This window comes from Nocardia kruczakiae NBRC 101016 (assembly GCF_001612965.1).
Lineage (GTDB): Bacteria > Actinomycetota > Actinomycetes > Mycobacteriales > Mycobacteriaceae > Nocardia > Nocardia kruczakiae.
In genome coordinates this window covers 1-57,671 of sequence record NZ_BDBL01000049.1, presented here as the reverse complement: position 1 = coordinate 57,671, position 57,671 = coordinate 1, and the positions used below count along the sequence as shown (strand labels likewise).

The following is a 57,671-nucleotide window of genomic DNA, read 5'->3' as shown; positions in this document are numbered from 1 at the left end:
GTGCGCCGCACCGGCGTAGCCGCGCAAACCGGATAGCGAGGTGCCCATCAGGGTATCGGCGCGCGCCGCCAGCGCCGCGAATCCGGCCCCGAATCCCGGCGTTGGCGGCAGCTCACCGACCTGCTCCCGCAACGCGTCCGCCGGACCGGCCAGCGCGGGGGCGAATTCCATGATCGGCCCGTCGGTGCCGACCGGGCCACCGCCGATCATCGTCGCCGCCGACATCGCGAGGGCGGAGACGACCGCGGCGGAGGACACGGCCGCGGCACCCCGGGCATACCGCCCGACAGTGCTGTTGCTCGTGGCGAATCGAGCCGAGGCGATGGCGGCACCGGTCGCGACCGTATGCGCCGGATCCGCCGCAACGATTACCGGGGGGCCCAATTCGGCCAGCACCTCGGCGACCTCGGCCGGCCGCGCGGCGCCCCCGACCAGCAGCACGCGGTCGATGTCGTCGATGGTCACCCGCGCGGTCTTCAGGCACTCGCGCACCACCCGAAGGGAATTGCGTACATGCCACATACGCAGGCGACGAGTGTCCTCCGCCGGCACCACCTTCGACACCGGGGCCGGCACGTCCGGAGCCAGCGTCCGTGCGTAGCGTGCCAGGACGGCGCCCAGCGGCCGGCCGCCGTAGGCATCGGATCGCAGCGCCGAACCGAGCACTCCGCGCTGATTCCACTCGGCCTCGGTCCGGACCACCGCGACGTCCAGACTGTTGGCCCCCAGGTCGTAGACCAGCGTGGAACTGCTTGCGGTGACGCCGTATTCGTCGTCCAGCCATTCCACGGCGGCCACCGGTTCGGGCATCAGAATCACATCGAAGGCGCCACGGCGATGCAGCGCGTACCGCAGCGATGCGATCTGCCGGTCGGTATAGCAGGCGGGATAGGTGAGGACCGGCCCGGCCTCCGGATCGCTGGCATCGATCAGGCAGGTCGCCACCGCGGCCACCAGGTCGGCCGACGATCGGATCCGTCCGCCCAGCGACTCCGGCTCTCGCGTCCGGGTGAGATCGGCGAAATCCGTGACCACCGGCGCGAATCGAGGCGCTCCCCCGACTCGCACCGCGCCGGATCGGTCGACGGTGACCGCCGTGCGGCGCACGCGGACCGCCGGACGGTCGCGGTCACCGGCAGTCGCCGCCCACACGGAATTCACTGTGCCGATGCTCATGCCGAAGCCAACCGTCATTGCCATCCCGTCAACGCACCGAGACCACGGCCCCAGTGGTTCAACCATGTGGTCGCGGTCGTTTACCAAATAGCGAACACAGGTTAGCTGTTCGGTCTCGATCACGGAAATCGAATGGGCGGAAAAGCTTTCATACTCACCGGCCGAACACACAAAAGACCTGCTAGTACCCAGTGGAGGACAAGATCGGAAGGCTGAATTCACTTACCGCAGGAGAATAGCTGGCAAAACTGGCCATTTCACAGCTGATGCCACGGAATACCGACCGGTTTTCTATGGAATTGCGACAATGACATTCACGAGCCCGAATTCGAGGCGGTCATGCCGAATGACTGGATGGTTGCCGAAACGACAACCGCCCCGATCCGTACGGATCGGGGCGGTCGGTCGCGATGTCCGGCTCAGGAGCGAGCGAGCAGCTTGCGCTTCCACCACGGCTGGGCCGTGGCACCGCCGCGCACCGCGTCGGGGCGGCGGCGCTGGACCAGCCGATCGAAATCGGTGGCGTCGGCGGTGGGCCGGCGCAGACGGCCGGCGTTGAAGTCGTCGACCAGCTGCCGCACCGTCTGCTGTGCACAGGACTTGTTGGTGCCGATGAAACCCGTAGGACCACGCTTGATCCAGCCGGTCACGTAGGTTCCCGGAACCACCGCGCCGTCGGCGGATTCGAGCACCCGGCCGTCGGCGTTCGGGATGACACCGGCGCGCTCGTCGAACGGCACCCCGGGCACGGCCACGCCGCGGTAACCCACCGAGGCGAGAACCAGTGCGGTGTCGAGGGTCTCGGTCTCGTCCGTCGCGACGGCCCGGGTGACACCGGCCTCGTCGGTGACGAGTTCGTTGCGCACCAGCTCGATTCCGGTCACCCGGTCGGTGCCGACCAGCGCCACCGGCGAGGACAGATAGCGGAAGACGATGCGCTTGCGTGCGCCCACCGGGCGGTCGGCCACACTGCGCAGCAACTTCAGCTTCTGCTCGACCTTCTGCGGCAGGTCCGGAGTCGGTTCCGGCACATCACCTTCCACGACGATGTCGAGATCCGAGCCGAGCAACCCCACGAATTCGGGGACGGTGAAGGCGGATTCGGCCGGGCCGCGGCGACCCACGATCACCACTTCCTCGATCTTGCTGTGCCGCAGTGCGTCCAGCGCCGCCGGTGACACCTCGGTGGCATCGAGCAGTTCGGGATCCATGGTGAGAATCCGGGCCACGTCGAGCGCGACGTTGCCGTTGCCGACGATCACCGCGCGCCGCTGCGTCAGATCGAAACTGCGCTGCGCATAGTCGGGATGACCGTTGTACCAGGCCACGAACTCGGTCGCGGACAGGCTGCCGGGCAGCCCCTCGCCGGGAATTCCGAGTTTGCGGTCGGAGGAGGCGCCCACGGCGTAGATCACCGCGTCGAAGTGGTCGAGCACTTCGGCGTGCGAGATATCGTCGCCCACCGCCACATTCAGGTACGACCCGAATCCGGGCTGGGCGGAGATCACATCGAACAACCGGCTCACCTGCCGGGTCCGGGTGTGGTCGGGTGCGACACCGTGGCGGGCCAGGCCGTAGGGCACCGGCAGCCGGTCGAACACCGTCACCGTCACGTCCGGCTGGGTGAGCAGCTCGTCGGCGGCATACATCGCCGAGGGGCCCGAACCCACGATCGCGACGCGCATCGCGCCCCGATCGGTGTCGACCTCGGCGGCGGGCACCGGCTTGGCCAACAGGGGACGCGGGCGCGCCTGACGATAGAAATCGGCGTTGATCTCGATGAACGGCTTCTGCTCCGCAGTGAGCTTCTTCGAGGAGGTGATGGCGTCCACCGGGCAGGCCGTGGCACACGCTCCGCAGTCCACGCATGCCGCGGGGTCGACGTACAACATCTCCGCCGTCAGAAAGTCCGGTTCGTCGGGCGTGGGATGAATGCAGTTGACCGGGCATGCGTAGACGCACGAGGCGTCGCTGCAGCACGACTGGGTGACTACATACGGCACTGTATGGCTACCCTTCAGGCGGCTTTGGTCTTGGCGCGCTGCGGCTCGGAGCGGTACCGGCTGGCCGGACCGTCGATCTTCAGCAGCTTCCAGACGTTCTTCGAGATCGGGTTCATCAGGCCCAGTTCCTTGGCCAGCGCCCGCACGTCGATGAAGTAGTCGGCGAAGGTCTGCTGCGCCTCCGCGGAGCCGTAGAACAGTTCCTTGCGGACGTCCTCCGGGATGTCGAACTCCTTGAAGAACGACTTCGGCGGGGTGGCGATGGACCGGCCGAGGATCCACATCACGATCGGCATGGCCAGCGACAGCACGAACTTCGCGGCCGGATTCGACTCCGGCACATGCTTCTTCAGGAATTCGTGCGCGAAGGAGATGTGGCGCGCCTCCTCGGCGACGTGGATCGCCATGACACCGCGCATGATCGGATGCACTTCCTCGCCGGAGCGCAGGATCTGCTTCTGGATGTGGTCGATCGGCTCCTCACCGGCGAGGACCGCCATGAAGAACAGGTTCGGGAACCGGGCGGCGACCGGCGCGGCGAAGTAACGGAGCTTACGGACCAGCGGGCCCATGCCCGGCACGTCGATGCCGATCCGGTTGACCATCTCCTGGAACATCAGGGTGTGGTTGTGCTCCTCGATCATCTCGTGGGAGCAGTACCGGAACTCGGGCGAGCCGTTGGGCAGGCTGAAGTTGTGCGTGACCATACCGCTGATCAGGATCGACTCGAACTGCAGGCCGACCTTGGCGACATTGGCCTGGCGGTACTTGCCGAGGGCGATCTTCTGCTCGTCCGACAGCGCCTTGTACCAGGGGTGACGCCCCAGCGGGTCGGCGGATTCCGGAAGAATCCACCGCTTCTCGCCGGCGGTCGCGGCGAAATCGGGGTTGTCCCAGTCGATGTCGGTGAACGGATCGAAGTGCTTGTTGACCGAACCCTCGGACAGCAGGAGCAGCTTCTGGGCGTATTCCATGGCCTCGGCGACCACAGGGTCTACTTCCGGCGTCGCGGCAACGGACATCGTCGTCACAGCCTCTCCATCTCGCATGGGTAACTGTTTCCCATAGTTACACCTATAGCGGCGGAGGTCAACACCGACGACCGGCCCTGCCGGACACGATCGCGCAACCCCGCCGATGATCGGCCGTATTCCCAGCTCAGCGGCAACCCAAACAGCATTACCGAGCAGTACTGTGCGGGGCGTCACATCGGCGGCGATGCGTCACAGCGCACCGCGCGGGCAGGCCGGACGTGTCCGCACCCACATGGCAAATCATCCCATGTCCCGACTAAGCTACATCTTGTGTCTAAGACGTATTCAGCCGCTGAGCGCGCCTACCGCGAGATCAAGGAGCGCATCCTGACCGGTGCGCTGCCCGGCGGAGAGCTGATCAGCGAGGGCGAGATCGCGAACGATCTGGGCACCTCCCGCACTCCGGTCCGGGAGGCATTCCTGCGGTTGGAGACCGAAGGGTGGATGCGGCTGTATCCCAAGCGGGGCGCGCTGGTGGTTCCGATCCCCTCACACGAGGCCGAACACGTCGCACATGCCCGCTATGTCGTGGAGACCGCGGCCGTGCGCGCCCTCACCGCCGACGACCGCCCGCCGCTGCTCGACACCCTGCGCGAATCGCTCACCCGCCAGCGCGAACTCGTCGCGAACCTCGATGCCTCCGACGGGCAGGCGCTGTCGCGCTTCGCCACCGAGGACACCGACTTCCATCGCGGCTATGTCGTTGCCGCGGGCAACCCGCTGCTCACCGGGTTCTACGACTCGCTGCGCGAACGCCAGCGGCGGATGAACAGCGTCGCCCTGCACCGCGCACCGATGAATACCGCCCGCATCGTGGAACAGCATGCGCGGCTGACGGATCTGATCGCCGCCGGAGATACCGCGGCCTTCGATACCGCACTCGCCGACCATCTGTCGGGTGTGCACCAGCTCGAACTGAGAGGACTGTGATGACCGCACCGGCCGCCGTCGGCCTCCGTCCGGCCCGCGTCGCCACCGCCCCTCGTGTCTGGTGGGGCGTGGCCGCGGCGATCTTCGCGATCGCCTGGGGCGGAAACGAATTCACCCCGCTGCTGGTGATGTACAAGAACGACGGCCTGCCGGTCACCACCGTGAATCTGTTGCTGTTCGAGTACGTCCTGGGCATCGTGCCGGCGCTGCTGATCGGTGGACCGCTGTCGGATCGCTACGGCAGGCAGCGGCTGATGCGGCCCGCACCGCTGATCACCGCGGCGGGATCGACGCTGCTGGCCTTCGGTGCCGGCGTGGTGCCGATGCTGTCGATCGGGCGCGTCCTGTGCGGAGTCGGCCTCGGGCTCGCGATGGCCGTGGGCAGCAGCTGGTTGAAGGAACTCTCGCAACCGCCGTTCGGGCCCGCCTCGGCCCCCGGCACCGGCGCTCGGCGCTCGGCGATGAGTCTCACCGGCGGTTTCGCCATCGGGGCCGGAGTGGCCGGCGTGCTGGCACAGTGGGCGCCGTGGCCCGCGACCCTGGCCTATCTGATCAATGTGGCACTGTGCCTGATCGCGGCCGTCTGGGTGCTGCGCGCCCCGGAAACCGTGGCGCCGCAACCGATTCGCCGGCCGCTGCGCGAGGATCTGCGGATTCCGGCGGCGGGCCATCGGCGTTTCCGCTGCATAGCACTACCGCTGGCGCTGTGGCTGTTCACCTCCGCCGCGGCCGCGTACGCGATCCTGCCGACGCTGGCCGCCGAACGCATCGCCGGAACGCCGATCGCGTTCTCCGCGCTGATCACGGTGATCACGCTCGGATGCGGTTTCGCGATCCAGTCGGTGGCGCGGCGGATCGACCTGCCCGGTACCGCGCGGATCGCGGCGCTGTCGCTGGCGCTGACCACGGCCGGCATGGCCGCGTCGGTGTACGCGGCGGCGACTCTGCAGTTATGGGCGGTCATCGCGACCGCGGCCGTGCTCGGATTCGGGTTCGGCATCGGCATGGTCGCCGGACTGCAGGAGATCGAGCGGATCGCCCGGCCGGACGATCTCGCCGGGCTGACCGCGGTGTTCTACTCGGTGAGCTACCTCGGATTCGGTTCGCCGGCGCTGCTGTCGCTGCTGCACAACGCGCTGCACATCGGCTACCCGGTGATGTTCGCGGCCGGCGCGGTCATCGCCGTCGGATGTCTTGCGGTGGTACTCAACAACTATCGCGATCCGGACAGCGCGAGCGCCGTCGGACAACGGATCAGCCGATAGGCCGGGTCGGGTAGGGCGCTGTCGGCCCCGCGCCGCCCGGCCTGCGCTCGCGAGGTCTCACACGCACCGTGGCCACGGCATACAACGCGCCCCGCGACTGCGCCCTATGCCGACGGGTGCGGTCGCGGGGACAACGGTTCGCGTGGGTGGCGGCACGCCGTCAGTGCTGGACGTGCACGAGACCCGCGCCCATGGATTGCGCTCCCGCTTCGTCTCCGACTACAGCGGTCGCCGCGAACAGCGCACCACCGGCCGCGACCGCGATGGTGACGGCAACCCGGGTGAGCCGGCGCCGCAGCATGCGCGGCGGCTCGGACCGTTCGGGCGCCTCGGCGACCTCGCTCTCGCGGGCCGATTCGGCGGCGCGGCGCGCGAGAACGGCCGCGCCCTCGGCGATCGTGCGTTCCGGGTCCGGGGCGACGATCACCGGCCGTGCCAGCGCCGAGGCCAGGACCGCGGCGACTTCGGGCGGACGGGCGGCGCCGCCCACGACCAGCACGCAGTCGACATCGGCCATCGTGACGCGGGCTCGTCCGAGGCATTCGTACACCACATCGAGCGACTCGCGGACGTGCGCGGTACGCAGCGCGGTGATCGCGGAGTCGGTCGCCGACGATTCGCCGGCGCGCCAGTTGTCCTGGGTCGCCATCTTCGCGCCGAAGGCGCGGCCACCGAACGCGGTGGAGCGCAACGGTTCCCCGATCACCGGCTGGGCGGGAGTACCGGCGCCGATGCGCACCAGGGTCACGGTCAGCCCGGATCCGCCGAGGTCGTAGACCAGCGCCAAGCCCGGCATCAGCGGCCCGTGCGCCACCGAGAGCCAGGCCGCGGCCGCCACCGGTTCGGCGACCAAGGCGGCATGGGACAACCCGATCGCGTCGAGGGCCTCGCGCAGTTCGAGCACCCGGTCGTCGCCGTAACTCACCGGATGTGTCACGGCGACAGCGGTTTCCGGGTTGCGAGCGTCGGCGGTGGCCACCACGTGGGCGGATACGTCCGCGACCACGGTGCGCGCCACGGTCGCCACCAGATCGGCGGCGGACAGCGAACGATGACGCACGCGCGCGGTGCGTCCACGCTCGGTCAGATCGGCGAAATCGGTCACGGCGCGGCCGTGGCGCGGGATGCGGCCGACTCGCGCGGCGCCGCTGCTGTCGAAAGTGAGCGTCGTGCGCCAGGTTCCCGGCGCCGTGCGCTGCTGCGGCAGCGCGGATCTCGGGCCGGCGGCCCGTATGCGCCCACCGGATCCGCCGGACGCGCCGCGCTTGCGGCCGCGCGCGTTCTTGCCGCTCTCAGCAGTATCGATGGCGCACACCGTGTTGACCGTGCCGATACTCACTCCGAGCCCAACCGTCATCACAATTCCCCTCGATCGACGAGCGTACGTTCGCTGACATGTCCCGAGCAGGCATCAGGCAATCACTGTGCTGAGAACTTGCCAAGCACCGGACAATCAGTTGTCCGCTCAACCGCCGCACTTCGCGGTGAACCCCTCGATCCCGCAGATATACCTGTTCACCTGCGGTAACAAATCAGGCAATTCATACGCGCAGTGGACATTTCGCGACACCGACCGACCGGTACGGGTTTGCCAGCAAACATCCGAATACCCTCGGACACCGTATACCCGCGTTCCCGCAACCGTGGGCGCATCCGGCGAAACACCCACTCTCCCAGCAGCGCACGGACGCAAATGCGCATCGGCGAACCGGGGAGGGCGGCTCCGCTCGACAGCGATCGGCGGACTGCCACCGATGAATGAGCCCGGCGGATCGAGGGTTTCGGCCGCCGACCGGCGAGATCAGGCCGCCGGCAGTTCCGGAATGCGGGTGGCGCGGGCGAAGACGGTCTCACCCTCCGCCAGCCGCAACGCCTCCGCATCACCGCGGGTGACCTGCGCGGTGAACAGATCGCCGGTGGCCGCGTTGCGCAGTTCGAGGCGAACCTCGAACCCCAGGCGGACGACCCGCTCGACGGTCGCGCGGGTGACCCCCGCCGATTCCGCGGTGCCCTCGTGTTCGGCCAACGCCATACCGGGATCGCGGCCGATGCGAATATCGTGCGGGCGCACCAGATGTCCGTTCAGTTTGGCCACCGCACCGAGGAACGACATGACGAATTCGTTGGCGGGACGGTCGTATACGTCCTCGGGCGTTCCGACCTGTTCGATGCGACCGGCGTTCATCACCGCGATCCGGTCGGCGACGTCGAGCGCCTCCTCCTGATCGTGGGTGACCAGCACGGTGGTCACGTGCACTTCCTCGTGCAGACGGCGCAACCACGTGCGCAGATCGTGGCGCACCTTGGCGTCGAGAGCGCCGAACGGTTCGTCGAGCAGCAGCACCTGCGGGTCGACGGCCAGTGCCCGGGCCAGCGCCATCCGCTGCCGCTGACCACCCGACAGCTGCGCCGGATAGCGATGCTGGAAACCGTCCAGGCCCACGATGCCGAGCAGTTCGTCGACGCGCTTGCGGATTTCGTTCTTCGGCCGCTTGCGGATCTTCAGCCCGAACGCCACGTTGTCGCGCACGGTCATATGTTTGAACGCCGCGTAGTGCTGGAACACGAAGCCGATATCGCGCTTCTGCGGCGAGACCCGGGTGACGTCGCGGTCGGCGATGGTCACGATGCCCGAATCCAGCGATTCCAGGCCGGCGATCGAGCGCAGCAGCGTCGACTTCCCGGAACCGGAGGGCCCCAGCAATGCGGTCAGTTCACCGGAAGGGATGTCCAGGCTGACGTTGTCGAGGGCGGCGAACGAACCGTAACGCTTGTTCGCGTCGGTGACGGTAATCATTTGGCAGTGCCCCGCTTGCGTTCGAGGAGGGTCATCAGGATGAGCGTGACGAGCGCCATGGCCATGAGCAGGGTCGCCGCGCAGTAGGCGCCGAAGGTGTTGTGGTCGTTGATGTAGCGACCGTGCACCAGCAGCGTCAGGGTCTGGGAAATGCCGGGCAGCCCGGACGACACCATGATCACCGCACCGAATTCGCCGAGGGCGCGAGCGACGGTGAGCACGATGCCGTAGGTCAGGCCCCACCGGATGGCCGGCAGGGTGATGCGCCAGAAGGTCTGCCAGCGGTTGGCGCCCAGGGTCGCCGCCGCCTGTTCCTGATCGTCGCCGATCTCGTGCAGGACCGGGACGACCTCGCTGACCACGAAGGGCAGCGTGACGAAGAGGGTGGCGATCACCATGCCGGGCAGCCCGAAGATCACCCGGAAACCGAAACTGTCGAGACCGCCGAACCAGCCACCGACACCCCACAGCATGATCAGCGATACGCCGACCACCACCGGCGACACCGCGAACGGCAGATCGACCACACCTTGAATCAGGGTGCGCCCCCGGAAGTTTCCGCGCACCAGCGCGATGGCGGTGATGACTCCGAAGACCACGTTGAGCGGCACCACGATCGCGACGATCAACAGCGAGAGATTGAACGCCGAGATCGCGGCGGGTGTGGTGATCGAATCGAGGAATGCGCCGATTCCGTGCTGGAAGCTGCGCCAGAGAATGATCACCAGCGGAGCCACCAGCAGCACGATCAGATACGCGAGCGCGATCACGCGCAGCGAAATCCGGGACGGGGTGGACAGTTTCATCGGCTGGCCTGTTCCTTGCGGGCGGTGCGTTCGGAGAAGACGCGCAGGATCAGCAGGGTGGTGAAGGAAATCGCCAGCAGCGCCACCGAAACGGCCGCCGCGTTCACCGGACGGTCCACCTCGATCTGCTGCTGGATGTACTGCGACGCCACCTGGGTGCGGCGCGGAATATTGCCGCCGATCAGCACCACCGACCCGTATTCGCCGATGGCGCGCGCGAAGGCGAGGCCACCGCCGGAGATGATGGCCGGCGCGAGCGACGGCAACACCACGCGCCGGAAGATGGTCAGGTTGTTCGCGCCCAGCGAGGCCGCGGCCTGCTCCACTTCCTTGTCCGCTTCGATCAGCACCGGCTGCACCGAGCGCACGACGAACGGCAAGGTCACGAACGCCAGCGCCACCACCAGTCCCGGCTGGGTGGCGTTCAGGTGGACACCGACCGGGCTCTGCGGTCCGTACAGCGACAGCAGCACGATGCTCGCCACGATCGTCGGCAGCGCGAACGGCAGATCGATCAGGGCGTTGACGAAGCTCTTACCCGGGAAATCGTCGCGCACCAGCACCCACGCCACCACGGTGCCCATGACGACGTTGATCACGGCGACGACCACCGACACGAGGACGGTCACCCGTAGCGCGTCCAGCGCCGCGGGTGCGGTGACCGCGTCCCAGAAGCCGGACCACCCGTCGTCGAAGGAATGGACCGTCAGTGCGGCCAACGGCAACAAGACGATGAGGCTCAGCCACAGCACCGTGATCGCGAGGCCGAGCGAGCCGGCCGATCCGGTGAGCCGCGACCGCCACGCCGGACCGGCGGGCTGCTGCTTCTGCTGCTGCCCGGAAACGCCGGGACCAGGGGTCCCGGCGTCGGTACTGATGCCGATCTCGGCCTTCGTACTGCTGTCAGTCACAGTTATCCAGTATTCCGTGCGCTCCGGACCACCGGTCTACTTGGTGGCTTTGTCGTAGAGCACCGCGACGCTGCCGGTGTTGGGGGTGAACAGATCCTTGTCGACCTGCTTCCACCCGCCCAGATCGGCAACCGTCCACAGCTTCTGCGGCGCCGGGAAATCCTTGCTGTACTGCGCGGCGACCTTCGGATCGACAGGCCGGAAACCGGCCTCCGCCCAAGCCTTCTGACCGGCCTGCGAGTACAGGAAGTCCTTGAACGCCACGGCCGTGGTCGGGTTCTTGGCGTTCTTGGTCACGGCCACCGGATTCTCGATCTTGAAGGTGGTCGGCGGGATGACGTGTTCGATCGGGTCCCCGCTGCGCTCGGAGAAGATCGCCTCGTTCTCGTAGCTGAGCAGCACGTCACCGGTGCCCTGCAGGAAGGTCTCGGTCGCCTCCCGGCCGGACTTCGGCTGCACCTTGATGTGGTCCTTGGAGATCAGCTTGCCCAGGTAGTCCAGGCCCGCCTGAGGATTCTTGCCGCCGTCGCTCTCCGCGGCATAGGGCGCCAGCAGGTTCCACTTGGCCGAGCCGGAGCTGAACGGGTTCGGGGTCACCACCTCGACGCCAGGCTTCAGCAGGTCGTTCCAGTCGTGGATGCCCTTGGGATTGCCCTTGCGGACCGCGATCACGACGACCGAACCGAACGGCACGCCCTTGTTGGCGTCGGCATTCCAGTTCGAGTCGACCAGTCCGGCGTCCACCAGCCGGGTGATGTCGGGCTCGACCGAGAAGCTGACGACGTCGGCCTGCGCCCCGTCCTTCACCTTGCGGGACTGGTCACCGGAGGCGCCGTAGGACTGCTGGATCTGCGCGCCCTTACCGGACTCGGTCTTGTTGAATTCGCCGATCACCTTGTCGTAGCCCGGCTTGGCGACCGAGTAGGCGAACAGCGTCAGCTGCCCGCCACCACTGCTGGCGTTGCCACCCGCGGTATCGCTCGAACCACCACTGCAGGCGGCGGTCAGTCCCACGGCCGCCAGCGCGGTGAGCGCGACGGCGATGCGCCCTCGGCGCACCGAGAACCAGGATCTGCTGGACGATCTGCGAGACATGGAAGCGACCTTTCCTGCCGCCCGCACCGGCGCACACTGCTGCCGGGGCGGATGTAACTGTGATTGAGCGGTAGACCTGCCCCGGTGGATACCGGACAGTGGCGCGTGCGGCAGAGCCGCGGGAAACGGAGACGCTGCGGAAGAGAGGTGCGCCGGTCCGATGGAGAAGGCGCAGCGTGTCCGATCAGCTATCGACGACAGTGAATGTCCGCGACGACGAGACAGCCGACCGCGATCAACGCCAATTCATGGCGGACCTGCGGAACAACGCTCGATGACACGGGCAGACTCTAACAGAGCGCCCGGAACCGCGCGAATCGGTCGAAGAGGAAATCGGCCGGGCCCGGCGAGTCCGCGAAACCCGCCGATGACCGGCGGGAAGTATTCATGTTTCGGATTCCTGGCGGCCACCCGACGGCCCCGGAAACGAGACCCGGGGCCCGCGCCGACAGTGGTGAAGACCACAGTCGCGCGAACCCCGGTGTGGGCACGTCCGGCCCGAGCCGATCGGGCCGGCCTATTCCTCGTCGGCGGACTCGGGCGGGCTCTCGTAGAGGTCGAGCACCCACTCCTCGACGGCGATCTCCTCACCGTCCTCGTCGGGCTCGTCGGCGCGGAGCCGGTTCTGCAGCCGCACGCCCAGACCGAGCAGTTGCGCGGCGCGCACCATCTCGATCGCCTCATCGGCCGTGGTGTAGTGGGTCGCGATCAGTCGGGGGCCGTCCTCGATCTCCAGGAGCTGCTCGAGGTCGACGAATTCCTCATCGGTTGGCATGGGCTGCACAGTACCTGCAACCTCCGACAGCGGGGGATTATCGCGTCAGCAACCAGGCGACGACGATCAGCACGAGCAGTGCGATCAGCGCCAACTGGACCCGTGAGCGTGGCATCAGATCGCTTCCTTCGGCATCGGACCCGGAGTGTGCATCGAGGCGCCGGCCAGCGCCGGCTCGGGCGGTGCGAGGGTCGCCGCATCGGGCTCGATCTCGGATGCGACGCCGGCGGCCGCGAGGTCGGTCTCGGCGGCGGCCGACCGGTCCCGGCCGAGCAGTCGCAGCACGATCCGCAGTCCACGATCGAGCAGGTAGGCGATCAGGAAACTGACCGGCACCGCCCCGACCAGAACCACGACGAACTGCGGGATGAACGGCAATCCGGCCACCCACAACTCGAAGCCGTCCCACCAGCCCGCGACATGATGCACGTCCACCAGCCTAGTAGGTCACGGGTACGCCGGCCGCGGGGCATGCCGACCGGCCGATATCGAGCGCCGGCAGTCCCGGCGAACGCGACCGGAATCCACCATGATGGCTGTATGGCGTCCTACGACGAACCGATCACCGAACAACCCCTCATCGAGACGCTCGACGACATGTCTCCGCCGCGCGATGCCCTGGCCGATGTCTCCGATGCGGAGATAGGGGCCAACTACCTGCCCATCTCGGCGGGCGTCGTGCACAAGTCGTCGTATCCGCCGATCGACGACTACGCCTTCCTCTCCGATTGCGAAACCTGCTGCCTCATCGCACGCAACGGCGCGGTCGAGTGGATGTGCCTGCCGCGCCCGGATTCGCCCAGCGTGTTCGGCGCCATGCTCGATCGCAGCGCCGGGCACTTCCGGCTGGGGCCCTACGGCGTGAACGTGCCGACGGCGCGGCGCTACCTGCCCGGCGGCATGATCGTCGAGACGACCTGGCAGACCGACACCGGCTGGATCATCGTGCGCGACGCGCTGGTCCTGGGGCCTTGGCACAACAACGACAAGCGCAGCCGCAGCTACCGCCGCACGCCGGAGGACTGGGACGCCGAGCACATCCTGCTGCGCACCGTGAAATGTGTCAGCGGCGTGGTCGAACTGGAGATGAGCTGCGAGCCGGCCTTCGACTATCACCGGGCGCCCGCGAACTGGGAATACACCGGTGAGGTCTACGAGCGCGCCACCGCCACCGCCACCTGCTCCCACGACGAATTGCCCTGCGGGGAACTGGTTCTCACCACGGATATGCGGCTGGGCCTGGAGGGGCGCGAGGCGCGCGCCCGCACCCGCATGCGTGAAGGCGACGAATTGTTCGTGGCGCTGTCCTGGTCGCCGCTGCCGGCCCCCCGTACCTTCGCGGAGGCCGCGCAGAAGATGTGGCAGACCACCGAGTGCTGGCGGCAGTGGATCACTCTCGGCAAGTTCCCGGATCATCCGTGGCGCGGCTATCTGCAGCGCAGCGCGCTCACACTCAAGGGCCTGATCTACTCCCCGACCGGCGCCCTGATGGCCGCCGCCACCACCTCTCTTCCGGAAACGCCGGGCGGCGAACGTAATTGGGACTACCGCTACAGCTGGGTGCGCGACTCCACCTTCGCGCTGTGGGGCCTCTATACGCTGGGGCTCAACCGGGAGGCCGACGACTTCTTCGCTTTCCTGCACGATGTCGCGACCTCGAAAAACGGTGAGGCGCAACCGCTTCAGGTGATGTACGGCATCGGCGGGGAACGCGATCTGGACGAGTCCGAAATCCCGCATCTGCACGGTTACGACGGCGCCAAACCGGTCCGGATCGGCAACGGCGCGTTTCAGCAACAGCAGCACGACATCTGGGGCACCATTCTGGATTCGGTATACCTGCACGTGAAATCGCGGCAGCAGGTGCCGGAGACGTTGTGGCCGATGCTGAAGCGGCAGGTCGAGGCGGCCATCGAGAACTGGCGCAAACCCGACCGCGGCATCTGGGAGGTGCGCGGCGAGCCGCAGCATTTCACCTCCTCGAAGGTGATGTGCTGGGTCGCACTGGATCGCGGCGCGAAACTCGCCGAGTTGCACGGCGAGGCCGACTACGCCGAGAAGTGGGCCGCACTCGCCAAGGAGATCAAGGCCGACGTCCTCACCCATGGGGTGAACGACAAGGGCATCTTCACCCAAATCTACGGCGGCGACACCCTCGACGCCTCACTGTTGCTGGTCGTCCTCCTGCGCTTCCTGCCACCCACCGATCCGCGGGTGCGCGCCACGGTGCTGGCGATCGCCTCCGATCTGACCCAGCACGGCCTGGTGCTGCGCTACCGCACCGACACCACCGACGACGGATTGGCCGGCGCGGAGGGCACCTTCACCATCTGCTCGTTCTGGCTGGTGTCGGCGCTGGTGGAGATCGGCGAGGTGCGCCGGGCGCGGCATCTGCTGGAACGGCTGCTCGGATATGCCAGCCCGCTCAAGCTCTACGCCGAGGAGATCGACCCCTATACCGGACGGCATCTGGGCAATTTCCCGCAGGCGTTCACCCACCTGGCATTGATCAACGCGGTCATGCACGTGATCCGGGCGGAGCAGGCCACCGGTGCGGGAGGATTCCGCCCGGCCCATCCGGCGGGCTGACGAGTACGGGTGGTCCGGACGGCTCCGGACCACCCGGAAACATCAGGGCACGTCGGCGTTTTCGCGGATCTCCCGCAACCGCACCATCGACCGCTCGATTTCGGTGAGGCGCCGTTCGCGGCTCTCCGGCGAATTGATCGCCGCCGCCTCCTCGGCCGCGCGCAGCGATTCGTCCACCGACCGCAGCGTCTGGTCCGCCAGATCGGTGAAGTGGTCGCGCAACATGCGCTGCATGGCGCGCAGCCGGTGCCGCGATTCCTTGCCGACCTGGAAGATCACATCGTCCATCAGGCGGGCGACCGCCACCTTGGCCTCGGACTGGCGCCGATCCCGGCGCAGCTTGCGGTCCTCCCACAGCGCGTTGATACCCAGCAGGGCGGCGGCCGCACCCGAATACCAGTTCACCAGCGGCATTTTCAGCAAGCTGGTGAGCAGCCCGACCATGAGCAGACCACCATAGGAACCACGCATCACGTTCAGCAGCGACGAGGTGAAACTCACCTTGGCGGTGTCGAGCGGCTCCAGCGAGGCCACGGGTTCGAGCACGTCGCCCGGATCCTCGAGCCGCAGATCGGGCAGCGGCACATCGCGCGAGTCGGCGGGGAATTTCGCGGTCACCTGCTCGGCCAGTTCCACCGCGCGATAGTGGGCGACGACGAAATTCTCCTCGACCGCCTCACAGATCCGGGAGTCCAGGTCGGCGCCGAATTCGTCCCAGCTGCGGGCCGGGTCGCGCTTGGTGATCTCCGATTCGGCGTGGCGGACCAGACTGCGCAACCGGTGCCGCAGATCGTGTTCGATATCGGCCATCAGTTCCGAACAGCCGTCGGCGAGGGTGACCTGCCAGTTGGCGCTGCGGTGACGCAGATCGGCGGCCTCGGCGCGCGCGGTGCGCAACTGATCGGTGATCGCGGTGTAGCGCCGCGGATCACGCAGGGTTTCGGCCTCACTGCGCAACGCCAGCCCCAGATGGTCGGTGATGGTGCGGATATCGCGCAGCGCCGCCTCCCGGGCGACCGCGTCGGCGCGGGCGAGGACGTATCCGCGCAGATGGTCGATCAGTTGCGGCACACCGGATTCGATATCGCGGCGGTGATCGTTACCGGCCCGCAGATGCAGGTCGGCGGAGATCGGGGCGACCGCGAACCCCAGGCCGGCGGCGTCGAGCAGATCGCGGTTGCGCTGCTGCACCTGGCTCCAGTGGCCGTAGCGGTCGATCTTGTTGAGCACGCACACCACGGTCGGGCACACCTGCCGGATCCGCTGCAGCAGCGCGATCTGCTCGGCGGTGTATTCCGCGGCCGCGTCGCTGACGTAGAGCACGGCGTCGGCCGCGGCGATCAGCGACCAGGTGGTCGGTGCGTCGGCGGGAGCGCCGGGTGCGTCCATCACCACGAACCCCTCGGCCAGCAGCGGGCTGGGGTCGGTGAACTCGGCCCGGATCACGCCGGCCGCGCTCAGGGCCGGGCCGGGATTCAGCGGGTCGACGGGCTGGCGTTCGGTGCGGCCGCCGGGCAGCGAGCGCACCAGGGTGGCGGTCGCCTCCGGACCGTATTCGGCGATCACCGGAACGCTGACCTGGCTGCCGGTCGCGCTGACCGCGCTGCCCACCAGACCGTTGACCAGCGTGCTCATCCCGTTCTTGGGTTCGCCGACGACCACCAGCCGCACCCGCGGGTCGGCCACCCGGGCCCGCGACATCCCCAGTCGCGCGGTGAGGTCGGCCCGGCCCGCGGCGCGGGTCAGGTCGAGCAGTTCGTCGAGCTGCGCGAGCAGCGGCGCCATCTCGTCGGGATGTTTGGCTCCCGGCGACTCCACCGCCGTCACAGCGGAAGCACGTGGAAATCGACGGGATGGTCCACCGGGTGATGCGTCTCGGCGAAGGTGGTCTCGTGCAGGCCGCCGGACAGTCCGGCGGCGGACACGGTCGCCAGGCCGTGGCCGGAATCGGACCACAGCGACGTGTCGTACGAATCCGTCACGGCCGCAACCGGTTTCACCGGAATGTGCGCATTCGGCGCGGGATCGATGGTGGTCGGTGGTTTGATCACGGTCGGCGGCTCCACGGGTGCGGTGTGCTGCGCGGTCGGCACGGTCGGTTCATGTGTCGGAATGGTCTGGTCGTGACTCGGCGGCATCGACTGCTGCGTCGGAACCTGCTGCGTCGGAACCGAATCCGGATCATGGGTCGGCAGCTGGGAACCGTGGGTCGGTGCGGTCGAACCGTCGGCGTTGCCGGACGCGGAGGTGTCCGCACCCGAGGAGGTGCCCGGCGCATGCGTCGCGGTATGTCCCGGCATCGACGCGTCGGCGCCGCCGGAGGTCGACGGCCCGGAATCGCTGTCGGTATCGGACGGCGTCGTACCGGGGGTGCGGGTGGGATGACCGGAATCGCTGTCGCGAGGCACCGTCACGGTCGGCGTGGGCCGGTCGATGGAATCGTGATCGGCCGAATCCCTGCCGGTCGAGGTGCCCGGACGGGTGGTGGTGTGCTCACCGCCGGGCGTGGTCCCGGGCGCATGCGACGTGCTCGGCACGGACGGCGTCTTCGTCGCGTCGGTGCCGTGGGTCGTGGTGGTGCCGTGCGACGTGGTGGTCGGCGTGTGAGTGGTGCCGCGCCCGGCGCCGTCCGAGGGATCGTTCGCATCACCGCCCGGCAGCCCGGCATCGGTATGGCGGGGCCGGTCCTCGAAGAGCGCCGGAACAGCGACCGCGGGGGCGGTCAGCGGGGACGGTCCCGCATGGGTGGTGATCACATTCGCGATCGGGTGGGTGGCGGCCTCGGGCTGAATCGTGGTCTGCAGCGGCGTCGCCGAGACCGGTTGGACGAACGCCGGCGCCGGAGCGGGCGCGACCGGAGCCGGTGCCGCGACGACGGGTGCGTTCGAAACCGGTTGCGGTGCCGCGACATTCGTCACCGGCGCGGACGCCTGAGCGGTGGAGAACGAGGCCGGACCGGGAGCGGCCGATGCCGCCATCGGTCCGGATTGCGGCGCGAACGCCGGCGAGCCGGGTGCCGCGGCGCCGGCAGGTCCAGCCGCGGACGCGGGATGCGCGGCCCCCGACTGTGCGGCCGATGCGGTCGCCCCGGGTGCGGAGGCAGTCATGCCGTCGGCGGAGGTACCCGCCGCGCGGGTGACGTCGGCGGCCGGGCCGACGCTCTGCCCGGCCGCGGCCGTGGCGTCGGGCTGGGTGGTGAACCCGGGGAATTGGTGCGCGCTGTTGCCCAGCCAGTGGCCGTAGTCGTCGATTTGATGTCCGACGTCGCCCACGGCGAAGTCGACCTTCGTCTCGGTCGTGACCCAGATACCGTCGAAGCCGATGTGGGCGTCGACCTTCATCTCGGTGCCCAGGAAGATTCCCGGACCACCACCGTCCCCGACTCCGTCGAAAGCGCCGGCGTGGCCGTCCTGAAGTCCGTTGTCGGAGCCGAAACCACCGGCGCCGAGACCGTTCATACCGGGCAGGTGCAGACCGTTGGTGCCGGGAAGCCCGAGGCCGTGGCCGAGCAACGGCGTCGTCGGATGCGGGTCGGCACCCGACAGGTCGGCGTCGTCGCGCTGCTCGTCGGTCGTGCGCGCGGCACCGGGCAGGTCGAGCCCGCTCGAACTCGACGCCGGACCCGAATCCTCGGCGCCGAAGCCGAACGGAGCGCTCGAGGTGTGCAATCCGGGCATCGAAAGGCCGTGTCCGCCACCGAATTCCGGTGAATCGAAGACACCGTTGCCGCCGAATCCGTGATTCGATTCGGGGAACGGGAAATGGGAGTCGGGAGATTCGCCGCCGGTCGTCCCGGGGAACTCACCGAAGGTCAGCGGCGACTGGCTGCCCTGCGGGAACTGCAGGCCCGGAAACGCATCCGTGCCGTGTTGTTCGGGCAGCGCGAGTCCCGGCGTTCGTGCGGCCGGGGCGTGCGGCGTGGAGGTCCCGAGGTCCGGCGGGACGGAGTCCGGCGACGGATCCGGGTAGGTCACCACCGGGCTCGGCACATCGGGATGCGGATCGGCGGTGGACCAGCCGGTGATGTGGCTGTTGTGCGATTCGTTCTCCGGCGCGGGCGACCCGTTGGAGGCGATCAGCGCACCGCCGGTGACGTACGCACCGGCCCGAGCCACCCGCGCGACACCGGTCGCCGCGCGATATGCGGCATCGTTCGCATGATCGCCCGCGTCCGCATCATCGTCGAAGGGCAGCTCACGCGTCATACAAACTCCGCTCTCAGCGTTCGGCTGGCGAAACCGAACGGGGTGTTACCGAATCCGGGTCTTTTTACACCTTATTTCCGGAAAACTTGACTGTCACATCCTTCAGGTTTCTTTCAGGTGGACAGATGACAGGTCACAGCGGCATCTTCCGAGCTTGCCACCGGAGGCCGTCTCCGGAAAGCCCCAAGATCAACCGGCCGTCGACTCGGTCAACGGTCCAACTAATCTCACGGAACCTCGGAGACTACCTCTTCGGCTTGTCCGATGACGAATCGGTGGAGAGCGCGGCCACGAAGGCCTCCTGCGGAACATCGACCCGGCCGATGGTCTTCATCCGCTTCTTGCCCTCCTTCTGCTTCTCGAGCAGCTTGCGCTTGCGCGAAATGTCGCCGCCGTAGCACTTGGCCAGCACGTCCTTGCGGATCGCGCGGATGTTCTCGCGCGCGATGACCTTCGAGCCGATGGCCGCCTGGATCGGCACCTCGAACTGCTGCCGCGGAATGAGTTCGCGCAGCTTGGTGGTCATCTTGTGGCCGTAGGCCTGGGCCGCGTCCTTGTGCACGATGGCCGAGAACGCGTCGACGGCCTCGCCCTGCAGCAGGATGTCGACCTTGACCAGTGCGGCCTCCTGCTCGCCCGCCTCCTCGTAATCCAGCGAGGCGTAACCGCGCGTGCGCGACTTCAGCGAATCGAAGAAGTCGAAGATGATCTCCGCCATCGGCAGCGTGTACCGCATCTCGACGCGGGTCTCGGACAGATAGTCCATGCCGAGCAGTTCACCGCGGCGCGACTGGCACAGCTCCATGATGGTGCCGACGAACTCGCTCGGCGCGATGATCGTGCACTTGGTCACCGGTTCGAAGATCTGGCGCACCTTGCCCTCGGGCCAGAACGACGGGTTGGTGACGACCTGTTCGGTGCCGTCCTCCATGATCACGCGATAGATCACGTTGGGCGCGGTCGAGATCAGGTCGAGGTTGAATTCGCGCTGCAACCGCTCCCGGGTGATCTCCATGTGCAGCAGGCCGAGGAAGCCACAGCGGAAACCGAAGCCCAGCGCGACCGAGGTCTCCGGGACGTAGGTGAGCGCGGCATCGTTGAGCTGCAGTTTGTCCAGCGCGTCTCGCAGATCCGGATAGTCGGAACCGTCGACCGGATAGAGGCCGGAGTAGACCATCGGACGCGGCTCGCGATAGCCGGTCAGCGCCTCGGTGGCGCCGTCGCGCGCGGTGGTGACGGTGTCACCGACCTTCGACTGACGGACGTCCTTCACACCGGTGATGAGATAGCCCACCTCCCCCACGCCGAGGCCCTGAGTCGGCTTGGGCTCGGGCGAGACGATGCCGATCTCCAGCAGCTCGTGGGTGGCGCCGGTGGACATCATCTTGATCTTCTGGCGCGGGGTGAGCTTGCCGTCCACCACCCGCACGTAGGTGACGACGCCGCGATAGGTGTCGTAGACCGAGTCGAAGATCAGCGCGCGGGCCGGGGCATCGCCCTCGCCGACCGGCGGCGGGACCGTCTCGATCACCTTGTTGAGCAGTTCGGGAACGCCGACGCCGGTCTTGCCGGATACGCGCAGCACGTCCTCGGGCTCGCAGCCGACGATATGGGCGAGTTCGGCGGCATAGCGGTCCGGATCGGCGGCCGGCAGGTCGATCTTGTTCAGCACCGGGATGACCTCGAGGTCCTTGTCCAGTGCCAGATACAGATTGGCCAGCGTCTGCGCCTCGATACCCTGGGCGGCGTCGACCAGCAGAATCGCGCCCTCACACGCCTCGAGCGCGCGCGAGACCTCGTAGGTGAAGTCGACGTGACCAGGCGTGTCGATCAGATGCAGGACGTAGTCCGTGCCGTCGACGTTCCAGGGCAGCCGCACATTCTGGGCCTTGATGGTGATACCGCGCTCGCGCTCGATATCCATCCGGTCCAGATACTGCGCACGCATCTGCCGTTCCTCGACCACCCCGGTCAACTGCAGCATGCGGTCGGCCAGCGTGGACTTGCCGTGGTCGATATGCGCGATGATGCAGAAGTTCCGGATCCGCGAGGGATCGGTGAACGTCGTGTCGGCAAACGTGCTGATGGGACACTCCTACCCGTGAACAAGTCGATAAGTCGCCATGCGGCAGTCTACGTGCGCATACCGCGTGGTCGTGCACGCACCGGCGGGCCGGCATCGGCGGCAACGACGCAGTTCCCGGGGCCGGCGGCCCCGGTGTGAGCGGCGGCACACCCGATTCACGGCCCGGCACAAGCGAATCCGGCACCGGATGAGCCGAGCGCGGTTCGCCGTTAAGCTCTGCCGATATGGCCAGCACATGGAGCTCTCTGGGCAAGCAGTTGGGGACCATCGCCAAGGAGCAGGGGCCCAGGATCGTCAAGAAGCAGGCGCCGAAACTCGTCGACCGGATGCAGCGCTCCTCGATGTGGGATCGCGCCCTCGGCGGCCGCCGCAAGGACACGGTCGCGGCGCGGCCCAAGGACACGGTCACGGTGCGGCCGGCGGCCTCGATTCCGGTGCCCACCCGCGAACGTGCCCGCCAGATCGTCTATTGCCCGCAGCTCGACGGCCGCGCCGATCCGGGCGAGATCGTGTGGACCTGGGTGCCGTTCGAGGAGGATCCGGCCAACGGCAAGGATCGCCCGGTGCTGGTCGTGGGCCGCGAACGCAAGACCTTGCTGGGGCTGATGCTGTCGTCGAACCCGGCCCGCGGCGCCGAACACAACTGGATCGGAATCGGCTCCGGTCCATGGGATTACGAGGGGCGCGACAGCTGGGTCCGGCTGGATCGGGTCCTCGATGTGCCCGAGGCCGGCATCCGGCGCGAGGGGGCTATCCTTCCGCGCAAGACCTTCGATCTCGTCGCCCACCGGCTGTGCGCGGAGTACCACTGGGGTTGAGCGGCCGGCGACCGGCGCGCTGACCGGGCGCTGGTACAGCGATTTCACTTCACACCACCCCAGCTGGTAACCTCGATCGTCGGCGCGGCGCTACCTGTTTCCACGTAGTGCGCCCAGAGACTTTTCACGAACATCAAGAGCACATCAACTGACGAGAAGGAATCAGAGGAACAGGCGTGGCCAACATCAAGTCCCAGATGAAGCGGATCCGCACCAACGAGGCGGCGCGGGTGCGCAACCAGTCGGTGAAGTCCGCGCTGCGCACCTCGATCCGCAAGTTCCGCGAGGCCGCCGCGGCGGGCGAGAAGGACAAGGCGCTCGAGCTGATGCGTTCGGCGAGCCGCAGCCTGGACAAGGCCGCCTCGAAGGGCGTCATCCACGCCAACCAGGCCGCCAACAAGAAGTCCGCCCTCTCGCTGGCTCTCAACAAGCTGGGCTGATCCCCGGGTTCCCGGCCGGAGCCGGAACCGACGCGGCATGTTCTGCCGCACAACAGCATTCGCAACGCCGCCGTGGCAGAGGATCTGCATCGCAGATGACCACGGCGGCTTTTGTCGTTGATTCACGTCGGCTACCGTGGTCCGGGTGTGGGGTGGGGAGATTCGCCGAAGTACGGGCCTCGTTCTTGCGGTAGCGGCGGTGTCGAGCGCGCTGTCGTCCGGATGCGGACAGTCGGTCCCGGTCGCGCGACCGGTCGCCGCGGCGCAGTCGGCGCCGGCATCGGCCGCAGCCGGCACCGAGTCGGCCGGCATACCCAAGGCCACCGCCGTCGGCGCGATCGACCATCTCGATTCCGCGAGCAATCCGGACTGGATGGGCGCGCTGCCCGACAGCACCCCGCTCGGCGCCATGTCCATCCCCGGCACTCACGACACCCTGTCGATCCACGGCGGTAAGGCCGGGCCGGCCGTGGTCACCCAGGAGAAGTTCGATACCGGGTGCACCGAGCCCACCTGTGCGTCGGAACGGACCGCGAGCACCCAGCTCGAGGCCGGTATCCGGGCGCTCGACATCCGTGTCCGGCGCGACGAGGCCGGCAATCTCGGCGTTCAGCACGGCAGCTTCTATCAGCAGGCGAGCCTCGACGACGTGCTGCGGGTCACCGGACAATTCCTGGACCGGCACCCGCGCGAGACGATCCTGATGCGGGTGAAGGCCGAATGCACGAACGAGGACAAGACCTTCCAGTGCGAGGACGCGGGCGGGCTACCGCCCGACCCACCACTGCTGGACCGATACCTGAACGCGCATCCGCGGGTGTGGCGACCGGCGGCGAGCGGCCCCGTCGCGATTCCCCGGCTGGGTGACGTGCGCGGCACCATCATCGTCGTCCGCGCAGACGGGATCGACGACCGGGGCCTGCCGATCGACGCGCAGGATCTGTGGGACGAACCCACTCGCGAGGACAAGTGGGCGGCCGTCGCCACCCACCTCGCGCAGGCCCCGGCCCTCGGCACCCGGGCATTGTCGATGGACTTCCTGTCGGCCTCCGGCGTGCCCGACCCGGCGAAATTTCCCCACCGCTACGCCGAATACGAGAACCAGCACGCACTCGACTACCTTCGCTCCAGTCCGGGCGCGGCGACCGGCGTCGTGATGGCCGACTTCCCGGGCCCCGCGCTCGTCGGCGAGATCATCGCGCACAACCACCACTAGATGCGGCCGCAACCCCGGTTTCGGTCGATGCGGCGCGGCGCGCAACGGCCGCGCAGGGCCGGTCGGCGCCTCGCCCACTCGGCGCGGTGCCCTGTCGGCACCGCGGCTCAGTGCGCGGCGGCGTGCAGGTCCAGGATGCTGGCCAGCGCGTGTTCGAGCGCGTAATCCGTATCGGCCGCACCGCCTTTGACGTCGGCGTTGAGGGCGGCCACCACCTGCAGGGCGCTGCCGATGGTGGCGGCGGTCCAGCCGCGGGCCTGGGTCTGCGCCTTCTTCACCTTCCAGGGCGGCATGCCGAGCTGGGAGGCCAGCGCGAACGGGTCACCGCGACCGGCGGATCCGACCCTCGCGATGGTGTGCACGGAGTCGGCGAGCGCGTCGGCGAGCAGAACGGCGGGGACGCCGCGGTCGGTCGCCCAGCGCAATGCCTCCATGGCCGCGGGACGGTCACCGGCGACGGCCAGATCGGCGACCTCGAATCCGGTGACCTCGGCGCGACCGGAGTAGTACCGGCGCACCGCGTCGACATCCACCTTGCCGCCGGTATCGGCGGCCAGCTGGGAACAGGCCGCGGCCAGCTCGCGCAGATCGGATCCGATGGCCTCCACCACCGCCTGCACCACATCAGCCGAGACGCGGACGCCGGCGGTGCGGAATTCGTTGCGCACGAATTCGTTTCGCTCGTTCGCCTTGCTGATCTTGGCGCAGGTGTGCACCTCGGCGCCCTGCTTCTGCAGTGCCGGTGCCAGCGCCTTGGCCCGGCCGCCGCCCGAGTGCAGGACCACGAGCACGACTCCCTCGGGCAGATCACCGGCTGCCGCGGTGACCAGCGCCACCGCATCCTTTCCGGCCTCCGCGGCGGCCTCCAGGACGATCACCCGGTCCTCCGCGAACAGCGAGGGGCTCAGCAGTTCGGCCAGTTCGGGGGCGCTGGCATCGCCCGCCCGCAGCCGATCCACCGGCATCGCGTCGGGATCGTTGGTCGCGGCCCGCGCCTGCGCCACGATCGAGGCGACCGCCCGTTCGATGAGCAGTTCCTCCTCACCGAGTACCAGATGTAAGGCAGCCAGGTGATCGGTCACGGGACGATCCTACGGGTGGCCGGTGACAGATTCACCGACCCGTCGCCGGGTGCCGGGGGCGGCGCCGGACCCGCGGGGGTGCGTCTACGGCGCGTGCCCAGACGCCCGAGCACCGCGACACCACCCCCGATGAGCGCTCCGGCCAGTGCCGCACCCCGCACTCCGGCGGGCAACGGCAGCGAAATACCCAGTGCCGCCGCGTGTTCGGCGACGAAGAGCAACCACCACATCGGCGGCTCGGCCAGATTCAGCACCCAGACCGCGGCCGGTTGCCAGCAGCAGGACAGGGCGGCCGCGCCGACCCCGAGCAGCGTGATCGGCGCGACGACGGGTTCGACCAGCACATTCGCCACGATCGCCACTCCGCTGACATGTCCGGTGAGTGCGGCGATGATCGGCGTGGTCACCGCGAAGGCGGCCGCCGCGACACCGAACGCCTCGGCCGCGAGTGGGGGCCAGCCGCGCTGTTCGAGCCACTGCGACCAGCTCGGCGCCAGCAGGATCAGGCCCGCGGTCGCCAGCACCGAGAGAGCGAAGCCGATATCGACCGCCAGTTGCGGCGAGAGCGCGATCAGTACGATCACCGCCGCACACAGGGCCGGTAGCGCCTGTTTCCGGCGGCCGGTCACCATCGCCAGCACCGCGATCGCGCCCATCACGGCCGCCCGCAGTACCGACGGCGACGGCCGCGCCAGAACGACGAATCCGATGAGCGCCAGCGCGGCGAGTACCGCACCCCAGCGCGGGTCGAGCGTCAGAGCTCGGGCCGCGAGCAGGACACCGGCCAGCACGATGGAGACGTTCGTCCCGGAGACGGCGATCAGATGCGTGAGATCGACCGCCCGGAAGTCCTCGCGGACGTGATCGGGCAGCCGGGAGATATCACCGTCGATCAGCCCCGGGAGCACTCCGGCCGCGTCCGGCGGCAACGCGCGTTCGGCCGCCTCGGACAGATTTCCTCGCACCGCCGAGGCCACCGACTGCCACCACGGCCGCGGCCCGACCCGGATCGGCGGTCCCTGCGCCCGCAGCACGGCGACCGTCAGATCACGTCGCCACGGATGATCGAGCCGAGCCCGGACGGTGACGTGCTGCCCCGGCACCAGATCCGACCAGATCCGCTCCGGCATGATCACCGTCACCGCCGCATCGCCGTGTACGGATGTTGCGCCGTAACGGAATTCGCGAACCGTCGCGCGCATCGTCCATTGCCGCCCACCGAAGGAGTGGGCCGGGAGGGGTTTCGGATCTCCGGCCACCATCTCGGCCGTCACCACGCTGCCTGCCGCCAGCCGCCCCAGGGGATGGGCGCTCACCCGGTAGGCCTGCCACGATGCCGCCACCCCGAACCCCGCCGACGCCAGCAGCGCAGCCAGCACCACCCACCATGCCGCTCGTTGCGGAGCACGGAATCGGCTCCGCGCCAGAACGATTCCCGTTCCGGCCACCGCGAGCCCCAGCCCCGTGGACACCCATATCCCGGCTCGCCACCCCAGGGTGATGCCCGCGATGGTCACGCCCCAGCACCCCAGCGCGGCGGGAAGCAGCCGCGCGTCCAACGGAGTGCCACCAGCACCGACCCTCATGCGTTCGACGCCGCCGTGGCCGGAGTTGGCGACGTGTTCGTGCCGGCGCCGAGCGCGCTTCGATTCGCCGCGGTTCACAGCGTGACCTGGTCGCGGAGGCGGTTGAGTTTGGCGGGGCCGATGCCGGTGACTTCGGCGAGCTGGTCGATGCTGGTGAAGCGGCCGTGCCGGTTGCGCCAGCCGATGATGGCCGCGGCGGTGGTGGGACCTACCCCGGTGAGGGAGTCGAGATCCTGTTCCGTGGCCGTGTTGAGGTTGACCTTGTGTCCCGGTGGCGAGGCGGCGCCCGATGTCGCGGCCGTATGCGAGGCGCCCGCAACGACCATGCTGCCGAGGCGCGGGCCGCTCGCGGGACCCGGCTCGCCGACGACGATCTGATCGCCGTCGGCGAGCCGCTGGGCGAGATTCAGCCCGGCGAGGTCCGCACCTTCCCGCGCGACGGCCACCGCGACGGCGTCGGCCACCCGTGTTCCTGGTGCGAGATGCAGCAGACCCGGATGTTCGACCAGACCGATGACGCTGACCACCAGATCGCCGCCGGGAGCCGGCGACGGCGTCGCCCGGCCCGGCGGATCGGACCGCACGGCCAGTCCGGGGCCGTCCACCGCCGCGGGGACAACCGAGGTTTCGGCGGCCTCCGTGCGCACTGCCGGTAGCGGCGCCACCGGCGCCGCCACCGGATCGTCTCGGTGCGCGGCGGCCGCCGCCACGATCACCGCCGCCACGCCGGCGCCGGCCAGCACCCACACTCCTTTGCGCCCGGGATCCACGCGAACTCCGCGGAATCGCTCCGGAACGAGCCGCTGCCAGATCGTCACCGATCCCACCGGTTCGCTGAGCCACTGCGGAATTCGCGGACTCTCCGGCGCCTCGGGGAATGTCCCCGCCGCGCCGTTCGCCGCCGGACCTTCGTCCCCGTCCCGGCCGTCACGGTCGCCTCGGTCGAGGGCTCCCGCACTTGCAGGATGCGACTCGGCATCGTCGCGCCTCTGCCGGATGCGGCTCGGCGAATACGGCCGCCTCGGCCACGTCCCGCCGTGGTCGCCGGCCAGCGCACCGGCGGCTTCGTCCAGGCCGGCGTCCAGGCCCGGTCGCGGCGTGACGACGGTTCGGCCGCCGTCGGAGCCGCTCACCGGTTCGGTGGGCGGACCCGGTTCGCTACCGCGCATCCCGAAATTCCGGCGTCCTGCGGGGCTGCCCGAGCAGTCGCGGCGCTGCTCAGTCGAGTCCGCGGGTGATCGGGCGAGGTCCCACAGCCCGTCGTGGGTCGGGTCACCCGGGCCGGGGGCCAGGGTGCCGAGCGTTGCCGTTCCGGGTGATACGTCGTGCAGTCGCTGCCGCAGTAGGGTCCGATCCTCGTGTCGCGCCATGACGGTGACCGTATGTGCACGGCGGGGCGTGACTCGGTGCGCGAACTGGGGTTTCGGAATGTCTGGGGACAGCGGCTGAGCTGTGGACAACCTCCGGCGCGGCGACGGAGTTCGTCGGCCGGCGATGGTAGAAGCTCAGCCGCAGCCGCCGGGGACCACCAGAACGCCGACCGCCCCGGTGCCCACGTGCACGCCGAGCGTGGGACCGAATTCGGCGGTCACGAGTTCCCGCATGCCGGGGATGAGTTCGCCGAGCTGTCCGGCGATGGTCGCGGCCGCGGAGGCGGCACCGAGATGCTGCACGGCCACCGCCGCCCCGTCTTCACCGGCCGCATCGACCGCTGCCGCAACGAGTTTCGCGTATGCCTTGGACCGGGTGCGAGCCTTCTCCCGCAGTTCCAGTTTGCCGTCGACGATCTGGAGTATCGGCTTGGTCACCAGTTCGGTGCCGAAGAACATGGCCGCGGTGCTGAGCCGCCCGCCGCGACGCAGTTGCTCGGTCCGATTGACGACGATGAACGTGCGCGATCGCCCGGCCGCGGCGACCGCGGTGTCGTAGACGACGTCCAGTGCCGCACCCGATCGCGCGCGGCGGGCGGCGGCGAGTACGGGCAGCCCGGTGCCCAGGCCCGCGCTCAGCGAATCCACCAGGCGCACCCGGTCGGCGGCATCCATATCCTGCACGGCCTGGCGACCGGCTTCCCAGGTCGCCGACAGCTGTCGCGAAATATGCACGGCCACAACACCGTCGCCCGCGCTGACCTCCAGAGCACGCTCGTAGGCGGCGCGCAATTCACCCGGGGAGGCGGACGAGGTCGTCACCGTGGACGCGCCGTAGTCGATCTCGCAGTCGTCGACGCCCTCGGCGATCGCCCGATCGTCGACCAGCACATGCAGCGGCACCACCACGATGCCCAATTCCGATACCAGCGCGGCGGGTACGCTCGCCGCCGAATCCGTGACCACCACGACGGTCATCGGCTATCCGAACCGATTCATGCACCGGCCTCGACCGAACGCACCTCCGACAGCACCTTCACCATGGCTCGCGCCACCGCCGCATGCCCCTCCCAGCCCCAGTGGATGCCGTCCGGATTCGCCTCGCCCGAGAAGATGTCGTCGCGCACGGCCTCACCCAGATCGACCAGCGGCACATCGGTTTTCGCCGACCACTCCTGCAGCGCGCGCACCGCGGGGGCACGCCCCGAGTGCACCTTGCCGTAGGCCTCGCAGTCGTGGACGGAGGGCAGCACCGAGACCACCGGCAGATCCGGCCGCAACTGGGCCAGCGCATGCCGTGACTGTTCCAGGTAGTCGATGCTCACGTGCGGCGGAAGTGCCACGGGGCGGCCGAGTTTCGACAGCCGCGGTTGCAGCCACTGGTATCCGGTGCGCACCTGCCGGCGCAGCACCGGCGGGCGCAGATACCGGATCATTTCGCGCAGGGCCGTGGGCAGCGGCGAGGGCAGCGTGTCCATGCCGCCGGTGGCCAGAACCACGGCTCCCGCACGCGGCACCGCAGCCCATACGCGCGGATCGCCGATGAGCGCCCAGTAGGCGTCGCGGCAGGTCCAGCCGATCCGCGCCACCAATTCGACGTCCCAATCGAGTTCCGCGGCAACCAGGTTCGGCCAGATGCGCGGATGGTCGGCGGGCAGGCCGCCCTTCGGGCCGAAGTACGACAGCGAGTCCGCGATCACGACCAGAACCGGTCGCGGCGAAGTCTCGGGTGCGCCGGCCGCGTCGCCGATGCTCGGCTCGCCGGAAATCGCCGCGCCGGAACCGGTGTCGGACTTCCGGTGCGCATCGGGCGCCGCGTCGGCGTCACCGGCCACCGCCGCATCGCCGGATACCGCGTGCGTAGTTGTCGCCTCGGTGGACGGTGTCGTCTCGGAACCGCCGGGCACGCTGTCTTGCCGCGCGGCCGGTTCCGCATTCTCCTCTGCCTCGGGGGGCGCATCCGCGCGAACGGCCGGCGGCCCGGTCGATCCGCCGTCGTCGTCCGCATCATCCGACTCGGAGGCGGCGTCGGCTTCCCCGGCCGGTTCGACCGGTGTGACCGGACCACCGAACAGCGCGTCCGGCAGCCGCCGGACGGGTCCTTCGGATGCCTTGCGCAACAGTTCGTCGGATACCTGCCGGACCGGTTCGTCCCGGTCGTCGGAGGAGCGTTCAGAGGACATCAGGTGCTACCTTCGCCGCCGCATTCCACACATCCAGCCGCCAACCCGGCTGCTCGATGCCCGGACCGTGGCTGCTCAGCTGCACCCAGCTGGTATTGGCCAATCCGCCCAGGATCGGCCATTTGTGCTCGGGCAGTTCCAGCAGCGCGGCGGTCAGGGCCGCGATCAGCCCGCCGTGCGCGACCAGGATGATGGTACGGCCGGGCCAGTCCGCACGCTCGGCGAACAGCTCGCGAACCACCGGCAGCGCCCGCGCGCCGACCTCGAGTTTGCTCTCCCCGCCCGGCGGAGTGACCGTGGGATCGAGCCGCCACGCCTTGCGCGCGCCCGGATACCGCGCGTCCACCTCGAGGTGGTCGAGACCTTCCCAGTCGCCGAGGCTGGTCTCCCGCAGCCGCGCATCCCGCACGACCTCGAGTCCGCTGTGTTCGGCCAGTGCGAGTGCGGTGTCGTAGGCGCGGCGCAGATCCGAGGAGACGATCGCGACGGCGTCCTGGGAAACCAGCTCGCGTGCAGCGTCTTTCGCCTGCCGCCGGCCCAATTCGCTGAGCTCGGTGTCGATCTGGCCCTGCATGCGGTCGGCGGCATTCCATTCCGTCTGCCCGTGTCGCAGCAGGATCAGCCGGCGCACGCCCGGATATTTCGACGCCCGCGAACCCGCTGCCGGCGCAACACCTTCGGACGCGTCGCTCACATCGGAGTCGACGGCGCGTTCCCCGGATACCTCGGGATCACGCGCGGTCCCCCCTTCCGGTCCGCGGTTCACTCGGGGTCCCCGCTACCACTCGTCTGAGCCTGCGCGGGAGCCTCGAGACCCGGCACCTCGACCTGCGGGCAGTCCTTCCACAACCGTTCCAGCGCATAGAAATTGCGTTCGTCGCTGTGCTGGATGTGCACCACGACGTCGACGTAGTCCAGCAGCACCCACCGGCCTTCACGAGCGCCCTCGCGGCGGACCGGCTTGTGCCCGGCGAGACGCAACTTCTCCTCGACGTTGTCGACGATCGCGTTGACCTGACGCTCGTTCGGCGCGGAAGCGATGACGAAGCAGTCGGTGATGACCAGCTGATCGGAGACGTCGAGGACGACGACGTCGGTCGCCAGCTTCTCGTCGGCGGCCCGCGCAGCGACCTGCGCCATCTCCACCGCCTGTGCCGATGCCGTCATTGACTCACCCTTCCGTTCCCTCCCGGCACGTACAGGTGCCGTTTCGATATGTACTGCACGACGCCGTCGGGAACGAGGTACCACACCGGGCGCCCTTCGGCGGCACGGCGACGGCATTCGCTCGACGAGATCGCCAGGGCCGGGATCTCGATGACGGTGACCGCATCGGCCGGCTGATTCCGCAGATGTCCCTCGAGGTGGTCGACGTTCAATTCGTACCCCGGACGGCTCACCCCGACGAACTTCGCCAGCTCGAACAGTTCCGCCCAATCCTGCCATGTCAGGATGCTGGCCAGCGCGTCCGCACCCGTGATGAAGTACAGATCCGCGTCCGGATGCTGATTCTGCAGGTCACGAAGGGTATCGACGGTGTAGGTGGCCTTCTCCCGGTCGATGTCGGCCCGGCTGACCGAGAACCGCGGATTGGACGCGGTGGCGATGACCGTCATCAGATAGCGGTCCTCCGCCGGTGACACCTGCCGCGAAGACTTCTGCCACGGCTGCCCGGTGGGTACGAAGATCACTTCATCGAGGTCGAAGCGGTTGGCGACCTCACTGGCGGCAACCAGGTGCCCGTGATGGATCGGATCGAACGTACCGCCCATCACGCCCAGTTTGCGCCGGCCTGTGTTTTGCACGAATGCCGAGCTTACTGGGCGGGCTCGCGCGGGGCGGGTCTCGTCGGCCGATCCGGGCTCCGAGACGCCGGTTCCGGACCCGGTTCAGGTGCGCCGGGGCGAGGCGCGGCGCCGCTGCGGCCCAGGCTACGCAGGCGACGCGGTGGTGCTCACGGCGTCCGCCGTGCCGAAAGATACGCCCGCACCATCGCCGCCGGATTACGCGCCGACCGCCGGGATCGGGTCGCCGCCTCGATCAGGTCGCCGTGCAGTTCGCGCCACTGGGGTCTGCCGGCGACGGCCGCCGCCCCCGCCGCGTAGGCCCGTGCCGCGCCACGGTGGCGGTGGCTCTGTTCCAGACACCGTCCGAGCTGTTCGTACAGCACCGCGACCTCTTCGGGCGGATAGGGCAGCCCATCGCAGCCGAGGGCAGCGGCGAACAGGGTGGCCGCGAGGCGATGGTGACCGCTGCGATAGTGGACGCGGGCGGCGAGCAGGGTGTGATGGGCCGCGTCGGTGGCGGAGATGCCGGTCCAGCACTCGGCCGCGGCGACCGCCGCGGCCGCCAGGTCGTGCTCCCGGCCCGGCTGATGGGCGACCGCCGTCACCACCAGCGAGGACAGCCGCGCGAGCTGCTCGCCGGACAGCACACCGCTGCCACAGTCCAAGGCCTGCAGCAACATTCGTTCGGCGGCGGCTGGGCTGGTAGCGAGCAGGGCGGTCGCGGCCTCTGCCAGTTCCCGCGCTCGCAGCCGCCTATCGCCCCGCCCCGGCTCGCCCGTCGCGCGCGTCGGTGCCGGGCATTCGAAGGCGGCCGGTTCGTAGCCGGAGCGCTCCGAGTCGTGCGCCGGCCCGGAGTCGCGGGGCTCGGGGTCGAGAGGGTCGGCGTTCACGTGACGGGAAATTCGTCGCGCCGCAGAGGCGCTCGGCTGGTCGGCGGGGATTTCGTCGGCGAACTCCCCCGATGGGCACGGCACGCGCGAATGATCGACGGCCCTGCTTGGAAAGCGCTTAACAGCCGCTGATGATGCCGGGCAAACGGCGTGCTACCCCGTCGGCCGCTTGGATTTCGGCAGTTTGGCGACGACCTCGGCGTAGGACTGATCGATCAGTTCGCGCACTTCCGCATCCGACACCGAGCCACCCAGCCGGACGGTGTTCCAGCCGTACCGCCCGATATACGCGGAGGCTGTGACGTCGTCGGGATGGATATGCACCAGTTCGTCGGCTTCGAGGCGGCTGCGGCCACATTTGAGCGTCACCGTCTCCGGGCTGACGAAGGCGAAGATCTTGTCGCCGACCTTCGCGACGACGTCGCCCTCCCAGGGTTCGTCGCGCCAGGCTCCCGGTTTGGTGAGGCAGTAACCCAGCAGATCGCTCATGACCCTCCTCGATGACTAGACCGGAAGCAGTCTGCTCACCACACCGGTCAGCTGGCGCGCCGACCGGCATTCGTGCATCTCGACGACCTCGGCGTAGCGGTTGGCCGCCGAATCACCGGTGCCCCACATCTTTTCGGCCTCCGGATTCAACCAGTGCGCATGCTTGGCCACCTGGACGAGTTCGCGCAGCGTATTCAGCGCCGGATCCCGATAGTTGGTGCGGGCGTCGCCGAGAATCAGCAGGGAGGTGCGGCTGGTCACCACGTCGGGCCAATCCTGCGCGAAACCGCGCAGTGCCGCACCGTAATCCGAGTGCCCCTCGAATCCGACCACCTTCGTCTCGGTGAAGATGCGCCGGGTCACCTGATCCAGCGGCGTGACCTGATCGAAGATGTGGGTCACCTCGTCCACCTGGTCGACGAACGCGAAGATCCGCACCCGCGAGAATTGCTCACGCAGCGAATCCACCAGCAGCATGGTGAAACTGGAGAATCCGGCCACCGATCCCGAGATGTCGCACAGCAGTACCAGATCCGGGCGGCCGGGCCGTGGTTTGCGGGTTTGCAGCGTGATCGGCACCCCGCCGGTGGACATGGACTTGCGCAGCGTCTTGCGCAGATCGATTTCACCGCGCCGGGAACGGCGACGGCGAGCGGCCAAGCGGGACGCCAGGACGCGCGCCAGCCGTTGCGAACCGCGCCGCAGTTCGGCCAGTTCGTTCTCCGAGATCCGCAGGAAGTCGGCATCCTCGGCTTGACGCTGGACACCGTAGGTCGCGACTCGCTCGCGGCCCAGCCGCTCGGCCACCCGCCGCCGGGTCTCGGCCTCGACGGTGCCGCGAAACGCCTTGACCCGTTCACGGGCGGCGCGGCGGGCGACCTCGGTGTCGAACTCCGAATTGTTGTGCCCGGCGGCCAATCCCGCGAGGATCTTGCTGATCAGCACCTCGGGCTGCACATCTTTCAGCGTTTGATATGCCGAGAACGACGGCCCGTTCGCCGACTGGTACTGCCCCATCTGCTCGACCATCTGCGCGGCCAGGTTCTGCAACTGCCGGGTCTGGTCACCCGTAGGTTCGGCGGCCAGCATCTCGGCCAGCATCCGCCGCAATTCGAACAGGTCGATCTCCCCGTCGTCACGCCGCGGCAGTTCGATATCGTCGGCGCCCGCGCGCTCTCCCAACGCGGCCGGGAACCACAGCTCGAACAATCCGTCGAAGGTGGCGCGTTGCGTGGGCCGGCGCAGCAGCGCACAGGCCAGGCCCTCGCGCAGCATCTCGCGATCCATCAGATCGACCACGGTGAGCACCCGGCCGGCATCCACCGTTTCCGACGGACCGACCGGAATTCCCCTGGCGCGCAAGGCCTCCACGAAGCCGACCACATGGCCGGACAGTCCGTGCGGTGCGGTCTGCCCGGGTTGCGGCGCACCCTGCGATGCGGACGCGGGCCCGCCACGCAACGCCGCGGAGACCAGCGCGCGGGGGGTGGTGCGCTTACCGGACACGGTTCAAGCCAATTTCAGCTCGGCCAGGGCGCGCTGATGGTCGCTCTGGTGTTTGAGCACCACACCGAGCGTCGCGCGCACGGTCTTGTCGTCGAGATCCTTCAGGCCCAGTGCCAGCAGCGTCCGTGCCCAGTCGATGGATTCGGCGACCGACGGCAACTTCTTCAACTGCATCCCGCGCAGCACGTGCACCACACGGACCAGTTGGGCGGCCACAGCCGGTTTCAGCTCCGGCACCCGGCTGGCGAGAATGCGGCGCTCGAGTTCCTCGTCCGGGAAGTCGATGTGCAGGTAGAGGCAGCGGCGCTTCAACGCTTCCGACAGTTCGCGGGTCGCGTTCGAGGTGAGTACCACGAACGGACGGCGGGTGGCGGTGATCGTGCCGAGTTCCGGGACGGTGACGGCGAAGTCGCTCAGCACCTCCAACATCAGGCCCTCGATCTCGACGTCCGCCTTGTCCGCCTCGTCGATCAGCAGCACGGTCGGGTCGGTGCGCCGGATCGCGGTCAGCAGCGGGCGCTGCAGCAGGAATTCCTCGCTGAACACATCGGCTTTGGTGTCGGCCCAGGCGTTGCCCGAATCCGGCCCGCCGGACGTCGCCGACTGGATGCGCAGAATCTGCTTGGCGTGATTCCACTCGTACAGCGCACGCGCCTCGTCGATCCCCTCGTAGCACTGCAGGCGAACCAATTCGGCATCGGCGACCTGGGCGACCGCGCGCGACAATTCGGTCTTGCCGACGCCGGCGGGACCCTCGATCAGCAACGGCTTGCCGAGCCGGTCGGCCAGGAACACCGAGGTGGCGGTGGCCTTGTCGGCCAGATAGCCGGTGGTGGCCAGACGGTCGATCACATCGTCGACCGAGGCGAAAATCGGCTCGTGCACGGTCGTCTGCACAGTTGGGCCCTCCTTCGGGAACAGCGCAGCCCACTGCAGGTATGCACCGTAAAGAACAGCTGATCACGACGGTACACACCCGCGGGGCGGGTTCGATACTCCGGTGTCGGCGAGACCACAGGCCGGGCCGGACAGCGACGGGCCGGCCCGGACGGGTTCAGCTCGGCCGAATCTGGCCGTCGCCCCAGACGATCCACTTGGTGGAGGTCAGCTCCGGCAGCGCCATCGGACCGCGGGCGTGCAGCTTCTGCGTGGAGATGCCGATCTCCGCGCCGAATCCGAACTGCTCGCCGTCGGTGAACGCGGTGGAGGCGTTCACCATCACCGCGGCCGCGTCCACCCGGGCGGTGAATTCGCGGGCGGCCTTCAGATCGGCCGTCACGATGGCCTCGGTGTGGCCGGTGCCCCACTCGTTGATGTGGTCGACCGCGGCATCGAGATCGTCGACGACCTTGAGCGCGATATCCAGCGACAGATATTCGTCGGCCCAATCCTCGTCGGTCGCGGGAACCAGGCCGGGCAGATCGCCGTGGATGGTGACCTGTGCCTGTTCCAGCGCGCCGATCAGGCGCGGGACCGCGGTCTCGGCGATCGCGCGATCGATGAGCACCGTCTCGGCGGTATTGCACACGCTGGGCCGGCGGGTCTTGGAGTTCAGCAGAATCGATTCCGCCATCTCGAGATCGGCGGCGGCGTGCACGTAGACGTGGCAGTTGCCGGTGCCGGTTTCGATGGTCGGGACCTGCGCGTCGCGCACCACCGCGTTGATCAGTCCGGCGCCACCGCGCGGGATGACCACGTCCACCAGGCCGCGGGCCTGGATCAGATGGGTGACGCTGGAACGATCCGCACTCGGCAGCAGTTGCACCGCATCGGCCGGAAGACCTTGGGCCACAAGGGCTTCCCGCATGACCTCGACCAGGGCCGCATTCGACCGCGCCGCCGAGGACGACCCGCGCAGCAGGGCCGCGTTACCGGACTTCAACGCCAGGCCGAAGGCGTCGACGGTGACGTTCGGGCGGGCCTCGTAGACCATGCCGACCACGCCCAGCGGCACGCGCACCTGCCGGATCTCGAGTCCGTTGGCCAGCGTCGAACCGCGCAGTACCTCTCCGACCGGATCCGGCAGGCCGGCGACCTGACGCAACCCGGAGGCGATGCCGTCGATGCGCGGCTCGGTCAGCCGCAGGCGATCCAGCAGCGAGGCCGCGGTTCCGCCCGCCTGTGCGGTCGCGATGTCTTCGGCATTGGCGGCCAGGACGGCGTCCTTGTGCGCGAGCAGCGCATCGGCCGCGGCGTGCAGGGCCGCATCCTTCTGCGCGGTCGTCAGCTGCGCCAGCGTCCGCGACGCCACCCGAGCCCGCCGCGCCGCCTCGTGCACCGCTTCGCGCACGGTATCCACTTCGCCGACAGTTCCAGCAGTCATGATGAACAGCCTACTGACCGGGCCGCGGACGCCGACGTCGGATAACCGCCGAACGCCCGCTTCCGGCGACGCCCACCGCTACCGTGTGCTCATGGTCGCCACCATCCGGTTGTCCTCGGGTTCGGGTCGCTGGGTGCTGCTGGCCACGGTGCTGGGCTCGGGAATGGCGATGCTGGACGCGACCGTGGTCAATGTGGCACTCCCCCGCATCGGCGACGAATTCGGTGCCTCGATGGCGGGTCTGCAGTGGACCGTGAACGCCTACACCCTCACGCTGGCCGGGCTGATTCTGCTCGGCGGATCGCTGGGTGACCGGTTCGGGCGGCGGCGGATCTTCGTCGTCGGTGTGGTGTGGTTCGCGTTGGCCTCGGCGCTCTGCGGTGCGGCACAAGGCATTCCGATGCTCATCGCGGCCCGCGCGCTGCAGGGGGTGGGCGGTGCGCTGCTGACGCCCGGTTCGCTGGCGATCATCCAGGCGTCGTTCGCGAAATCGGATCGCGCCCGCGCGGTGGGCGCGTGGTCCGGACTCGGCGGGGTCGCCGGCGCGATCGGCCCCTTCCTGGGCGGATGGCTGGTCGGCGCGGCCGGGTGGCGCTGGGTGTTCCTGCTGAACATTCCGCTGGCCGCGGTGGTGGTGCTGGTCGCGGTGCGGCACGTGCCGGAGACCTACGGTTCCGGCGCGGCCGACGGCTCGGCATCCACCCGCCCGGCTCCCGAATCCGGGGGCCCGGCACACGAGGGGTTCGACGTACTGGGGGCGTTCCTCGCCGCACTGTGCCTGGCCGGTATCACCTATGCGCTGACCATGGCGCCCGAACACGGGAGCAGCCGGACGGCCGTGGTCGCGACGGCGGTGATCGGTGTGCTCGCCGGCGTGGCCTTCGTCGTGGTCGAGCGCCGGCGGTCGGCACGGTACGAGGCGCCCGGACACCGCGGCGGGCCGCCGCCGATGCTGCCGGTCGAGATCTTCGCCTCGCGGCAGTTCAGCGCGATCAACGCCGTCACCTTCGTCATGTACGGCGCGATGGGCGTGGTGTTCTTCCTGCTGGTGCTGACTTTGCAGGTGGTGGCCGGTTTCAGTCCGATGGCGGCCGGGACCGCGATGCTGCCCGCGACCGTGCTGATGCTGCTGTTCTCCGCGCGCTCGGGCGATCTGGCGCAGCGCATCGGACCGCGCATCCCGATCACCGCGGGTGTCCTGCTGGCCGCCGCCGGAATGCTGCTGATGATGCGGATCGGCCCCGACGCCTCCTATGTGGCCGATGTGCTGCCCGCCGCCCTCGTCTTCGGCCTCGGTCTCACCCTGGCCGTCGCGCCGCTGACCGCGACCGTCCTGGCGACGGCCGACGAGCGGCACGCGGGCGTGGCCAGCGGCGTGAACAACGCCGTCGCCCGAGCGGCCGGATTGCTCGCGGTGGCGGCGATCCCACCGCTCACCGGACTCACCGGCGCCGCCTACACCGACCCCGCCGCCTTCGAACACGGATTCCGCGAGGCCATGCTCATCTGCGCGATCGTCATGGCCGCGGCCGCGGCGCTCACCGTGGTCACCGTCCGTGACGACGCGCTGCGGGACGCGAGTCCCGAGTCCACGCCGCAGTGCAAGGTCAACTGCCCGGTGGCCGGGCCGCCCCTGGAGCCCCGGCACGCCGAATCGACGTCCGGCCCGGTCGGCGACCAGGAATAGGACGCGCACACCGAAAGGGCTGTGTCCGAACGATAGTCGTGGCCGCGTTGTCGACGCTGCCGGTGAATGATTCGATGGTCGCATGGCAGATATCGACAGGGTGGTGTCGGCGGAGCGCGAAATCGCCGCGCCGGCCGGGCACATCTTCGAATTGATCGCCGATCCGGCGCAGCAGCCGCGATGGGACGGAAACGACAATCTCGACCGGGCGGAGACCGGGCAGCGCGTGCGGAGCGTGGGTGAGGTCTTCGCGATGACACTCACCAACGGAAGCGTGCGCGAGAACCACGTGGTGGAGTTCGAGGAGGGACGCCGGATCGCCTGGCTGCCCGCGGAATCCGGGCAGCGCCCGCCGGGGCATCTGTGGCGCTGGGAGCTCGAACCCGTCGACGAGAGCCGGACACTCGTGCGGCACACCTACGACTGGACCCGGCTGACCGACGAGGTCCGGCTGCCCCGGGCCCGGGCGACGACCTCCGGCAAACTTCTCGGGTCCATCGACCGGCTGGCCGCGCTGGCATCGGCGGCCGACCGCGCCTGATCCCGGCGACGTCCGGTCCGTCCATACCGCGGCGGGTTACGGTGCGTGCATGGCACGGATCGCAGTGGTCGGCAGCATCAACATGGATCTGGTGACGCGCACGCGGCGGCGGCCGCGGGCCGGTGAGACCGTTCTCGGCACCACCTTCGCCACGGTGCCCGGCGGAAAGGGCGCGAACCAGGCGATCGCCGCCCGGCGCGCGGGCGCGGCGGTCGATTTCGTCGGCGCGATCGGCACCGACGTCTTCGGCGCCGAGCTGCGGAAGGTGCTCGCGGACAACGAGGTCGGGACCGCGGGACTGCGCACCGTCGAGGGGTCCAGCGGAACTGCCACCATAGTGGTCGACGAGACCGGCGAGAATACGATCATCGTGGTCGGCGGAGCCAATGCGGCGCTCTCGGACCTCACCGATGGCGACCGCGCGCTCATCGCCGATGCGGATATCGTGTTGTGCCAGTTGGAGATTCCCGTGGACACCGTGCTCGGCGCCGCCCGCTGCGCCCGCGATCACGGTACTCTCGTCCTGCTCAATCCGTCGCCCGCGCGATCACTGCCACCGGAGCTGTGGGAGGCGGTCGACATCGCGGTGGTCAACGAGGGCGAAGCGGCGCAACTGGATGCGGAACTCCGGACTGTTACCCACGTGCTGACCACCCGCGGCGGCGCAGGCGCGAGTTATCGCGGACCCGAGGGCGAGCTCGCCCATCCGGGGGTACGGGTCGAGGTGGTCGACACGACCGGCGCCGGGGACACGTTCACCGGCGCACTGGCCGCACACTGGCACGAGGGCCCGGCCACCGCTCTGGCCTGGGCGTGCACCGCCGGCGCCCTGGCCACCACCGTCGTGGGCGCGTCCGCGTCCATTCCCACCGCCGCCGCGATCGAGCGGGCACTCGCCGAATAACGCGCGCGGGCGGCAGGGCTGGTGCGAGTCCGAGGCCGGTGCCGATCCGGCCTGCCCGCGCCGCATATCCGGCTCACGACGTCGCAAACACCGCTGTCCAGGTGCGCAGCCGGTACACGCCCGGGCACCCGCGTCGGCCTACTTCGCGGTGTGGCGTGCGACGAGTTCCGACATCTGGGCGCCCACCCGCTCCAGCGGCGCCATCGAACGGGTCGCCAGGGACAGGATCACCGCCCCCTCGAGCGCCGCGACCACCGTGGTGGCCAGCGATATCGCGAGATCCGGTGCGACATCCTCGGTTTCGAGGCGTTCGGCGAGAATGGTCTCCCATTCGGTGAAGGTCGCCCCGGCGGCGTCGGCCGCCTCGGGCGCCTCCGACCGGCCCAGCGCGGCCGCGACGATCGGACATCCGGCGGTGAAGTCGCTGGCCGCGAGCTTCTCCCGCCAGAGAGCCGGGAAGGCGCCGACACACGACGCCACGTCGGCGCCGGCGGTGATCGTGCGCAGCAGGGTGCTGTAGGCGGCGCCGGCCGCACGGGTCGCCTCGGCGATCAGTTCCGATTTGCCGCCGGGGAAGTTGAGATATACCGAGCGGCGCGAGATGCCACTGTGATCGAGCAGCTGCGCGATACCGGTGCCGGCCACACCGTTGCTGCGCATCAGATCCACGGCGCTGTCGATGAGCCGGTCGCGGGCTCCCATGATGCGACCCCTTTCCTCACACCTTGTCGGTCCATCCTACCGTTGCCCTAGACCGATCGGTGTACTACGCTGCCGACTATACCGATCGGTATACCTCACTTCCGATCCGCGCCCTGGAGGATAGGCATGACCGGACTGCACGACCCCCTTCCCCTGCCCTGCGGCCAGGTCCTTCCCAACCGGATCATGAAGTCGGCGCTCAGCGAGGGGCTCGGCACGGCGGCGCATGCTCCCGACGACCGGCTGGTCCGGCTGTATCGCCGCTGGGGAGCGGGCGGCTTCGGCCTGATCGTCACCGGCAACGTGATGATCGACCGCACCCAGCTCGGCGAGCCGGGCAATGTGGTCGTCGACGACGATCGCGATCTCGCCGCCCTGACCCGCTGGGCGAAGGCCGCCAAGGACGGCGGCACCCCGATCTGGATGCAGCTGAATCATCCCGGACGCCAGGCCAATCCGCTGGCCACCCGGCAGCGGCCGGTCGCGCCCTCGGCGATCGCGTCGGGAGTGCCGGGACTGCCCACGCCGCGCGCGCTCACCGAGGCCGACATCCACGACCTGATCCGGCGCTTCGCCGACGCGGCGCGCATCGCGGAATCGGCCGGATTCGACGGCGTGCAGATCCATGGCGCCCACGGCTACCTGGTGTCGCAGTTCCTGTCGCCGCTGGCCAATCAGCGCACCGACGACTGGGGCGGTGACGCGCCCCGCCGGGCGCGCTTCCTGCTCGAAGTGGTCGGCGCCATCCGCGCGGCGGTCCAGCCGGGCTTCGCGGTGGCCGTCAAACTGAATTCGGCGGATTTCCAGCGCGGCGGTTTCACCGAGGACGAATCGCGGGCGGTGGTCCGGCAATTGGCTCGGCAGCCGCTGGATCTGATCGAAATCAGCGGCGGCAGTTATGAATCCCCGGCGATGATGGGCCGGTCCAGCGGCGTGGCGGCGAGTACCCGGGCACGGGAGGCCTATTTCCTCGAGTACGCGGAGACGGTGCGCCGGCTCGCGGCCGCGGTGCCGCTGGCGGTCACCGGCGGCTTCCGCAGCCGGGCGGCGATGGTCGGTGCGGTCGATTCCGGCGCCTGCGATGTGGCCGGACTGGGCCGCCCCACCACGGTGTATCCCACCGCGGCCGCCGATCTGCTCACCGGCGGCACGGAAGAGCTTCGGCCGCCGGCGATTTCGCTCGGCCTGCGCGGCCGCATCGCCGCCAGCGGCACCCTGCGTGCCGTCGACGGCGCTCTGGATCTGCAATGGCACACCGATCAGCTGCATCGCCTCGGCGCCGGGCTCGATCCGGATCCGGCTCGCTCACCGTGGTCGACGGCGCTGACCATGCTGCGCCGCAACGGGTTCGACGCGTTCCGGTCTCGGCGCGCAACGGCCGGTGGCGACCGGAAGTCGACGAAGTTCCGGATCGAGCGCGCGGTCGGCCGCTACCTGGTCAATCCCGGATTCGCCGCTCTGGACCGGATCGGTGTGCGATCCACCTTCGCGACCGAACTGGAGACCGTCGGCCGCAAATCCGGTCAGCCACGGCGGGTTCCGGTATCGGTGCTGTTCGACGACGACGGCGCCTGGATCATCTGCCAGCACGGTATGCGGTCGGGCTGGGGCAACAATGTCCGCGCCAACCCCTCGGTACGGTTGCGGCACAACGGAATCTGGCGCGCGGCCACGGCGGAGCTGCGCCCGGACGACGATGTGGTCGCCCGGGCCCGCGCCTTCGCCCCGCATCCGGCGCTCGCACCGCTGACCGCCGCCGGATTCGCCGCCCTGCAGACCGACCCGATCTCCGTGCGGGTCACCTTCACCGACGCGTAGGAACCCCGCGACGGTGGTGACGGCCGCTCAGCCCCGCGCCCATTCGTGGCCCCAGTAGCTGTCGGCCGTCATCTCCTCCGCGACGTAATCCTCGCCCACGAGCATTCCCTCGCAACCGAATTCGAGATCCCAGCCGCCCGGGGTGCGGACGTAGAAGGAGATCATCTTGTCGTTGGTGTGGCGGCCGAGTGTGGAGGACAGGTGATAACCCGCCTTGGTCACCCGGTCGAGCGCCCGGCCGACATCGTCGAGCGCGTCGACCTCCACCATCACGTGCACGATGCCCGGGCCGTCGCCGCGGCCGCCGGGAATCAGCGCGAGGCTGTGGTGGCGGGGATTGACACCCATGAACCGGATCCAGATCGGATGGTCGGGCGGACCGACCCGGAACGAACCGCGCGAGGCGAAGTCCAGCACCTCGGTGTAGAACTGCCGCGCCGCCTCGATATCGGGCACCGGCAGCACGACGTGGCCGAGCCCCAGATCACCGGAGACGAAACGGCTTCCGTACTTGCCGACCACCGGGCTGTGGTCGAGCAGGGGGCCGTGGAAGACCTCGATGGTGAATCCGGCGGGATCGGTGAAGCTGATCGCCTCCTCGACGTGGCGCGCGGCGGATTCGGCGAGGGTCAGTTCGGTGACCTCGATTCCGGCCGCGGCGAGGGTTTCGCGCACCAGCGTCAGCGAGCGCCGGTCGGCGACCTGCCAGCCGACGGCGATCACCTCGTCGCGATCGCCCGGTACCAATTCCAGGCGGTAGGTGTGCTCGTCCGTCCGCAGGTAGATCGATTCCGGGTTGGGGCCCGACCCTTCGGCGAATCCGATGGTGTCGAAGGCGAATTCACGCCATGCGGCGACATCGGCGATCTGCGCCCGGACGTAACCGAGCGAGCTGACGGCGGCCATGTGCACTCCTTGCAAGGGTTCGGGTGGTTCAGGAATAACTGATCGAAACGTCGTCGGTGACCGGTACCGCCTGGCAGGCCAGCACATAGCCCTCGGCGAGATCCTCCTCCTCGAGGACTTCGTTGCGGCGCATGGACACCTCGCCGGACACCACCCGGCAGACGCAGGCGCTGCATGCGCCCTCGCGGCACGAATACGGCGCCTCGAGGCCCGCTGCCAGCAAGGTGTCCAACAGGACCTGGCGTCGCGGCCAGGCCATGCGGTGATTCTCGCCGTCCAGTTCGACCTCGACGTGCGCCGAGTCGGCGGGGTCGCTCACCGGAGCCGCCGCCTCGAACGGATTGCCGGTCAGGGAGACGAACTTCTCCATGTGCACGCGCCGGCGGTCGGCGCCGTGGGCGGCCATGGCCGCGCCGACGGCATCCATGAACGGCCCCGGACCGCAGACGAACGTCTCGCGGTCGGCCAAGTGCCGCACCAGCGCGGACAGTTGCGGCACACTCGGCAGGCCCTGCACCGATTCCAGCCAGTGCAGCACCTGTAGCCGATCCGGATGCGCCGCAGCGAGTTCGGCGAGTTCCGCGGCGAAGATCACCGATGATTCGTCGCGATTGGCGTAGACGAGGGTGCAGTGGCCGCTGCCCTGCGCAAGCGCCGATTTCAGGATCGACAACACCGGGGTGATGCCGCTACCGCCGGCGAACAGCAGCAGATCCGTATCCAGCGAGGCCGGGGTGAACAGTCCGGCGGGTGGCAGTACCTGCAAACTCTCCCCGGCGACGGCGTTGTCGCACAACCAGTTCGACGCGTAACCCTGCGCGGTTCGTTTGACGGTGACCTTCAGCGGACCGTCTTCGTGCGGTGCGCTCGACAGCGAGTAGCACCGGCTCACCGAACCGGTGCGATCGCTGGGGATGCGCAGGGTGAGGAACTGTCCGGGCCGGTAGCCGAACCGCTGCGCGTGTTCGGGCCGCGGAGCCAGCTCGAGCGATACCGCGTCCGCGGTCTCGCGCACCACGCGCACGATCTCGACGACGACCGGATCGGCCGCCGCGTCGCGCGGACCGGCGCCCTCGGGCGCATCGCCCGGCTCACGCACGTCGAGTTCGATCGCCGTATCCATCGAGCACCACCACATCCGTTTCTCTGCCGTTCATTCAGCTTCCCGCCCCCGTCAGGCCACGGTCCGGCCGCGGGTGCGCACATCGACATCGCGGGTACTCACGCTCACCTGCCCCGCCTCCACCGCCGCGTCGATGCTGTCGCGCAGGGCGGCGCAGGTGTGCGCGCCCGGCGCGGACAGTTCGGTGCACGCGCGCATCGCCGACCGGCTCCACTGCACGCTCGTATGCTGCGGGCTGAACTTCTCCACCAGCACGCAGGTTCCGCAGGATCGGCACGCAACCTCGTCCATCGCGATGACTCTCAGCCCGCCACGGCCTGCTCGGCCCGCTTGGCGAGGTTCTCCGCGACCTCGGCCTCCCAGGCGGTGACCGCGCGGGTGGTGTCGACCTCGAATTCGAAGCGCGCGGTCATCTCCTCGGAGATGTCGGCGACGTCGGTGTAGAACTGCTCGTACCACCGGCGCAGCTGATAGACCGGCCCGTCCTCCTCGCACAGCAGCGGATTGTTGATGCGCGACTTGCGCTTCCAGATCGCCGCATCCTGTTCGAACCCCTTGCCGAGACCGCCGACGAAGGCCGCCGCGATCTGCTCGGCCTGTTCCGGCGACACGCCCTCCGGCTTCTTCGCGATGGCGCCGTACTGCAGGACGAACCGGTTCTCGGTGATCGGATAGTGGCAGTTGATCAGATAGCCCTCGACCGTGAGTCCGGCACTCTCGCTGCGCAGATAGTCGATCATGTAGGAGGGGCCGTAGTACGACGCCTCCGAATGCAGAGTGTTCTTGCCGCCCAATGCCTTCGCGGTCGCGCCCATCATGTCCTCGCGCGAGATCGAGGTCATGTACTGGCTGGCGATATGACCCTCGAACACGTTCTTGAAGAAGGTCGGGAAGCCGTAGTGCACGTAGAAGAAGTGCGCCATGTCCACGACGTTGTCGACCACCTCGCGGCAGTTGGCCTCGACGATCATCGAGTTCCAGGTCCAGTCTGTCCAGCCGTCGTCGAAGGCGGCGTCGACGCGCGGGATGGTGATGTCGGCGGGCGGTTGCTTGCCCTCGGGATCGTTCCAGACGAACAGCTGCTTGTTCTGCTCCAGCGTCGGCCACGCCTTGGTGCGGGCCAGCGGAGGCACCCGGCGCGCGTACGGGATTCCGGTGCACTTGCCCTTGCCGTTCCACCGCCAGTCGTGGAAGGGGCAGGCCAGCGAATCGCCCTTGACGGTGCCGTCGGCGAGATTGCCGCCCATGTGCGGGCAGTAGGCGTTGAGGACGTTGAGCGTGCCGTCCTCACCGGCGAAGACGACCAGTTCGGTGCCGAAGGCGGCGACGGTGTGCGGCTTGCCGTCGCGGAAGGAGTCCACCAGGCCCAGGCAGTGCCAGCCGCGGGCGAACCGGGTGGGCGGTGCGCCGGCGTCGATGACCCGCACTTCGCTGTCGCTGTTCATGATTCCTCCGTCTCGATTGCGTTCGGCCTCGATCGCGATCGGCCTCGACTACCCGAAGGCCCGACCCGCCCCGGGTGATGACTCGATGCTCGCCATCGGAAGGGGGGCCCGGCATGCGAAGTCCCACTGGCCGGGAGATCCGCTCCGCCTATCGGCAGCGACGGGACGCCTCGCGGTGCGGGCGGGTACGCACCCCTGCCGGTCACCACTTGCGCGCCCCCAGACGTGCGTCGGTACCCGTGCAGACACTCGCGTCAGTGCCCGTGCAGACGCTCGAACGAGGAGCGATAGAACAGCAGCGGCGCCTGGTCGGAATGTTCGGCCAGCGCGGTGACCCGGGCGATCACGATGGTGTGGTCGCCGCCGTCGACCTCGCGATCCAGCTCGCAGTCGATACTGGCCAGCGCGCCGCTCAGCCGCGGCGACCCGTTTCCGGACAACTCCCAGTCCACACCCGCGAATTTGTCGGTGCCGCGGCGGGCAAGCGCGCGGCAGATCTCGTCCTGATCGTGGGCCAGGATGTTCACGCAGAATCGCCCCACCTCACGGATGCGGGGCCACGACGTCGAGGTCCGCGCGGGGAAGAAGCAGACCCGGGGCGGGTCGAGGGACAACGACGAGAAGGACTGGCAGCTGAATCCGACCGGCTCGTCGCCGGACAGGGCGGTGATCACCGTGACCCCGGAGCAGAACCTGCTCAGCACGGATTTGAAGGTCGCCTCCGAGATCTCGTCCACCTGTACTACCGGCTCCACGGCCACTCCTTGTTTCGGACAGACATATAGCTGTAAGTCATGACACCAGGTCGAGGGGAGCCCCCGTCAACAGCCAGGTCCGGTGAACGGGAGAGATTTCGGTAGCACTTACGTAGTTCCACCGATTCGCGATCGGTGTGGTGGCAGCCACTGTGATAGGTGACACAAATGCCGATACCGAACATGCCTAGTCGAAATACTTCTAGACTGCATATGAGCCAACGGAGGTACATATGACCGTCACCGTGCTGCCCTCCGCGGAACGCACCACCACGGCCGCGCACCACGCGACGACGGGCGCCAGGGCTCATCGAGCCGGCGCGCCGATTCCGGTGTCGATGATCGAGCGGATGACGCTGATCCTGGACGCCTTCGACGCGAACACCCCCACCCTGACCCTGCTGGAACTGGTTGAGCGAACCGGACTTCCGCGCTCGACAGTCCATCGCATCCTGGATCAGATGATCCGGCTGCGCTGGCTGGCGCATTCCGCCGGCGGCTACCGCCTCGGCATGCGCACGCTGGAACTGGGCGGATTGACCGCGGACCACAACGAGATTCGCGATGCGGTGAGCCCGCTGCTGCACGAGTTGTCGCAGCGGACGGGCATGGTGGGCCACCTGGCGGTGCTCGACGGCCGCGAGGTCGTCTACCTGGACAAGGCCGGCGGCCGCTTCGGCGCGGCGCTGCCGACCCGGCTCGGCGGCCGGATGCCCGCGCACGCAACGGCTTTGGGCAAGGCGATGCTGGCGGCGCTGGAACCCACCATCGCCGAGGCCGCCTTCCGCGGCCGGCTGCCCCGCCTCACTCCGCGCACCCTGGCCGAACCCGATGCGCTGCATCGCGAACTCGGGCAGATCCGGTTGCGCCAAGGCGTGGCGATCGACCGCGAGGAGGCCATGGTCGGCATCGCCTGCGTGGCCGCGCCGCTGCGGGGCCGCGGCGCCCCACCGGCCGCGCTCTCGCTGTCGGGACGTGCCGAGGCGATGAGTTACGACCGGCTGGCCCGGGTCGTTCTCGAGGTCGTCCACGAGGCCGGGCGGGCACTGTTCCCGCACCGCACCCGCTGGCGCTGATTTCGGATCCGCATATGACTGGGCGGTATAGTTCGGCGATGACATCTGGCACCGATCTGCCGACCACCTCGTGGGCCGTGCTCGGGATGCTCTCGCATGCGGACGAATTGTCCGGCTACGACCTGAAGAAGTGGGCGGACTGGAGTTTGCAGTTCTTCTACTGGAGCCCGTCGTTCAGCCAGATCTACGCCGAACTCAAACGTCTCGAGAAGCACGGGTACGTCACCTCGCGCACCGTGACCTCCGAGGACGGCGTGCGCGGCAAGCGGATGTACGCGATCACCACCAGCGGCCGGGATGCCGTGGCGCACTGGGTCAATCACTCACCGGTGGAGGCGCCGGTACTGAAACACAGTGTGCTGCTGCGGGCGTGGCTCGGACATCTGGCCGAGCCGGAGCGGTTGCGCGAAATCCTCACCGCGCATATCGATTACGCGGAGAAGATGCGCCGCCGCGCCGCCGCCGACGCCGAGGGGTCCGACGCCAACCCGGATTGGGCCTTCCCCAGCGCCGTGTTGCGCTGGTGCATCCGGCACTACGAGGCGGAACGCCAACTGGCCGAGGATCTGCTCGACGACCTGGAGGCGTTGAACAAGCGCGGACGGCTGCCCCGCAATCGCGAGGCGCCGCTCGCACCACCGAAGTCGAAGGCTCGTCCGCGATAGCACAGGACCGGCGCGGATCCGTCGCTACATTCGCCGGATCCGGGCCAGCCACGCGGCGGTATCCACGGTGCCGTTCTCGGCCACGTTCAGTCCGGCGACCTGATCGGCGACCACCGGGGTGACCCGGCCGCGATAGGACGTGGGTCGCAGATCCTCCAATTCCCAACCCGCATCGAATGATTCACGCAGCAGCCGATCGCTGATGCGCGGCCCGAAACCGGGGTCGGTATCGGAGAGTGCCAGCACATGCACCAGACCACCCGGAGCGCACAGGGTGTGCAGCGAGCGGACATAGTCGGCGCGGGTCCCGGGATCCTCGCGGAAGATGTGGAACAGGGCACTGTCGACGATCGTGTCGAAGACGCCGAGTTCGGCGGCCGCCGCGGGGTCGGCGCCGAGCCGGACCGCATCGGCCACCCGGAAGCGCGCCGCGGGCACTCCCTTCGCGGCCGCGTTGCGCCGCGCGTATTCGACGGCACTCGGCGACAAGTCGATCCCCAGCACGTCGTAGCCGAGGGCGGTGAGGGCGATGGTGTGCTCCCCCGCACCCGTTCCGACGTCGAGCACCCGCCCTCGGATCAGTCCTCTGCGCTCCACTTCCACGATCGCCGGCTGCGGCTCACCGATCACCCAGGGGGCGGTGTCGTCGTCGTAGACGGTGTTCCAGAACTCTGCGGCCTGTGTCATGACCCCAGCGTGCATCCTCAACCGCACTCGAGGTCAACGCCGGCACCGGGTCCCCGGAATTCGCCGTCCCCAGAATCTCACTGAGCGGAACCCTTCCTAGCGAGGAGTGTTTCGGAATATTTCTATTAGGCATAGAGGAGGTGCACGATGACCGGTGAACTCGATTCCATCCAGAACGCACTCGACGCCCTGGCCGCCGGCCGGCCCGTCGTGGTGGTCGACGACGAGGATCGGGAGAACGAAGGCGATCTCGTCCTGGCCGCGGAATTCGCGACCGCGCAGACCATCGGATTCCTGATCCGCCACACCAGCGGCGTGCTGTGCGTGCCGATGCCCGGCGCCGACCTCGACCGGCTCTCGCTGCCCCCGATGACGGCGGTCAACGAGGACCCCAAGGGCACCGCCTACACCGTATCGGTCGACGCGGCCGCCGGCGTCAGCACGGGTATCTCGGCGGCCGACCGCGCCCACACCATGCGACTGCTGGCCGATCCGCGCACCACCCCGGCCGACCTCACCCGCCCCGGGCACGTCTTCCCGCTGCGGGCACATCCGCGCGGCGTGCTGGGCCGGGCCGGGCACACCGAGGCGACGGTCGACCTGCTGCGCGCGGCCGGATTGCGGCCGGCGGGAGTGATCGCGGAGGTCGTCAACGACGACGGGTCGATGGCACGGTTGCCGCAGCTGCTGGTCTTCGCACGCGAGCACGGGCTGCCGATCATCTCCATCGCCGACCTCATCGAGTACCGAAAGCATCGCGAGCACACCGTCACCCGGCTCGCGCAGACCCGGCTCCCCACGCGCTACGGCGATTTCCAGGTCTTCGGCTACCGCGACGAAGACTCCGGCACCCAGCCGGTCGAACATCTCGCGCTGGTCTTCGGCGATCCGTCCGGAACCGACGTGCTGGCCCGGTTGCATTCGGAATGCCTCACCGGCGACGCGTTCGGCTCGCTGCGTTGCGATTGCGGTGAACAGCTCGACGCGGCCCTGCGGGCAGTGGCCGCCGAGGGCCGCGGTGTCGTGGTGTATCTGCGGGGGCAGGAGGGGCGCGGCATCGGCCTGCTGAACAAATTGCGCGCCTACGAACTACAGGACGCCGGCGCCGACACCGTGGACGCGAATCTGCGCCTCGGGCTGCCGATCGATGCCCGCCGCTACGGCGCGGGCGCGCAGATCCTCAGCGATCTGGGTGTCGAATCGGTGCGGTTGCTCAGCAACAATCCGGATAAGCAGGCGGGCCTGCAGGCGCACGGCATCGCGGTCACCCGGCGGATTCCGCTGCAGACCGACCCCACCGAGCACAACGTCCGTTACCTGCGGACCAAGCGGGAGCGGATGCGTCACCAACTGGCGGGGCTCGATGTCGCCTCCGCGGCGGCGAACTGACAATCCTTGTGCCGCAACGGAATCAACGAGATTCAGAGCCGATGTTCGGCCAGCCAGCGCCGGGCCCGAGTCGGCGAGGCCCGCGAGAGCCAGGCATCCTGGACGACCTCGCGCAGTTCGTCGAGATCGAGTTCACCGATGTGGGCCCCACGCAGCAGTACCGATAGATGCCCGTCGAAATGAGCGGTGGTGAAGAACGGCGAATCCGGATCCTGAACGAGCGCACGCTTGTCCGATTCCGACGGCACCCAGAAGACGATCACATCGGGATACCGTTCGCCGGTGTCCGGATCGACGGCGTCCGGGCGCGGGGTGCGGAAGAAGATGAACGACTTGGCCCCGACCTGATAGACCGGATTGCCGCTCGATCCCCGCACCACCGTGACGTGCGGCATCGCGAGGGCGAGTTCTTCCACGTCCTCGATCCGCGCCCGGCGCGCCACGGTCGCTCAGTCCGCCAGCTGGGTGAGCAGCTTGCGGGTGCGCTCCGCGGCCTGTCCGCCGACGAACGGGGCGGCCACGAATTCCGTGGCGCCCGCGGCGAACACCTTCTCGATGCGGGCGGCGACCTGCTCCTCGGTGCCGATGATCGCCAGATCGGCCGGTCCCTCCGCGCCCTCGCGATCCATCATGGCCCGATAGGAGGGCAGCGAACCGTAGGCGGCGAAGACGGTGGCGGCCCGCTCCTTCCCGCGCTCCACATCGTCGGTGACCAGCACCGGCAGCGAGCAGACCACTCGCGGCGCGGGCCGGCCGGCCTCGGCGGCGGCCGCGGTGATGGTGGGTGCGATGTGGTCGGCGATGGTCGCGGGGCCGGTCATCCACAGCACGGTGCCATCGGTGCGCCGCGCCGCGAGTTTCAGCATCTGGGTTCCCATGGCGGCCACGAGCACCGGGATCCGGCCGGTCTCCCCCGCGGTCAAGCCGAGATTCGCGCTCAAGGTCTCGCCCCGATACGACACCGGCTGCCCGTCGAGCAGCGGCCCGAGAATCGACAGGTATTCCTTCATGTGCCGGGCCGGGCGGCCGAAGTCGTAGCCGAACATGTTCTCGATGACGATCTGGTGCGACAGTCCGATGCCCAGGGTGAGCCGTCCGCGGCCGACGGCGAGCGCGGTGGTGACCGCCTGCTGGGCCAGGGCGCCCGGATGCCGCGGATAGGTCGGCACCACGGCCGTGCCGAGTTCGATGTTCGCCACCTTGCTACCGGCGACGGCGAGCGCTGTCAGCGCGTCGAGACCGAAGATGTGCGACAGCCACGCCGATTCGAAACCCTCGCCGGCCACCTGCTGCAGTTCGTCGGTCAGGCGCACCAGCGCATCCGGTCCGGTCTGTTCGCTGAGCATGATGCCGATCCGCACGGGAAGCCTCCTGGGGACGAGGGGTCTGTGGGTCCGCGGCCCCGAGGGACCGCGGCGCGAGTCTCGGTTCGCGGTCTCAGCCTATTCCCGTTCGCACCGTCCGCGGGCACGCGGGACCGACATCGCCGATGTGGTCCGAACGCGTTTCGATCACGATAGGGTTGGCGATCATGGCGCGGCGTGTCACCGGGAATCTTCCCGCCGAGGTCACCAGTTTCGTCGGCCGCCGCGACGAACTGGCCACCGCGAAACGGCTGCTGCCCGCGACCCGGGTGCTGACTCTGCTCGGCCCGGGCGGCGTGGGCAAGACGCGGTTGTCTCGGCAGGTCGGCGCGGCGATGGCGCGCGCCTTCCCGGACGGGGTGTGGCTGGTCGAACTGGCCGATGTGCACGATCCCGATCTGGTCACCCTCAGCGTCGCCGAGGCGTTGAATCTGCGCGATGACACCACGGCGCCGCTCGACCGGCTCACCGAATTCCTCACCAGCAAACGACTCCTGCTGATCCTGGACAACTGCGAACATCTCATCGACGCGTGCGCGGCGCTGGTCGCCCACCTCGTCGCCGCCACCCCCGAGGTGCGGGTGCTGGCGACCAGCCGCGAGGTGCTCGGCGTACCCGGTGAGCAGGTGATGCCGATTCCGCCGCTTCCGGTCGCCGAACACGACAGCGACGCGCTGCTGCTGTTGGTGGAGCGGGCCACCGCGGCGAATCCGGATTTCATCCTCACCCCCGCCAACCGCGACACCCTCGCCGCGATCTGCCAGCGCCTCGACGGTATTCCGCTGGCGCTGGAACTGGCGGCACTGCGGTTCCGGGTGTTCACGCCCGAGCAGATCCGCGACCGGCTCGACGACACCATGGACCTGCTCAGCGCCGGACCGCGCACCGCACCACAGCGTCAGCAGACCATCGAGGGCGCGATCCGCTGGAGTTACGAACTGTGCACCCCCGCGGAACAGCGGCTGTGGCAACAGCTGTCGATCTTCGCCGGTGGTTTCGACATCGAGGCCGCCGAGGCGGTGTGCCGGCTGCCACCGGGGCCGCAGGGATTGCTCGACGCGCTGACCGGCCTGGTCGACAAGTCGGTGCTGCGGTTGCGCTACGACGCGGTGGCGCCGCGCTATTCGATGCTGGAACCCATCCGGCAATTCGGCCACGACCGCCTCGTCGAACACGGTGACGAACGCCGGGTGCGGGCCCGCCACCGCGACCACTACCGCGGGCTGGCCCTGCGCGGACAGACCGCGTACTGGAGTTCCGACGATCTGGCGTGGTTCCGTGAATTGGCGCGCGAACATGCCAATCTGCGCTCGGCCCTGCAGTTCTCGATGCTCGACGCACCGCAGCTGGCGATGGAGACCGCGACCGTGCTGCGGCCGTTCTGGGAGCATTACCGGTTCCTGTCCGAGGGATATCGGTGGCTGACCGACGCCCTGGCCCGGAATCCGGAACCGAGCTGGGAGCGGGCGCGGGCGCTGTCGTCGGCGGCCTCGCTGGCGGCACTGCTGTCGGATCGGGAGTCGGCGGCGCGACTGGCGAGCGAATGCGTCACCGTGGCAACCGATCTGGGCGCCACCGACATCCTCGCGGAGGCGGAACTGGATGCGGCACTGATCGATTTCACCGACGCCGATACCGCCGGTGCGCTGCGCCGGTCCGAGGAGGCGATCCGGCTGGCGCGGGCCGACGGCCATCATGCCACCGAAATGGACAGTCTCGCTTTCGGTTTCATGTGCGCGACCCTGCTGGAGGACCCGCGCGCCACCGAGATGGCCCGGGAGTTCCATGTCCTCACGCAGCGCTACGGGCCGCATCTGCTGGGTGGGCTGGCATTGTGGACGCTCGGTATCGATCAGTGGCGGCTGGGTGATCAGGACGCCGCCGACGACTACCTCGGACGCGCGATCGAGGAGTTCGCGCTGTTCGACCGGTGTGTGTGGCTGGCGTCGGGATTCGACGGTATGGCGTGGTCGGCCGCCGCCCGCGGTGATATGGAGCGGTCGGCCCGGCTGATGGGTGCGGCCGAGACGCTGCAGCGCAGTACGGTGCGGCTGGCCCATACGATCACCAGCGCGGTGGGTGAAAAGGTGCGCGACGAGGTCCGCAACGCTCTGGGCGACAGCGGGTTCCGCACCGCCTACGACACCGGCGCGGCGATGGCGCTGCCCGCGGCGATCGATTTCGCGCTGGGCCGCGGCCCCGCCCCCGAGGAACCACCCGCCCCGCCCGCGCGCCCCACGCCCGTCGACACCGCGGCGCTGTCGCTGCTCACCCGCCGGGAGAAGGATGTGGCCCGGCTGGTCGCCGCCGGGCACAGCAACAAACGCATCGCGGCCGATCTGGTGATCTCGGTTCGCACGGCCGAGACCCATGTCGAGCACATCCTGACCAAACTCGGCTTCACCTCGCGTACCCAGATCGCGGGCTGGGCGCGCGACCACGGACTGTAACCGGCACGGGTTTTGCACGGGCACGGACCGGAAACGACAGCGGCCGCCGCACCCTCGTGAGGTGCGGCGGCCACCGCATGGTCGGCGCGAAAAGATCAGCGTGCGTTCACAATCCGTTGTGCAGGAAGTCGATCACGGCGCGTTCGAACGCGTCCTTGCGCTCGACCTGAACCCAATGCCCGCAGCGGGAGAAGATCCGCAGATCGGCGCGCGGCAGCTGGCGGGCCGGCAGCAGTGCGCCTTCCACCGGTGTCACCCGGTCGTCGCGGCCCCACAGCATCAGCACCTCGTGCTGGATTGCCCGCAGCCGCGCCCACAGCGGAACCGGATCGGCGAAGGCCGGGGTGTAGAAGGTGGCGTAGGCGTCGGCGAGCGCCTTGGTCTGGCGCGGGTCCGAGGCCGCGGCGGTGCGGGCCGCGATCAGCTCCTCGGTGAGCACCGCCTGATCGAAGACCATCGTCTTCAACCAGTCCACCGCCCGCTCCGGGGTGGGGTCGGCATTGAAGTCCAGCAGGCGCCGAATCCCTTCCGACGGTTCGGGTCCCAGGATGTTGACGCCCACACCGCCCGGCGCCATCAGCACCAGCCGGTCCGCGCGATCGGGATGTTCGGCGGCCAGCAGGGTCGCCACCGCCCCGCCCATCGAATTGCCGAGCAGATGAGCGCTGCCGATGCCGAGCTCGTCCAGCAGACCCAGGACCGCGTCGACGGCGATTCGCAGATAGTTGCGGTCGTAGGTTTCGGGTCGTTCGCTGGCACCGAACCCCGGCTGGTCGAGGACCAGGCAGCGGAAGTGCGGAGCCAGGGCCTCGAGGTTGGCGCCGAAATTGGCCCAGCCCGAGACTCCGGCGCCGGAACCGTGCAACAGCACCAGCGGCGCACCGGAACCCGCCTCGTGATAGCGCAGTTTCACGCCGTCGACGGTGACCCAGCGGGTGGTGTCCTCGGCGGTGAAACCCATCAGACCATCCGTTCTGTGACCTCGACGCCCATCTCACCCTGACCGTACATCGCCAGCGCGCGCTCGACGTCGTTGATCACATGCGCGTTGCCGGCGTGGGCGTCGCGCCAGTTCCGTTCGATCACATTGGGTTTGCGGATCGAGTGGCCGCCGGAGTTCTCGAACAGCAGATCGATCGCGTAGATCGCGCGTTCGGTGCCCCGCACCTGGTCGCGGCGGGTCCGCAAGCGCAGCTCGTACGGAATCTCCTCGCCCGCTTCGGCGTAGCGCAGCTGCTCGCTGATATTGCGTTCCTGCTGCAGGATGGCGGCGTCGATCTCCGAGGCCGCACGCGCGATCCGCACCTGCGCGAACGGATCATCGGCCACTTTCTGCCCGCCGTAGGACAGCCGGACGCGCTCGCGCTGGCGCTGCAGATGCGATTCGTAGGCGCCCTGCGCGGCACCGATGATCGGTGCGGTGATGGTGTTGGAGAACACGCTGGCGAACGAGATCCGGTACAGCGCAGCGGTGTTCACCTCCTGGCCGGGACCCACGAGCGCGGACTGATCGGCGGCGCTGTACGCGCGATAGGCGGGGATGAACGCCTTCTCGACGATGATGTCGTTACTTCCGGTGCCCGACAGGCCCGACACGTGCCAGACATCCTCGATGCGGTAGTCGGTGCGCGGAACCAGCACCGTCAGGTAATCGGCTCCCCCCTTGTCGTTGGGCACCACCGCGCCGAGGAACGCCCAGTCGGCGTGGTCGCAGCCGGAGGAGAAGCTCCACCGGCCGCTCATCTCGAAGCCGCCGTCGACGGGCGTCAACTTGCCGGTCGGTGCGTACGACGAGGAGACGAGGGTGTCGGGATCCTCACCCCACACATCCTGCTGAGCCCGCGGGTCGAACAACGCCAGCTGCCACGGATGCGCACCCAGCACGGACGACACCCATGCCGTCGAGGGGCAGACGGTCGCGATCGCGCGAATCACCTCGTAGAAGGCGACCGGCGACTCCTCCGCACCACCGAAGCGGCTCGGCTGCAACATCCGGAACACGCCCGCCTCGGTCAGCTCGCGGATCGTCTCGGCGGGCACCCGCCGCTCCTGCTCGGCCGTCACCGCCCGTTCCCCGATCGCCGGGAGCAGGTCCCGCACCCGATCGAGCACCTTGTTCGCCATTGCCGGTGTTCCTCCCTGCCTCTGCGCTGTCACGCACTGGGTCGATGCCTCGACGGTAGGGGCGGGTGGGAGTACCAGGCCCGAGAAGTCCCGATCATCGGAATGCGGGGCCGACGCGGGAGAGCGTGGAGCGCTGCGAGTCCGCCAAAGAGTGGTCGGTCTCGGCCCGCCTCGATTGTGGACCGACGGAGCGAGGGAGCGCAGCGACTGAGCGGAGGAGGGAAAAAACGAGGCCCAAGGGGCCGAGACCCGCCGAAGCGAAGCGGAGGCCAAAAACACAACTCCACTCAGCGAAACGCCGCGCCCGCTGACCGGGACTTCGCGCGGGCACTCCGCAATCCACTCGTCATGGTGTGTGAACGGCGTCACGTTCTTGGGTGGCGCACGCGAGGAGGAAGAGTCGATGCGGGTCCTGATCACCGGAGTCACCACACCCACCGGTCGCGCGGTGGCGCGCATGCTGGCGGCCGCCGGGCACGACGTCGTCGGAGCCGACCGGGTTCGGCACCGGTATGTGGATCCGCGGATCGAGGTGCATATCGCCGATCCGGGCAGTGCCGGCGCCTACCGCGGCATCGTCGACGGCTGCGACGTGGTGCTCGACGTTTCGGACGGACCGGTCGCCGCGGTGGCCGCCGCGGCGCAGGAGGCCGGGGCCCGGCTGGTCGTGCTC

53 protein-coding genes (1 of these 53 running past the window's edge) are annotated in these 57,671 nt (G+C 68.9%); 15 read left to right on the top strand and 38 right to left on the bottom strand.

Annotation, left to right across the window (positions count from 1 at the left end; genetic code table 11):
• The 3 genes from NK1_RS28595 to NK1_RS28585 all read right to left on the bottom strand — a co-directional run.
• Positions 1–1,176: part of an Hsp70 family protein coding region (locus tag NK1_RS28595; protein WP_063013678.1), annotated on the bottom strand (this coding region is incomplete at its 3' end). The annotated region extends 858 nt beyond the left edge of the window; the window shows 1,176 of its 2,034 annotated nt.
• Between the two features lie 419 nt (positions 1,177–1,595).
• On the bottom strand, positions 1,596–3,179 hold the full coding sequence (locus tag NK1_RS28590) for an FAD-dependent oxidoreductase (protein ID WP_063013676.1): 1,584 nt from the start codon (positions 3,177–3,179) through the stop codon (positions 1,596–1,598).
• A 14-nt stretch (positions 3,180–3,193) separates the two neighbouring features.
• Positions 3,194–4,201, bottom strand: coding sequence for an AurF N-oxygenase family protein (locus NK1_RS28585; RefSeq protein ID WP_063013674.1), 1,008 nt, complete (start codon positions 4,199–4,201; stop codon positions 3,194–3,196).
• A gap of 282 nt (positions 4,202–4,483) precedes the next feature.
• On the opposite strand from NK1_RS28585, the gene NK1_RS28580 reads away from it, so the two are divergent.
• Both NK1_RS28580 and NK1_RS28575 read left to right on the top strand, forming a co-directional pair.
• On the top strand, positions 4,484–5,143 hold the full coding sequence (locus NK1_RS28580; RefSeq protein ID WP_063013672.1) for a GntR family transcriptional regulator: 660 nt from the start codon (positions 4,484–4,486) through the stop codon (positions 5,141–5,143).
• Positions 5,143–6,408: an MFS transporter gene (locus NK1_RS28575; protein ID WP_063013670.1), complete on the top strand. Its 1,266-nt coding sequence runs from the start codon at positions 5,143–5,145 to the stop codon at positions 6,406–6,408. Before NK1_RS28580 ends, NK1_RS28575 begins: the two co-directional genes overlap by 1 nt.
• A 160-nt stretch (positions 6,409–6,568) precedes the next feature.
• Here the strand turns inward: NK1_RS28575 and NK1_RS28570 are convergent, their stop codons facing one another.
• From NK1_RS28570 to NK1_RS35315, 8 genes are all read right to left on the bottom strand, one after another.
• The gene (locus NK1_RS28570; RefSeq protein ID WP_157104483.1) at positions 6,569–7,765 is read right to left on the bottom strand and encodes an Hsp70 family protein; all 1,197 of its coding nucleotides are present in this window, start codon (positions 7,763–7,765) and stop codon (positions 6,569–6,571) included.
• A gap of 444 nt (positions 7,766–8,209) precedes the next feature.
• Entirely contained in the window at positions 8,210–9,205 is a 996-nt protein-coding gene (locus NK1_RS28565; RefSeq protein WP_030512833.1) for a sulfate/molybdate ABC transporter ATP-binding protein, read from the bottom strand.
• Positions 9,202–10,011, bottom strand: a complete 810-nt coding sequence (gene cysW, locus NK1_RS28560; RefSeq protein WP_063013668.1) for a sulfate ABC transporter permease subunit CysW — start codon at positions 10,009–10,011, stop codon at positions 9,202–9,204. The genes NK1_RS28565 and cysW overlap by 4 nt, the downstream gene beginning before the upstream one ends.
• Positions 10,008–10,769: a sulfate ABC transporter permease subunit CysT gene (gene cysT / locus NK1_RS28555; protein WP_245660896.1), complete on the bottom strand. Its 762-nt coding sequence runs from the start codon at positions 10,767–10,769 to the stop codon at positions 10,008–10,010. Before cysT ends, cysW begins: the two co-directional genes overlap by 4 nt.
• A 189-nt stretch (positions 10,770–10,958) precedes the next feature.
• Positions 10,959–12,017 carry a sulfate ABC transporter substrate-binding protein gene (locus NK1_RS28550; protein WP_063013666.1) on the bottom strand — a complete coding sequence of 353 codons (1,059 nt, stop codon included), beginning with the start codon at positions 12,015–12,017 and terminating at the stop codon, positions 10,959–10,961.
• A 188-nt stretch (positions 12,018–12,205) separates the two neighbouring features.
• On the bottom strand, positions 12,206–12,298 hold the full coding sequence (locus tag NK1_RS36265) for an Ms4533A family Cys-rich leader peptide (RefSeq protein ID WP_310400397.1): 93 nt from the start codon (positions 12,296–12,298) through the stop codon (positions 12,206–12,208).
• Between the two features lie 236 nt (positions 12,299–12,534).
• A complete protein-coding gene (locus NK1_RS28545) occupies positions 12,535–12,792 on the bottom strand; it encodes a hypothetical protein (protein WP_051024444.1) in 258 nt (85 codons plus the stop codon).
• A 114-nt stretch (positions 12,793–12,906) separates the two neighbouring features.
• The gene (locus NK1_RS35315; RefSeq protein WP_063906130.1) at positions 12,907–13,227 is read right to left on the bottom strand and encodes a hypothetical protein; all 321 of its coding nucleotides are present in this window, start codon (positions 13,225–13,227) and stop codon (positions 12,907–12,909) included.
• Positions 13,228–13,332: 105 nt separating this feature from the next.
• On the opposite strand from NK1_RS35315, the gene NK1_RS28535 reads away from it, so the two are divergent.
• Positions 13,333–15,381 carry a glycoside hydrolase family 15 protein gene (locus NK1_RS28535; RefSeq protein WP_063013663.1) on the top strand — a complete coding sequence of 683 codons (2,049 nt, stop codon included), beginning with the start codon at positions 13,333–13,335 and terminating at the stop codon, positions 15,379–15,381.
• 42 nt (positions 15,382–15,423) lie between these two features.
• Here the strand turns inward: NK1_RS28535 and NK1_RS28530 are convergent, their stop codons facing one another.
• The 3 genes from NK1_RS28530 to lepA form a co-directional block, all read right to left on the bottom strand.
• A complete protein-coding gene (locus tag NK1_RS28530; RefSeq protein ID WP_245660892.1) occupies positions 15,424–17,208 on the bottom strand; it encodes a P-loop NTPase family protein in 1,785 nt (594 codons plus the stop codon).
• Positions 17,205–19,586, bottom strand: coding sequence for a hypothetical protein (locus tag NK1_RS28525; RefSeq protein ID WP_063013657.1), 2,382 nt, complete (start codon positions 19,584–19,586; stop codon positions 17,205–17,207). The genes NK1_RS28530 and NK1_RS28525 overlap by 4 nt, the downstream gene beginning before the upstream one ends.
• A 244-nt stretch (positions 19,587–19,830) precedes the next feature.
• Complete coding sequence (gene lepA / locus NK1_RS28520; RefSeq protein WP_083870661.1) at positions 19,831–21,672, bottom strand: translation elongation factor 4; 1,842 nt, start codon at positions 21,670–21,672, stop codon at positions 19,831–19,833.
• A gap of 224 nt (positions 21,673–21,896) precedes the next feature.
• Between lepA and NK1_RS28515 the strand changes: the two genes are divergently transcribed.
• The 3 genes from NK1_RS28515 (at position 21,897) to NK1_RS28505 (ending at position 24,146) form a co-directional block, all read left to right on the top strand.
• Positions 21,897–22,490 carry a type II toxin-antitoxin system PemK/MazF family toxin gene (locus NK1_RS28515; protein WP_063013655.1) on the top strand — a complete coding sequence of 198 codons (594 nt, stop codon included), beginning with the start codon at positions 21,897–21,899 and terminating at the stop codon, positions 22,488–22,490.
• A 176-nt stretch (positions 22,491–22,666) separates the two neighbouring features.
• Complete coding sequence (gene rpsT, locus NK1_RS28510; RefSeq protein WP_030512822.1) at positions 22,667–22,930, top strand: 30S ribosomal protein S20; 264 nt, start codon at positions 22,667–22,669, stop codon at positions 22,928–22,930.
• 199 nt (positions 22,931–23,129) lie between these two features.
• Positions 23,130–24,146, top strand: coding sequence for a phosphatidylinositol-specific phospholipase C (locus NK1_RS28505; protein WP_063013653.1), 1,017 nt, complete (start codon positions 23,130–23,132; stop codon positions 24,144–24,146).
• A 107-nt stretch (positions 24,147–24,253) separates the two neighbouring features.
• Here the strand turns inward: NK1_RS28505 and holA are convergent, their stop codons facing one another.
• The 13 genes from holA to NK1_RS28440 form a co-directional block, all read right to left on the bottom strand.
• A complete protein-coding gene (holA, locus tag NK1_RS28500) occupies positions 24,254–25,228 on the bottom strand; it encodes a DNA polymerase III subunit delta (protein ID WP_063013651.1) in 975 nt (324 codons plus the stop codon).
• Positions 25,225–26,814, bottom strand: a complete 1,590-nt coding sequence (locus tag NK1_RS28495) for a ComEC/Rec2 family competence protein (protein WP_063906131.1) — start codon at positions 26,812–26,814, stop codon at positions 25,225–25,227. The genes holA and NK1_RS28495 overlap by 4 nt, the downstream gene beginning before the upstream one ends.
• Before the next feature lie 74 nt (positions 26,815–26,888).
• Positions 26,889–28,184, bottom strand: a complete 1,296-nt coding sequence (locus NK1_RS28490) for a ComEA family DNA-binding protein (protein ID WP_218023186.1) — start codon at positions 28,182–28,184, stop codon at positions 26,889–26,891.
• A gap of 135 nt (positions 28,185–28,319) precedes the next feature.
• Positions 28,320–29,162, bottom strand: coding sequence for a DegV family protein (locus NK1_RS28485; protein WP_063013649.1), 843 nt, complete (start codon positions 29,160–29,162; stop codon positions 28,320–28,322).
• Between the two features lie 17 nt (positions 29,163–29,179).
• Positions 29,180–29,935 (bottom strand): diglucosylglycerate octanoyltransferase, encoded by a 756-nt coding sequence (gene octT / locus NK1_RS28480; protein WP_063013689.1) that lies wholly within the window; start codon positions 29,933–29,935, stop codon positions 29,180–29,182.
• A 421-nt stretch (positions 29,936–30,356) separates the two neighbouring features.
• Positions 30,357–30,998 carry a histidine phosphatase family protein gene (locus NK1_RS28475; protein ID WP_030512815.1) on the bottom strand — a complete coding sequence of 214 codons (642 nt, stop codon included), beginning with the start codon at positions 30,996–30,998 and terminating at the stop codon, positions 30,357–30,359.
• A 131-nt stretch (positions 30,999–31,129) separates the two neighbouring features.
• Positions 31,130–31,534 (bottom strand): ribosome silencing factor, encoded by a 405-nt coding sequence (gene rsfS / locus NK1_RS28470; RefSeq protein WP_063013647.1) that lies wholly within the window; start codon positions 31,532–31,534, stop codon positions 31,130–31,132.
• On the bottom strand, positions 31,531–32,172 hold the full coding sequence (nadD, locus tag NK1_RS28465) for a nicotinate-nucleotide adenylyltransferase (protein ID WP_083870660.1): 642 nt from the start codon (positions 32,170–32,172) through the stop codon (positions 31,531–31,533). Before nadD ends, rsfS begins: the two co-directional genes overlap by 4 nt.
• A 149-nt stretch (positions 32,173–32,321) precedes the next feature.
• Positions 32,322–33,044, bottom strand: a complete 723-nt coding sequence (locus NK1_RS28460; RefSeq protein ID WP_063013645.1) for a hypothetical protein — start codon at positions 33,042–33,044, stop codon at positions 32,322–32,324.
• Between the two features lie 153 nt (positions 33,045–33,197).
• The gene (locus tag NK1_RS28455; RefSeq protein WP_036499611.1) at positions 33,198–33,533 is read right to left on the bottom strand and encodes an MmcQ/YjbR family DNA-binding protein; all 336 of its coding nucleotides are present in this window, start codon (positions 33,531–33,533) and stop codon (positions 33,198–33,200) included.
• Positions 33,534–33,548: 15 nt separating this feature from the next.
• Positions 33,549–34,994 carry a vWA domain-containing protein gene (locus NK1_RS28450; RefSeq protein ID WP_063013687.1) on the bottom strand — a complete coding sequence of 482 codons (1,446 nt, stop codon included), beginning with the start codon at positions 34,992–34,994 and terminating at the stop codon, positions 33,549–33,551.
• A gap of 48 nt (positions 34,995–35,042) precedes the next feature.
• The gene (locus NK1_RS28445; RefSeq protein ID WP_128145391.1) at positions 35,043–35,936 is read right to left on the bottom strand and encodes an AAA family ATPase; all 894 of its coding nucleotides are present in this window, start codon (positions 35,934–35,936) and stop codon (positions 35,043–35,045) included.
• A 157-nt stretch (positions 35,937–36,093) separates the two neighbouring features.
• A complete protein-coding gene (locus NK1_RS28440) occupies positions 36,094–37,362 on the bottom strand; it encodes a glutamate-5-semialdehyde dehydrogenase (protein ID WP_063013643.1) in 1,269 nt (422 codons plus the stop codon).
• Between the two features lie 91 nt (positions 37,363–37,453).
• Between NK1_RS28440 and NK1_RS28435 the strand changes: the two genes are divergently transcribed.
• From NK1_RS28435 to NK1_RS28425, 3 genes are all read left to right on the top strand, one after another.
• Positions 37,454–39,049 (top strand): MFS transporter, encoded by a 1,596-nt coding sequence (locus NK1_RS28435; RefSeq protein WP_063013684.1) that lies wholly within the window; start codon positions 37,454–37,456, stop codon positions 39,047–39,049.
• A gap of 82 nt (positions 39,050–39,131) precedes the next feature.
• Positions 39,132–39,590, top strand: a complete 459-nt coding sequence (locus NK1_RS28430; RefSeq protein ID WP_063013641.1) for an SRPBCC family protein — start codon at positions 39,132–39,134, stop codon at positions 39,588–39,590.
• 49 nt (positions 39,591–39,639) lie between these two features.
• A complete protein-coding gene (locus NK1_RS28425) occupies positions 39,640–40,494 on the top strand; it encodes a ribokinase (RefSeq protein WP_063013639.1) in 855 nt (284 codons plus the stop codon).
• Between the two features lie 138 nt (positions 40,495–40,632).
• On the opposite strand, the gene NK1_RS28420 is transcribed toward NK1_RS28425, so the two are convergent.
• Positions 40,633–41,196 carry a TetR/AcrR family transcriptional regulator gene (locus NK1_RS28420; protein WP_063013637.1) on the bottom strand — a complete coding sequence of 188 codons (564 nt, stop codon included), beginning with the start codon at positions 41,194–41,196 and terminating at the stop codon, positions 40,633–40,635.
• Between the two features lie 126 nt (positions 41,197–41,322).
• Here NK1_RS28420 and NK1_RS28415 point away from each other — a divergent pair, with 126 nt between their 5' ends.
• Complete coding sequence (locus NK1_RS28415) at positions 41,323–43,014, top strand: nitroreductase family deazaflavin-dependent oxidoreductase (RefSeq protein ID WP_063013635.1); 1,692 nt, start codon at positions 41,323–41,325, stop codon at positions 43,012–43,014.
• A gap of 27 nt (positions 43,015–43,041) precedes the next feature.
• Here the strand turns inward: NK1_RS28415 and NK1_RS28410 are convergent, their stop codons facing one another.
• From NK1_RS28410 to NK1_RS28390, 5 genes are all read right to left on the bottom strand, one after another.
• Positions 43,042–43,920 carry a VOC family protein gene (locus tag NK1_RS28410; RefSeq protein ID WP_063013633.1) on the bottom strand — a complete coding sequence of 293 codons (879 nt, stop codon included), beginning with the start codon at positions 43,918–43,920 and terminating at the stop codon, positions 43,042–43,044.
• Between the two features lie 28 nt (positions 43,921–43,948).
• A complete protein-coding gene (locus NK1_RS28405; RefSeq protein WP_084461689.1) occupies positions 43,949–45,043 on the bottom strand; it encodes a ferredoxin--NADP reductase in 1,095 nt (364 codons plus the stop codon).
• A gap of 51 nt (positions 45,044–45,094) precedes the next feature.
• A complete protein-coding gene (locus NK1_RS28400; protein ID WP_063013631.1) occupies positions 45,095–45,334 on the bottom strand; it encodes a hypothetical protein in 240 nt (79 codons plus the stop codon).
• A gap of 11 nt (positions 45,335–45,345) precedes the next feature.
• A complete protein-coding gene (locus NK1_RS28395) occupies positions 45,346–46,488 on the bottom strand; it encodes a 3-ketosteroid-9-alpha-monooxygenase, oxygenase component (protein WP_063013629.1) in 1,143 nt (380 codons plus the stop codon).
• A gap of 254 nt (positions 46,489–46,742) precedes the next feature.
• Positions 46,743–47,243, bottom strand: a complete 501-nt coding sequence (locus NK1_RS28390; protein WP_106957506.1) for a flavin reductase family protein — start codon at positions 47,241–47,243, stop codon at positions 46,743–46,745.
• Positions 47,244–47,476: 233 nt separating this feature from the next.
• On the opposite strand from NK1_RS28390, the gene NK1_RS28385 reads away from it, so the two are divergent.
• Together NK1_RS28385 and NK1_RS28380 are read left to right on the top strand one after the other, a co-directional pair.
• On the top strand, positions 47,477–48,319 hold the full coding sequence (locus tag NK1_RS28385) for an IclR family transcriptional regulator (protein ID WP_036501211.1): 843 nt from the start codon (positions 47,477–47,479) through the stop codon (positions 48,317–48,319).
• A gap of 38 nt (positions 48,320–48,357) precedes the next feature.
• Positions 48,358–48,984 (top strand): PadR family transcriptional regulator, encoded by a 627-nt coding sequence (locus tag NK1_RS28380; RefSeq protein ID WP_063013625.1) that lies wholly within the window; start codon positions 48,358–48,360, stop codon positions 48,982–48,984.
• Between the two features lie 24 nt (positions 48,985–49,008).
• On the opposite strand, the gene NK1_RS28375 is transcribed toward NK1_RS28380, so the two are convergent.
• Positions 49,009–49,671: a class I SAM-dependent methyltransferase gene (locus NK1_RS28375; RefSeq protein WP_063013623.1), complete on the bottom strand. Its 663-nt coding sequence runs from the start codon at positions 49,669–49,671 to the stop codon at positions 49,009–49,011.
• A 147-nt stretch (positions 49,672–49,818) separates the two neighbouring features.
• Here NK1_RS28375 and NK1_RS28370 point away from each other — a divergent pair, with 147 nt between their 5' ends.
• Complete coding sequence (locus NK1_RS28370) at positions 49,819–51,060, top strand: bifunctional 3,4-dihydroxy-2-butanone-4-phosphate synthase/GTP cyclohydrolase II (RefSeq protein WP_063013621.1); 1,242 nt, start codon at positions 49,819–49,821, stop codon at positions 51,058–51,060.
• Between the two features lie 32 nt (positions 51,061–51,092).
• Here the strand turns inward: NK1_RS28370 and NK1_RS28365 are convergent, their stop codons facing one another.
• On the bottom strand, positions 51,093–51,455 hold the full coding sequence (locus NK1_RS28365; RefSeq protein WP_063013680.1) for an MmcQ/YjbR family DNA-binding protein: 363 nt from the start codon (positions 51,453–51,455) through the stop codon (positions 51,093–51,095).
• 54 nt (positions 51,456–51,509) lie between these two features.
• Positions 51,510–52,421, bottom strand: a complete 912-nt coding sequence (locus NK1_RS28360) for a TIGR03564 family F420-dependent LLM class oxidoreductase (RefSeq protein WP_063013619.1) — start codon at positions 52,419–52,421, stop codon at positions 51,510–51,512.
• A 170-nt stretch (positions 52,422–52,591) separates the two neighbouring features.
• Between NK1_RS28360 and NK1_RS28355 the strand changes: the two genes are divergently transcribed.
• Positions 52,592–54,874 (top strand): LuxR C-terminal-related transcriptional regulator, encoded by a 2,283-nt coding sequence (locus NK1_RS28355; RefSeq protein ID WP_063013617.1) that lies wholly within the window; start codon positions 52,592–52,594, stop codon positions 54,872–54,874.
• Positions 54,875–54,980: 106 nt separating this feature from the next.
• Here NK1_RS28355 and NK1_RS28350 read toward each other — a convergent pair whose 3' ends face one another.
• Positions 54,981–55,835, bottom strand: a complete 855-nt coding sequence (locus NK1_RS28350; RefSeq protein WP_063013615.1) for an alpha/beta fold hydrolase — start codon at positions 55,833–55,835, stop codon at positions 54,981–54,983.
• The gene (gene hsaA / locus NK1_RS28345) at positions 55,835–56,998 is read right to left on the bottom strand and encodes a 3-hydroxy-9,10-secoandrosta-1,3,5(10)-triene-9,17-dione monooxygenase oxygenase subunit (protein WP_036507637.1); all 1,164 of its coding nucleotides are present in this window, start codon (positions 56,996–56,998) and stop codon (positions 55,835–55,837) included. The genes NK1_RS28350 and hsaA overlap by 1 nt, the downstream gene beginning before the upstream one ends.
• A gap of 403 nt (positions 56,999–57,401) precedes the next feature.
• Here hsaA and NK1_RS28340 point away from each other — a divergent pair.
• Positions 57,402–57,671: NAD-dependent epimerase/dehydratase family protein (locus NK1_RS28340; RefSeq protein WP_157104481.1), on the top strand; the 270-nt coding region annotated here is incomplete at its 3' end.

What these genes read in the sequence shown, in the direction of transcription:
- NK1_RS28400 (WP_063013631.1), bottom strand. Translation starts at nt 45,334, where the DNA reads ATGGACGAGGTTGCGTGCCGATCCTGCGGAACCTGCGTGCTGGTGGAG.
- NK1_RS28495 (WP_063906131.1), bottom strand. Translation starts at nt 26,814, where the DNA reads ATGAGGGTCGGTGCTGGTGGCACTCCGTTGGACGCGCGGCTGCTTCCC.
- NK1_RS28355 (WP_063013617.1), top strand. Translation starts at nt 52,592, where the DNA reads ATGGCGCGGCGTGTCACCGGGAATCTTCCCGCCGAGGTCACCAGTTTC.
- hsaA (WP_036507637.1), bottom strand. Translation starts at nt 56,998, where the DNA reads ATGGCGAACAAGGTGCTCGATCGGGTGCGGGACCTGCTCCCGGCGATC.
- NK1_RS28405 (WP_084461689.1), bottom strand. Translation starts at nt 45,043, where the DNA reads ATGGATACGGCGATCGAACTCGACGTGCGTGAGCCGGGCGATGCGCCC.
- NK1_RS28365 (WP_063013680.1), bottom strand. Translation starts at nt 51,455, where the DNA reads ATGCCGCACGTCACGGTGGTGCGGGGATCGAGCGGCAATCCGGTCTAT.
- NK1_RS28455 (WP_036499611.1), bottom strand. Translation starts at nt 33,533, where the DNA reads ATGAGCGATCTGCTGGGTTACTGCCTCACCAAACCGGGAGCCTGGCGC.
- NK1_RS28435 (WP_063013684.1), top strand. Translation starts at nt 37,454, where the DNA reads ATGGTCGCCACCATCCGGTTGTCCTCGGGTTCGGGTCGCTGGGTGCTG.
- cysW (WP_063013668.1), bottom strand. Translation starts at nt 10,011, where the DNA reads ATGAAACTGTCCACCCCGTCCCGGATTTCGCTGCGCGTGATCGCGCTC.
- NK1_RS28440 (WP_063013643.1), bottom strand. Translation starts at nt 37,362, where the DNA reads ATGACTGCTGGAACTGTCGGCGAAGTGGATACCGTGCGCGAAGCGGTG.
- NK1_RS28545 (WP_051024444.1), bottom strand. Translation starts at nt 12,792, where the DNA reads ATGCCAACCGATGAGGAATTCGTCGACCTCGAGCAGCTCCTGGAGATC.
- NK1_RS28490 (WP_218023186.1), bottom strand. Translation starts at nt 28,184, where the DNA reads ATGGCGCGACACGAGGATCGGACCCTACTGCGGCAGCGACTGCACGAC.
- rsfS (WP_063013647.1), bottom strand. Translation starts at nt 31,534, where the DNA reads ATGACGGCATCGGCACAGGCGGTGGAGATGGCGCAGGTCGCTGCGCGG.
- NK1_RS28585 (WP_063013674.1), bottom strand. Translation starts at nt 4,201, where the DNA reads ATGTCCGTTGCCGCGACGCCGGAAGTAGACCCTGTGGTCGCCGAGGCC.
- NK1_RS28370 (WP_063013621.1), top strand. Translation starts at nt 49,819, where the DNA reads ATGACCGGTGAACTCGATTCCATCCAGAACGCACTCGACGCCCTGGCC.
- NK1_RS28420 (WP_063013637.1), bottom strand. Translation starts at nt 41,196, where the DNA reads ATGGGAGCCCGCGACCGGCTCATCGACAGCGCCGTGGATCTGATGCGC.
- NK1_RS28380 (WP_063013625.1), top strand. Translation starts at nt 48,358, where the DNA reads ATGACATCTGGCACCGATCTGCCGACCACCTCGTGGGCCGTGCTCGGG.
- NK1_RS28525 (WP_063013657.1), bottom strand. Translation starts at nt 19,586, where the DNA reads ATGACGCGTGAGCTGCCCTTCGACGATGATGCGGACGCGGGCGATCAT.
- NK1_RS28425 (WP_063013639.1), top strand. Translation starts at nt 39,640, where the DNA reads ATGGCACGGATCGCAGTGGTCGGCAGCATCAACATGGATCTGGTGACG.
- NK1_RS28575 (WP_063013670.1), top strand. Translation starts at nt 5,143, where the DNA reads ATGACCGCACCGGCCGCCGTCGGCCTCCGTCCGGCCCGCGTCGCCACC.
- NK1_RS28570 (WP_157104483.1), bottom strand. Translation starts at nt 7,765, where the DNA reads ATGACGGTTGGGCTCGGAGTGAGTATCGGCACGGTCAACACGGTGTGC.
- NK1_RS28385 (WP_036501211.1), top strand. Translation starts at nt 47,477, where the DNA reads ATGACCGTCACCGTGCTGCCCTCCGCGGAACGCACCACCACGGCCGCG.
- NK1_RS28395 (WP_063013629.1), bottom strand. Translation starts at nt 46,488, where the DNA reads ATGAACAGCGACAGCGAAGTGCGGGTCATCGACGCCGGCGCACCGCCC.
- NK1_RS28535 (WP_063013663.1), top strand. Translation starts at nt 13,333, where the DNA reads ATGGCGTCCTACGACGAACCGATCACCGAACAACCCCTCATCGAGACG.
- NK1_RS28430 (WP_063013641.1), top strand. Translation starts at nt 39,132, where the DNA reads ATGGCAGATATCGACAGGGTGGTGTCGGCGGAGCGCGAAATCGCCGCG.
- NK1_RS28485 (WP_063013649.1), bottom strand. Translation starts at nt 29,162, where the DNA reads ATGACCGTCGTGGTGGTCACGGATTCGGCGGCGAGCGTACCCGCCGCG.
- NK1_RS28375 (WP_063013623.1), bottom strand. Translation starts at nt 49,671, where the DNA reads ATGACACAGGCCGCAGAGTTCTGGAACACCGTCTACGACGACGACACC.
- NK1_RS28350 (WP_063013615.1), bottom strand. Translation starts at nt 55,835, where the DNA reads ATGGGTTTCACCGCCGAGGACACCACCCGCTGGGTCACCGTCGACGGC.
- NK1_RS28415 (WP_063013635.1), top strand. Translation starts at nt 41,323, where the DNA reads ATGACCGGACTGCACGACCCCCTTCCCCTGCCCTGCGGCCAGGTCCTT.
- NK1_RS28550 (WP_063013666.1), bottom strand. Translation starts at nt 12,017, where the DNA reads ATGTCTCGCAGATCGTCCAGCAGATCCTGGTTCTCGGTGCGCCGAGGG.
- NK1_RS28565 (WP_030512833.1), bottom strand. Translation starts at nt 9,205, where the DNA reads ATGATTACCGTCACCGACGCGAACAAGCGTTACGGTTCGTTCGCCGCC.
- NK1_RS28410 (WP_063013633.1), bottom strand. Translation starts at nt 43,920, where the DNA reads ATGGCCGCCGTCAGCTCGCTCGGTTACGTCCGGGCGCAGATCGCCGAT.
- NK1_RS28515 (WP_063013655.1), top strand. Translation starts at nt 21,897, where the DNA reads ATGGCCAGCACATGGAGCTCTCTGGGCAAGCAGTTGGGGACCATCGCC.